The following is a 55807-nucleotide window of genomic DNA, read 5'->3' as shown; positions in this document are numbered from 1 at the left end:
CGAGCTGGACGGACGCGCCCTGCGCGCCTCCGATGCCTTCCGGACGGCCAGCGTCACCAAGACGATGACCGCGGCCGTCGCCCTCCAGCTCGCCGAACGCGGCGACCTGCGCCTGGACGCCCCCATCGGCAGATACCTGGACCGGAAGCTGGTCGCGCGCATCCCGTACGGATCCCGGATCACCGTCCGGCAACTCCTCGACCACACCGCCGGTCTGTACGACTACGTGGAGAACGAGAAATGGTTCCAGTACGTGCTCGATCACCCGGACAAGACCTGAAAGCCCCGGGAACTGGTGGACTGGGCGCTGCGTTCGGGCAAGCCCTACTTCGCCCCCGCCAAGGGGTACCACTACTCCGACACAGGCTACGTCCTGGCCGGGCTCGTCATCGAGAAGGCCGCCAAGAAGCCGTTGCACCGGTTGTACCGGTCGTTGTTGCTGCAGCCGCTGAAGATGGACCGCACCTACCTCGAATGGTGGGAGCCGCACCGCGGCCCGCGCGCCCACAGCTACATCGGCGAACGCGACACCTACGACTTCAACCCGACGTTCGACACGTTCGGCGGCGGCGGCCTGGTCTCCACGGGAGCCGATCTCAACCGGTTCATGCGCGGCCTGTTCGAGGGCAAGGTCTTCAAGCGTCCGGCGACACTCCGGACGATGTTGCGCAGCACCCCGCAGAGCGTCAAGGCCGGCGCGCCGTACGGGCTGGGCATCGCCCGGCTGACCGTGGCGGGCGAGACCGCGTACGGGCACAACGGCTTCTTCGGCGCGTTCCAGGTCTACGTGCCCAAGAAGGGGGTCGCGGTGACCGGCACCGTGACGCAGTCCCAGCTCGGGGCCAAGAAGGAGACCAGCCGGTTCATCGAGAACGCCCTCCTGGTGGCCCTCGGCAAGCCACCCGCCGACCTCTGCAAGCGTCAATAACCGCGCACGCGGGGGCTCCCGCCGGCCGGCGCGGGGAGTGGCTGACCCCCTCTAACCGGCCGCGTCCTCCATCGGGAACAACACGGCGAGCGCCGCGTCGAGCGCCACGGCCTCCAGCCGGTCGCCGACGAGTGACGTGCCGGACGTGACGAGACCGAAGATGAGGGCCCTGACTCCGTCGACCATCGCGCGGACCTCGGCATCGCGCAGGTCCGGACGCGACTCGGCAATGAGATGCACCCATTCCTCACGGTTGATCCGCTGACTGCGAAGCACACCCTGCCGCCGCGACGGCGGCAGGGTGTGCGACTCCCGGTCGACGACCGCCATGAGGTGGGCGTCTGTGAGCGCCCTGCGCACCCGCGCGCGTACCAGCGCCTCCAGCAGCCGTCCCGCCGGACCGTCCACGTGGTACGTCTCCGCAACCTCGGCCTCGGCCCGGTCGGCCTCGGCCCGCAGTATCGCCAGCAACAACTCGTCCTTGCCGTTGACGTGGTGGTAGAGCGCCGGCCCGGTGACGCCGACCGCCTCACCGATCTCGTCCATGCCGGTCGCGTGGTAACCCTTCTCGACGAACAGCCGCGCGGCCTCCTGGATGATCAGTTCGCGCCGGTCGCCGCCCGCCAGGGGCGGGCGCGTCACCGCGGTCGCCGGGGCCCGGGACGGGCCGTTCGGCAGGAGCAGGCCGAGTGTCATACGGACGATGAGCCGGTACAACAGCTGATCGTCGAGCCCCGCGTGACCGGTGGCGACGGTGAAGATCAGCCATTTCGCGCCGGCCGTCAGTGCCCGCGCCTCGTCCGCGGTCAGCTCGGGTCGCGCTCCGACGATTCGGTCCACCCACTCCTGGAAGTTGGCCCGTCCGCGGCGCAGCAGCGGCTCGCTCGTCTCGGGGGACAGGCTGCGCACTTCGCGGGCGGCGACCGCGGACAGCGGGCCGTCGTCGATGGCCTGGCGGACCTGGGCGTGGACCAGCCGCTCCAGAACCTCGCGCGGCCCCCCGCCCTCGCGATCGATCCGGGCGATCTCCGCCTCGGAGCGCTCCGCGCTCTGCTCGATCAGGGCGACCAGTACGGCGTTCTTGTCGGGGAAGTGCCGGTACACCGTCGGCCCCTTAACCCCGGCCGCGGCGCCGATCTGGATGATGCTCGTCCCGTGGAATCCGTGCTCGTGGAACAGGCGGGCGGCCTCGCGCAGGATCAGCGCGCGCCGGTTGCTCGGCGGCCTGCCGCGCCGCGGGCGCGCCTGCGTCTCCTCGGTCCCCGGCATCCGCACCCTCCCTCCCATCAGCGACGCATCGACCGTACCGGATCCACTTGATCACCTTAACCAAGAATCACGTAATCCCTCAAAATCTCAACCTGATGGCGCGAAGTGCGGCCAGATGTCATATTTAAGCTAACGTCGGTAAAGGGGTTGCCATGCCAGGCATCAGTACGGCCGGACTCTCCGGCATCGAAGAGACCTCCCTCATCACCTTGCACGCACGAGCACTCGACGCCAGGTCGGACCACCCGATCCTGGACGACCCGTACGCCGAGAAGGCCGCCCAGGCCCTCGACTACGACTGGCAGCGCCTCCAGCCGACTCCCCGGCTGGAGGAGAAGGAACGGCTCAACGTCAGCATCAGAGCCGTCCACTTCGACCGATGGGTGCGCCGGTTCATCGACCGCCACCCGGACGCGGTCGTGCTCGACCTCGGCTGCGGCCTGGACAGCCGCGGCCACCGGATCGCCCCGCCACCCGGCGTGGACTGGTACGACGTGGACCTGCCCGCCATCATGGCCATACGCGCGCAGCTCTACGCCGGGACCGACCGCATCCACCCGCTGGCCCTGTCACTCGACGAGGACGGCTGGCTGGAGGCACTGCCGGCGAGTCGGCCGGTGGTGGTGGTCATGGACGGGCTCTACCCGTGGATGACCAGGCCCACGTTCATCAGGTTGCTGCGCCGGATCACCGCCCACTTCGACCGCGGCGAGATCCTCCTGCTGGGCTTCTCCAAACTCTCCAGCCGGATGATGCGCAAGGTCGTGCCGGCCATCAAGGCGATCGGAGCTGCGGTCAACGAGGGGTTCGACGACCCGCACGACGTGGAGCGCTGGAACTCCGACCTGCGGCTCGTCGAGCGACAACGGTTCATCAGCTCTCCCGAGGTGGCGAAGATGCCGCCTGGCGAACGGATGCGCTGCCGGATCATGCGGGTGATCCCCGGCATGGCCCGCATGGACAAGGGCATGCTCCGCTTCACCTTCGGCAGACCCTGAAGCCCCCGCTCTCAGTGGGCGAGGGCGGTGAGGCGGTTGCTGAAGCGGGCGAGCATCCCGCTCTGGGACGTCTCGGGGAACATCCGGCCGATGAACGGGGGAATCCGCCAGTTGGCGGGGCTGCGCCTGGCCAGCCGGGACACCAGGTTGACGTGCGGATAGCGGGCCCGCTCGTAGTCCCGTAGCCGTTGCGCCAGGTCACCGCCCTTGGCCAGCTCGCGCCCGAGCACCCACACGTCCTCCAGGGTCTGGTTGGCGCCCTGTCCGAGGGTGGGCGGCATGAGGTGGGCGGCGTCGCCGAGCAGGGTGACGCGGCCCTTGCCCCACTCCCGGCGCACCTTCTGCCAGTGGTGACCGAAGAAGTCGAGATCGTCCTCGGACGCCTGGGCGAGCAACTCGGGGACGGGCGACGCCCAGTGGCCGAAGCGGCGCCTCAGCTCGGCCAGCGGTGCGGCGGGCCGCGGTTCGCCGGGGGACCACCGCACGTCGAACCACCACTGGAGCTTGCCGTCCCCGGCGGGGATGATCCCGCACGCACCCTCCCTCCCCGTGATCATGAGGTGGAGGTGGGTACGGGTGAGCTCGATGTCGATCCGGCTCAGGGCCTGCCAGGTGCCGAAGGTGGCCGTGCGGATGGGGACGTCGCCCCACAACTCGCGCCGGACGACCGAGTGGTGGCCGTCGGCCCCGATGAGCAGGTCCCCTGTGACCGTCGAGCCGTCGTCGAAGGTCACCGTGACCCCGTCGTCGTCCTGGGTCACTGTCCGGCAGCCCGTGCCGTAGCTGATCAGGTCGTCGGGCAACCCCTCGGACAGCCGTTCCAGCAGCAGACGGCGGGAGACCGACTTGTTCGGGAAACCGTAGAGCTCGGCCGCGTGGGCCATGTCGGACCTGAGCCGCAGGCGGCCGTCCGCCGTCAGTGCGTCGATCCGGTCGAACCGGCCGCCGACGCCGTCAAGGCTGACCCCGAGATCATGCAGCACCGCGGCGCCGTTGCTGAAGATGCTCAGCCCCGCGCCGCCCGTTCGCAGGGCCGGCGCCTGCTCAAAGATCCGCACCTGGTGACCGGCGGCCAGCAGGCTCCGCGCGACGGCCAGGCCGCCCACACCCGCGCCGATGACGACAACGTTCATTTTATCTCCAAAACGAAGTTACTTCGATTCAAAGATACATCGCTGTGAAGTACATTGGGGCGAGTGACCGACAAGCACCCAGAAGAGGACGTCTTCCGCGAGTTCCTGATCGCGGTCATGCTGCACATCGAGGCGATCGCCGACCGGCTCGGCGTGCACCACGTCGACGTGGCCGCCCTCATCCTGCTGGAGATGCGCGGCCCGCTCTCCGTAGGTGCCATCTCCGAGGAACTGGGACTCCCGTCCGCCTCCGCGACCCGGCTCATCGACCGCCTGGAGAAGGCCGGATATGTACGGCGGGTACGCGGCGAGCGCGACCGGCGCATGGTCACCGTGGAGCTGATGGAAGGTGGCATGGCCGAGTACCACGCCACCCGCATCCTGTCCGAACGGCACCTGGGAGAGATCCGCGGGGACTACACGCCGGACCAGGTGCCGATGATGCTGGGCATCCTCACGGGCGTCGCCCGGGCCTACCGCTCGGCCACCAAGGAACTGCGCGAGCAGTCCGGCTGAGGCGCCGCACCCGTCACTGCGCGTCGCCGGCGCGGCCGGTGCCGTCGGGGCGGTCGGCGCTGTCGATCTCGTCGGCAAAGGCGAGGATCCGGCTGTTGACGCGCTCGGGGAACTCCCCGTTGATCGCGTGGGAGGCGTCCGGCCACAGCTCGACGACACCCCGGGGGAGCAGGCGGCGAGCACGCTCGGCAGCCTTGCGCGGATTGTGGATGATGCTGCGTCCGGCGATCAGCGCGAGCACCGGCACGCCGACCCCGGCCACCTGCTCGTCCGTGGGGTACGTCGGAGGCGGCAGGAAGGCGGTGAAGTCCCGCATCCCGGCCGAGATCAGGTTGGCGACGGGTTCGTCGTCCGAGGCGTCGGCCCCGGCGGAGATCCAGCTCAGCAACCACCGCCGCCACGACTCGGGGAAGAACGGCACCACCGAGCCCAGCGAGACGACGACGACCTTCCAGGTGATCCGGCCGAAAAGGCTGGCGGGATCGAGCAGGCTCACCGAGGCGATCTTCTCCGGAACGCGCAGGGCCAGGTGAAAAGCGCTCCATCCCCCGATGGACACCCCGACGAGATGCACCCGGTCGAGACCGAGCCCGTCCAGCAGCTCCGCCAGCCAGCTCGCCTGGTCGGCCGAGCTCGCGAACGCCCGGGTCTGCACCGAGAGGCCGGGCTCGCCGAGCAGGTCGACCGTGTAAACCGGCCGCTGGGTGATCAGGCCGGCCAGGTTCGACTCCCACATCGGGGTGGACGCGGTGCGCCCCGGCAGCAGCAGCAGCGGCACGCCGTCGCCGGTGCCGAAGCGGTAGACCCGGACGGTCCCGAAATCAGTCTCCACGTCCCAGCTCTGATCGGGTTCGGGAAGGTCGGCCATGGCCTGGTCGTAGGTGTTCCGGAAGCGCGCGAAGGCGGGCGCGTCGCGGAAGTGGCCGAGCCGCGGCCCGCGGAACGCGGCTCCGATGTTGGGTTCCACAAGGTCGTTCACGTACGGGATCCTCCGCTCGGCTTTAGCGATACGATCGTATCGCATCAATGTCACGATACACTCGTATCGCAAAGAGGGGAGTCCGGGGCGTGCCGAAGCAGGTGGACCACGCGGCGCGGCGGGCCGAGATCGCCCACGCCGCCCTCAGGCTGGGCGCCCGGGAGGGCTTGGCCGGTGTGAGCATCGGGCGGGTCGCCCAGGAGGCCGGCGTCTCCAAGGGGCTCGTACAACACTACTTCCCGGCGAAGGCCGACCTGCTGCGCGCGAGCGCGTACCTGCTCAGGCAGGAGATCGAACGCCATGTCCGCGCGGCGCTGCTGGACGCCGCCGGCCCGGCCGACACACTGCGGCGCACCCTGCTCGCCGTCGTCGAGCTGGGCGCGCGCGCTCCCGTGCTCCTGCTCGCCGGACACGCGTTCCTGGCCACCGCCGTCGCCGACCCCGACGTACGCGAGCTGTACCGGGCGGGCGGCGACACGGTCCACCGCGAGATCGCCGCGCTCGTGGCCGCCACGGCCTCGGAACCAGGCGTCGAGGCCGGCGCCGAGGCTCACGTGCTCCTCGGCCTCGCGCGCGGCCTGGCCGACGGGGTGCTGATCGGAGAACTGGACGTCGCGCAGGCGGCATCGGTCCTGGACCACCAGCTCAGGCGGATCGGCCTGCCGGCGGACCTGTGACGGGAAGGCCGCTCCTCGCCTTGCCCGGATCAGGCACGCAGCCGCGCCGCGCGGCGACGAGCGTGCGTCTCGGACAGGGAGATCACCTGGCTGAGCATCACGTGGAGCCGGGCGCGGACCGGTTCCCGCGCCGGTGAACCGGTCTCGTCGAACAGCGCATGGTCGCCCGACAGCGTGACCCCCAACGGCGTGGGCCAACCGCGCAACGCGTGCCCGATCGTCCTGAGCGTGGCCAGGGTGGTGGTGGCCCCCTGCTCTCCCTGGGCCAGCGCCACGCAGCCGATCGGGCGGCCGTCGAGAAGGGGGTGGTCGGGGTCGTCGAGCTCGTTGACGTAGTCGAGAGCGTTCTTGAGCAGGCCGGACACCGCGCCATGGTAGGCGGGGGACACGAGCACCACGCCGTCGGCGCGTTCCATGACGTCCAGGTACTCGCGTACGCACGAGGGAACGTCAACGGCCGATCGAAAGAACGGGAATTGCAACTCCACGCCTCGGAAAACTCTCACCCGTGCGCCTTTGCCGGCACACTGGGCCGCGCACCATTCGGCCACACGATCGCACTTGGAGTCGCTCGCCAGCGACCCGCTGAGAACAACGAGATCCGGTACGGCACTCATACCCTCTCCTGCCACTTGGGGGCATCCTCGATGTTCATCGCCAAATGTGGACGACCGTACGGACCGGCAAGAGCAAGCGATGTCAACTGAGCCGCATCCGACTTTCCCGCCGACGCGGAACGGCTTTTTTGCGGAATCGGCACCGATATGGTTAGCGCCAAGTGATTGCCAGCTTGGCAAGATCACTAATTCTTGTCAATGCTCCGATCGGGAGGGTTTCAAGAAATCCCCACCCCGTCACCGCCATCCCGGTAGGGGCATTTTCGAAATGTGGCGCTAAATACCCTTGAGGGGGAGCGTGTCCAATTATCCGCAATTGCCGGTATCCGTAATGTTCTTCAGACATTACACATTGCATTCGATTCATTACCTATTGTAGTGTGGCCAGGTAGGAGCCCATGCTTGCGGGCGCTTGCTGGTAGATCGCCCATGGAAGGGGAGGTCATGCCGGTTTCACTCTCGAGCTCAGCCGCTCGGACCTACGAACGAGTCACGAGCAGCCGGCAGTCGGCCGCGGTGAGCGCGCTCGCCGAGTTGGGGGTCGCCGACGTGATGTCGGAGACTCCGAGCGAAGTGGCCCAGTTGTTCGACCGAGGCTTGCTCGACCGGTCCTCACAGGTGACCGCGCCTGTCGTGGCGGCCTTCGACCACCGTGACTGTGACACGGCGGTCGACGTGGGAGGCGGCCTCGGCCATGTGCTCGACGCCGTCCTCGCGGCTCTCACCCATGGCCCGGCCGGTCTCGTCGAGGCTGGCCCGATTCCTGCGCCGTCCGGATGACGGGCGGCGGCGCGGCCACCCCTCTGGCGGTGGTGCTCTTCTCGGGAGGGCTCGACTCCACGGTGCTGGCCGCTCACTACCGCAGGACCCACCGGCTGCTGCTGCTCTCCTTCGACTACGGCCAGCGGCACGGGCCACGCGAACTGGCGGCCGGGCGGGAGGTGGCCGCCCACCTGGCCGCCGAGCACCACACGGTGACGGTGAACGGCCTGGGCCCTCTCCTCACGGGGTGCTCGCTGACCGACCGCAGCCAGTCCGTACCGAGCCTGGTGCCTTCCGAGGACGCGCTGAGGTCGATCACCATCCCCAACCGCAACGCCTTCATCACCGACATGGCGGTGGCCGTCGCGATGGCGCGCCGCGCCGAAGTGGTGGCGCTGGGAGTGCACCACACGCGGGAGGGATATCCGATGCCGGACGGCCGTCCCGACTTCTTCGCGGCCTACCAGGAGATGGTGCGCCTGGCCTCCCGCGGGTTCCACACGCCCCGAGTGGAGCTCCCGTTCGTCGGCATGCAGAAGGAAGAGATCGTCAGCTACGGCACGCGACTGAACGCGCCGATGGACAAGAGCTGGACCTGCTACCTCGACGGCCCGGTCCACTGCGGCATCTGCCTGGCCTGTCTGACCCGCAGAGCCGCCTTCTCCCTCAGCGTGGCGTCCGATCCGACCGTCTACGACAGCGAGGCCATCGATGACCCATCAGATCCGCGTCCGGCATAACTTCGAGACCGCGCACCGCCTGCCGCACCTGGCCGGCAAATGCGTCAATCTGCACGGCCACTCATGGTGGGCCGAGGTCACCGTGCAGGCGGGCCGCCTGAGCGAGGACCACACCGTCGTCGAGTTCGGAGCGTTCAAGAAGGCGTTGCGGGCGTTCATCGACGAGCATCTCGACCATGGCGCGATGCTGGGCGCCGACGATCCGCTCGCCCCGCTGCGCGCCGCGCACGGCAGCAAGGTCTACCTCTTCGGCGAGCCGCCGTACGCCCGCGATCTGCCCTACCCGACGGTCGAGGCGGTGGCGGTGCTGCTCGCCAGGGTCGCCCAGGTCGTCCTGGACGACCAGGAGCGCGCCGCCGGCGCGACGGTCAGCCGGGTAGAGGTGACCGAGACGCACGTCAACGCGGCCGAGTTCGTGCCCCGGTCCGGCCGGTCAGGCGAGGAGCAGGCGCTGAGCGGCGCCTCACCGGCCTCCGGGGTGACGCCGTGACCGTCGAGGACCTGCCCGAAGGGGCGGTCTCTTCTGTCGTCGCCGACCAGGCCTGCGTGCACGCGCGGCGGATGATGGCCGCGCTGGGCCTCCCGCTGGACACGCCGGGGCTCGCGGACACCCCGGCCCGGCTCGTGGCGGCGCTGCGCGAGCTGACCGCCGGAATGAGCGAAGATCCGGGACGGCATCTGGAGGTCACCTTCCCGCCGGAAGCCGCGAAGTCCGGCATCATCGCGGTCACCAACATGCCGTTCATCTCGTTGTGCGAGCATCACCTGCTGCCCTTCGTCGGCAGCATGACCGTCGCCTACCTGCCGGCGCCCGGCGCACCGATCGTCGGCCTGTCCAAACTGGCCCGCATGGCGCAGGGGTTCGCCGCCCGGCCCCAGGTGCAGGAACGCCTGGGCGAGCAGATCGTGGCAAGCCTCTCGACGCGGGCCGACTGCCTGGGCGCTGCCTGCCACATCACGGCCGAGCACTTCTGCATGACGCTGCGCGGGGTCAAGGCGGCCGGCGCCAGGATGACGACACTTCACCTGAAAGGCGCCTTCGACCACGATCCGGTCGTTCGCGATGGCTTCCTGCGCCTGCATCACGGCGGTTCGTAGCGGCCCGGGGCCAGCACGTTCCGCGGGTCGAACACCTCCTTCAGCCGCCTGAGCACGTCCGGCGGGCCTCCTGCCGACATGTGGTCCACGTCCAGCCGGTACGGCCGCCACCCGCAGTCGGCGAAACGGCGGTGCAACAGGTCCAGCGCCCGATGCGCCTGAGCGGCCATGGCCTTGGGGAACAGGCAGGACACGACGAGGTCGATCACGTCGTAGGAGATGGCGTTGACCGTGGCCCGCCACTGCGTGCCGGTCTCGGCGCACACCTCGCGTACCAGCGCACGTGCGCGTGCCACCGCCGCACCCTGGAAGGGCAGCAGCGGCAGGAAGAACAGGTAGCCGTTGCCGGGATTGGCGTCGATGCCGCGCGACGACGTGCCGAACCAGTTCTCCAGGACCAGCTCGTTCCAACTCGGATCGCCGCTCAGGCAACGACGCAGTTGCCCGGGCAGTTGCTCGTCGCCGACGTAGTCGTGCACGTCGTCGAACAGCCTGGTGCGCTCCACCCGCCGCATCAGCAGCGCGCACGACAGGGCGGCCAGCTCGGGATCGCCGTCGACGCAGCAGTACGCGACGCACTCCTCGCTCTCCGGCGGCTGGTAGATCTTCAGTATGCCGCTGATCAGCCGCTGCCCGTGGCAGTCGCGCAACTCGTCGACCACCGTGGCCAGCCGGGAGGCGTCGAAGGTGAGCCGGACCAGGTGCAGCGCGCGCGGGCGGGGCAGCAACCGGATCACCGCCGCCGTCACGACGCCGAGGTTCGACTGCGCGAAGAGCGGCATCAGCGCGGGTCCCACCTCATGTCCGTACGGCACGACCCGCCCTTCCTCGTCCGGCCAGTTGCCCAGCCGGATCAGCCGGCCGTCGGCCAGCACCACCTCCATCCCGGCCACGTCCTCGCATCGCTGACGGCGAAGGCCGACACCCCGCTCCAGCGCGTTGCCCACGATGCTGGTGTGCGCGGAGGAAGCGGTGACGTTCAGCATGTACGAGCTGTCGCTCAGCAGGCCCGCCAGCCGGCCCTGGGTCACCCCGGGCTCCACCACGGCGACTCCGAGATCCAGGTCCAGCAGGCGTACCCGGTCCAGTCGCCGCAGGTCGAGCACCACCGCGCCGTCACGGACGGGCTCGCGCGAGCCGAGCCCCCAGTTGTGCCCGGTGCTCAGCGGATACAGGGTCACCCCCTTCACGGCCGAGCCGACGATCGCCCGGACCTGCTCCACGTCGTCCGGGCACAGAGTGCCCACCACCCGCCGGGGCCGGAACATGCCCACGTTGGCCTGGACGACCGGGTCCGCCATGCCCGTCCCGAGCCTGCGCTCCCACTGGCGCAACCAGGTTTCCACCTCATCCATGTCGTGCCCCTCCCTCAGGCATGGCCGCCGGCCCGGTGAAATTCGATGACGGACAGCCGGCCCGCCTGGCGGACCGACGTGATCATCAGGCCGGTGGGGGCCGCCAGGTCGGCGATCTGGTGGATGTCGCGCTGGCGTCCGCCGAAGAAGACGAGCATTCGCAGGTCCACCATGGCGATGAAGGGGTCGGTCAGGTCGGTGGGTTCGATCACCAGGATCGGCCCGGTTTCTCCCGCGGCTTCAGCGCAGCGGTGCAGGATGCGGGTGGCGTCTTCGTCGTTCCAGTCGTGCAGGATGTCGTACAGCAGGTAGCCGTCGCCAATGGGGAGCGGGTCGAAGAAGCTGCCCGCGATCACCTCGGCCCGGCCGCCCAGCCCTGCGCGGGCGAGGCGTACAGCGGCCGCTCCGGCGGGGAGGGGCTGCTCGAACAACGTTCCGGTGAGCGTGGGGTGGGCCTTCAGCAGGGCGATCAGGAGTTCGCCGTTGCCGCCGCCGACGTCGACGAGATGGCGCAGGAGGGACCAGTCGTAGGCCGCGGCGATGGCGGGGGCGGCGTGGGCGGTCTTGAGCGCCATACTGGCGTCGAAGGATTCCGACCAGGCCGGGTTGGCGGACAGATCCTGCCACAGGGGACGGCCGTAGCGCACGGCGTAGGTGGCCTTGCCTGTGCGTACGGCCCGCGCGAGGTCCACGAAGCAGAGGTCGGCGCGGCCGTGTCCGCCGTCCATGTCCAGGGCGCTGCGGGTCTGGTCGGGATGTGTGTCTCGCAGCCGGTCACTCAGTTCGGTGAGACGGTAGCGGCCGTCCGGCTCCTCGGCGAAGACGCCGACGGCGACCAGGTAGTTCATCAACCGGCGCAGCGCGTCGGCGTCCGCGTCGGCGGCTCGGGCCAGCGAGGCCGCTCCGTCGGCGCCGGCCGCCACATGGTCGGCCAGTCGCAGGGTGGCGGCGGTGCGTATGGCCAGCGGCCTGGTCAGGTCGGCCATCTCCAGCAGTTCGTGGAGGGCGCTCGGCTGCTCGGGCACGGACGGCTCCTCGGGTACGTCGGTGTGCGGGCCGGATCTGGCAGGGCAGGTCAGACGAGGACGTCCTCCACGGGGTCGCCGAACAGGATGCCTCCGGCCTTCTCCAGGACGCGGTGCTGGGCGGCGATGTGCTGGCAGGCGGTGATCACATCGCGCAGTTGCCGTTCCAGCGGCGTTCTGCCGCGATAGACCGCCTCCCCGCCGACCAGGTCGTAGAGCGTCTGGACGACCTGGCGGGCGGTGTGGAAGGCGTGGTGCCGGGCCAGTGCGGGAAGCGCCTGATCACGCGGGGTCAGCGGCACCTCGGCCGCCAGTTGCTCCCATTGGCGCTCCAGCGAGACGTACACACCGGCACGTGCGGCTGCCAGGCGCATCTCGCAGTCGGCGACGGTGCTTCGGATGCGCGAGGATCGCCGCCAGGCGGAACCGCGGCGGGAGGACTGCTCCTGGCCAAGGCCGTAGACGTGGTCGAGGGCCGCGCGGGCGATGCCGAGCGGGACTCCGGACATCTTCCGCAGCAGCGCGTCCGGGTGGTACAGCGGGCCACGGCGATGCGGGGCGCCGAGCCGGAAGGTGTGCTCGTACGGGACGAACAGGTTCTCGGCCGTGTAGTGGCGGCTGCCGGTGCCGGCCAGGCCGGTGGAGTGCCAGGTGTCCTCGAAGGTGACGTCGTCGGCCTCGGTGAGGAACATGATGGTCCGCGGCCGTCCCCGTTCGTCGAGCACCGGATGGCCGTCGCGATGGACGACGCATCCGCCGGTGATGCGGTCGGCGTGGGTGCAACCGCTGCCGAACGCCCAGCGCCCCTCGATCCGGAATCCGCCGTCGACCTCGTGCGCGCGCCCGACGGAGGCCACCTGACCTGCGGTGATCATGTCGAGCTCGGGATACATCCGGCGGGCCACGTCGGGCGATAGATGACCGGCGTAGATCCCGGAGTCCATGCCGATCATGACGCACCAGCCGGTCGAGGCGTCGGCGCCCGACACCTCCTCGACAAGGGCGACCTGCTCCATCGAGGTCATCTCGGGGCCGCCCCGGTCGGCCGGCATCGTCGCCCGGAACACCCCGCACGCCCGAAGCTCCTCCACCAGGTCCCGCGGCAGGTGCCGCTGCTGTTCGGCCTGCTCGGCGAACTGCCTGACGCGGGCCGACGCACCGCGAACCCGGGCCAAGATGTCGGCTCCCGTGAGCACGGCCGCCGTACCGGCGCCGGGATCGTCCGCGGCGCGACCGACGGTGGGGGATTCGGTGGACATGGGCTCCACATCCTTCGGCTAGATCGTGACGCCCGGTCGCCGTCCGCGCCGCTTCCAACCGGGGCGCTCGGCCGGGTGAGGGAATCGTGGTTCATTCATCGGAATGACGATGTCGCCGGTCGCGACCGGCGAACCGATATCGCCGGAGAACATGAACGGGGGCAGTTTATCCGTGTACTTTACTTAGAGTTATCATCTAGTTACTTTGGGTGCAAGAAGTGCGTCCCGAGGAGTTGCGATGAGGCTCGCTGTGGCCGCGGCGGACAGGGCGGCCCTGCGCCGGCGGATGCGCGGCGAGGTCGTCCTGCCTGGCGATCCTGGCTACGCGACGGCCCGGGGGATCGCCGACCCTCGTTTCGACCAGGTGCGACCACGTGCCGTCGCGCGCTGCTCGACGGCCGACGACGTTCGTCTCGCGGTCGACTTCGCCCGCCACCACCGTCTCACCCCCCATCCCCGCTCGGGTGGCCACAGCTTCGCCGGTTACTCCACCGGTCCCGGCCTGGTCATCGACGTCTCACCGCTGAACACGATCACCCTCGACGGCGCCACGGCGCGGATCGGCGCGGGCAGCAGGAGCGGGCAGGTCGCCCGGGTCCTCGCCGAACACGGCAGGCTCCTGCCGGTCGGCGTATGTCCTGAGGTCGGCATCGCCGGACTGACGCTGGGCGGCGGCATCGGGATGGTCGGCCGCGCGTACGGCCTGACCATGGACAATCTGCGGGAGGCCGACGTCGTCCTGGCCGACGGCAGTGCCGTCACCTGCGGGCCCTGCGCCCATCCTGACCTGTACTTCGCGCTGCGTGGCGCGGGCGCGGGGGCCTTCGGCGTCGTCACGTCCCTGACCTTCGACGCCCACCCCGCCGTCGAGCTGCGGACGTTCGTGCTCAACTGGCCCGGTGACCGCGTGGCCGAGACCGTCGCCGCCTGGCAGCGCTGGTCCCTGACCCTGCCCGACGCGATGAGCACCCAGCTCTGCGTGCGTGGCGGCCTACCCGAGACCTTGGTCATCGCCTGGTGGTGTGGATCACCTCGGGCGGGCGACCCGCTCGTCGCCCGGCTCGTGGCCGCGCTCGGTGAGCCTGTTGCCGGTGATTCGTACACGTCCGGCTATCCGGAGGCGATCACGTATCTCTGGGAGGTGCTGCGGGCTGACGGTGACGCCTCGCGGGCGCCGGTCTACACCTTCCAGGAAGACCATCTGCTCACGGCGCCGCTGCCGCCGGACGGCGTGTCACTCCTCGCGCGGCGGCTCACCGGCCGCGCCGACACCATCCTGATCCTCGAACGTCAAGGCGGCGCTCTGGGCAAGGACCCCACCACGGCGTGGGCTCACCGCGGTTGCCCCTTCGCGATGTGGTTCTGGAACGAGGTCTCACCCACGGCAGGCGTCGGCCGCGTCATCGAGGCCAGGAACCGGATCGTCTCCTTGTGGCAGGAACTGCGACCTTGGGCATCCGGGCAGTCGTACCAGAACAACATCTCCCCGCGTCGGCCGGACTGGGCGCGCGCCTACTACGGCGAACACCTGCACCGGCTTCGCGCGGTCAAGGCCCACTACGACCCGCACGACCTCTTCCATCACCCCCAGGGCCTCGCGTGAATCTGGAGGAGAGGGCCACCAGCCCGCCCCACACGTAGTGCCGGTCAGTCCAGGCTTCGGAAGAACGCCCGGAGGTCGGCGATCAGCAGGTCGGGGGTCTCCAGGGCCGCGAAGTGGGCGCCCCGGCCGAGCTCCGGCCAGCGCGTCAGGTTGTGCGCCCGGTCGGCCGACGGGCGGACCGGGAAGTCCATGGGGAACACCGCGACCGCGGTCGGCACCGTCCCGCGCTGCTTCGGGGCCCACATGCCGGCGTCGTCGAACCGCTCGTCGTAGGTGCATTGACGCATCCGTTGGCGGCGCTGACGGGGTGCCCTCCGTGGTGTGCCTGGCCGACCCTAATCCAATATGTTAACCGTAGTTCCCGTTTCTCAGAGAGGTGTGTACGTGGCCGAGTCCGATGAGCTGGAATCCCTCATCTCGCAGGGGCGCAAACATGGGGTGCGCAAGCGTGTCATCCTGCTGCAGGCTGCCCGGCTCTTCGTGGAGCGAGGTTACGCCGACACCGGGATCGACGACATCGGGGCCGCGGTGGGCATCTCCGGGCCCGCGGTCTACCGGCACTTCCCCGGCAAGCAGGCCATCCTCCTCGCCCTGATCGAGTTGTCGCTGGAACGCCTTCAGGAGGGGACGCAAGCCGCGCTGGCCGACCGGGACCAGGACCCGCAGGAGGCGCTGATCGCTCTGGTGGACTGGTTCTCCCGGTCTTCCGTCGAGAACCGGAGTCTGACTCTGATCATGCAGGCTGAGCTGCTCTGGTTGCCCGAGCAGGATCGGCGGCGGCTCAATCGCCAGATGCGGCAGGTACGTGAGGAGTGGGTCGGGCTGCTGATCGAGGTACGGCCGGAGCTGTCGGACCTCGCGGCGCGGATCGCCGTCACCTCCGTCATGGGGATGGTGACGGCGGTGCTCGCCGCCCGGCTGAGCGATGACATCCGAGCGCTGAGCGTGCACCTGCGGGCCCAGATGCTCGCCGTCCTGCATGTGCCGGCTGGATCGTGACGGCTCTGGATCAAGTGAAAAGTTAACGTGTATATACTTTTTGCCGTAGGAGAGTCTTGTGGGAGGACATGATGGAACGCATAGTCGAGGCCAACGGGATCCGTCTGTGGTGCGAGACGTTCGGTGATCCGGCCGATCCCGCGCTGCTGCTCGTGATGGGGCTCGGCGCCCGAGGCGCCACCTGGCCCGATGAGCTCTGCCGGCTTCTCCAGGAGGCAGGCCGGTACGTCATCCGCTACGACAACCGGGACACCGGGCAGTCCGGCTGTGTTGATTACGAGGCCAACCCGTACACCATGATCGAGCTCGCCCAGGACGCGGTCGGCCTGCTCGACGGATTGGGCATCGCCACGGCGGACGTGGTCGGCGCGTCGATGGGCGGCATGATCGCCCAGGAGATCGCGCTCGAACACGCTGACCGGCTGCGCAGCCTGACGGTCATCATGTCGAGCGCCGAGCCCCTCGACCCCGCGACCAACACCTTCCGGGGCACGGTACGCGATCCACGGCTGGCCGCCTGGGACGCCGAACAGATCGCCAATCCGCCCAGTACCCGAGAGGAGCACGTCGAGTCGCATCTCAAGCTGGCTCGCATTCTCGCCGGACAGTTGACGGCGTTCGACGAGGCGGCCACGCGCGCGATCATCGAGCGGGAGATCGAGAACGCCACCGATGCGGGCCACGCCTCGAAGAACCACATCCTCGCGGCCTTCGCCTCCCGCGACCGTTCCGGGCTTGTCCGCTCGATCACCGCTCCGACTCTGGTGATTCACGGGTCGGACGATCCCATGGCGCCCTTCGCCCATGGCGAGGCCCTGGCGGCCGCGATTCCCGGCAGTGAGTTCCTGCCCATCGAGGGAATGGGGCACGGGTTCCCGCCGCCGGTGATTCCTCCTATCTCCGCCGCGATTCTCCGGCACACCGGGCGATAGCCGACAACCGTCGATCGCGGGGGTCCGCCCGCGTATCTCAAGGGACGGCCGGCCAAGAAGTTCATGGTAGGGGCGGCGTGCAGTGGTGGCTGTCCGGGCAGTGGAACCTGCGCGCCGGCCCTGGCCCGTGCGGTTCGGGAGTGGGCGATTCCTTTGGGCGGTGGCCGTGGTCTACATGGTGGGAGGCGCGGTTCGCGCGACGAGCCGGTCGGTCTCTCTCACGTACGCCAAAGAGAAAGGACCGCCGATGAGCATCCCGGCGACCATGCGCGCGCTGCGGCAGACTTCCCTCAACGGCCCGCAGGACATGCGCCTGATCAGCGACGCGCCGGTGCCGAGCCCCGGCCAGGGCGAGGTCCTGATCCGCGTCACCGCCGCCGGGGTCAACTTCGCCGACATCTCGAAGGCCCGCGGTACGTTCGCAGGCGGTCCGCGGCCACCGTACCTGGCGGGTATCGAGGCCGCGGGTGAGGTCGTCGCGGTGGGCGAGGTGGTGACCGGCCCCCAACCGGGGGCCCGCGTCGTCGGCGTCGCCGACGGCGCCTTCGCCGAGTACGTGGTCCTGCCCGCGGCTGCGGCAATACCGGTGCCTTCGGGCTGGACGGAACAGCAGGCGCTGGGCCTGGTCGTGAACTGGCCCACCGCGCAGGCCGCTCTCAAGCCTCTGGGCGGCATCGCTGCCGGGCACGTCGTGCTGATCCACGCCGCGGCGGGCGGGACCGGCCAGGCTGCGGTGAGAATGGCCAAGCACTACGGCGCGACGGTCATCGCCACCGCCTCGCCGGACAAGCACGAGGCCGTACTGGCGCTGGGAGCCGACCACGTCCTGGACTCCCGCGGCGGCGACCTCGCCGCCGCGATGGTGGAGCTGACCGGCGGGTCCGGCGTCGATGTGGTCCTGGAGTCGGCCGGCGGTGCCACGTTCACCGCCAGTCTGGCCGCGGCCAAGCGAGTCACCGGCCGGGTCGTCGTCTATGGCCTGGCGGGCGGCGAGGCCCCGATCACCAACTGGGAGCTGGTGTACAAGCACCAGGTCCACGTCATCGGACTCAACATCGGCGTGCTGATCCAGGCCGCGCCGCAGATCTTCGGCGAGGTCATGGGTGAGCTGTCCGCGCTCATCGCGGCCGCCGTGGCCGGCCCCGGCCGGCCCACCACGTACGAACTGGCCGACGGCCCGAAGGCGCTGACGGAACTGGAAGCCAGGGCCACCGTCGGCAAGCTGGCCCTGCTGCCCTGAGCAGGCCGCCTCGTACGACGCACACCGGAGGTCCCGATGACAGGAGTCGGACAGATGCCCGCAACCGCGGACCCGGCCGCTGAGCGAATGGCGCGGTTCATCGTGACGTACGACACCCCGTCGAACGTCACTCGCGGGCCCAGGCTCGCGGCGTGACAGCGCATCTGCGGGCGGCACCGGATCAAGACCGGTTCACCGCCGATACCGAGCGGTTCCGCCGGGTGCTGCCCTCGGGTTTGACGGGTCCGTACGACGGGTCCGATCGTCCGCCGAGCCCCGTTGCGCCGGGCGAGGTCTCGTGGCTGGAGCCGCTGCCCGACGCATGGATCGCCCCGCCCGCCGACGATCCGGCCGCAGTCGTGATCGAACGCGAGTCGCTGCGGCTGGCGCTCATCGCCGACCTGCAGTACCTGCCCGCCCGCCAGCGCGCGATCCTCATCCTGCGCGAGGTGCTGGCCTTCTCGGCGGCCGAGACCGCGGAGATCCTCGGCACCACCACGGCGGCGGTCAAGAGTGGTCTGCAGCGTGCCCGTGCCCGCCTCGACGAATTGACGCCGGAACAGGAGGAACTGCTCGAACCGACCGACCAACGAGCCCGCGCGCTGCTCGACGGCTATGTCGCGGCCTTCGAGCGCTCCGATGCCGGCCTGCTGGAACAGGTGCTGCGCGCGGACGCCACGCTGGAGGCGACGCCGTTCCGCGACTGGCAGGCGGGCGGGGCGATGTGCATGCACGTACTCGACGCGTACGTGCTGGGCGCACCGGGCGACTGGCGGATGATCGCGACCACCGCCAACGGCCAGCCCGCCGCCGTGGTGTACCGCAAGGATGCGGACGGCACGCTGCGAGCCGACGGCGTCGTGGTGCTGGCCCCCACCGCCGGAGGCGTCGTCCGCGTGGTCAAGTTCCACGATCCCGCGCTGGTCGCGGCGTTCGGCTTCCCGGACGTGCTCGCGTACTGACCCGCCAATGGGTACGGCCGAGCAAGCCCGGCGTCGGCGGGCAGCTCACGTCAGCGCAGTGCTGCCGTCCGCACGCCTACGGTGGACATGACCCGCCGTACGACCTCCTCTTTCTCACCCACGGGCGCCGCATACTCGATCGCGGCCCAAGCGGCCCTCTCTCCGACCGTGTGCAGCAGCGCCCACGCCGCCAGGTAAACCGATGCCAGGCAGCCACCCGCGGTCGCGATCGCGCCCTCCGCGTGGAACGGCGCATCCAGCACCGTCACCCCGCGCTCCTCAAGCCAAGGCCGCGTGATCGTGTCGGTGCAGGCCGGCCGTCTGGCGAGCAGGCCGAGGCGCGCGAGCACCAGAGCACCGGAGCACTGCGAGCCGATCAGCTGCCGCGATGGGTCGAGCGGCAGACGCTCCAGCAGCGTGTCGTCGGCCACGACATCACGTGTCTTGATGCCGCTCCCGAGGAGGACCACGTCGGCTTCGGAGACGAACTCCAACGGTCGCTGGCTGGTCACCTCGACACCGTTCATCGAGGTCACCGTGGGTGTCGGCGAGGTGATGTACGCGGTGACGTCCTGACCTTGCATGCGAGCACGATTGATCAGGCCGGATGCGATGAAGCTGTCCAGCTCGTTGAACCCGTCAAAGGTGACGACCGCTATCTGCATGGCCACTCCCCGGCAGTTGTCCTCATCCGCTCACATGCTAGAAGGCCTGACAACGCCGTGCGCAGTGGCGGGGCTGTTCACTTCGCGGGCCCGCCGGCATTCGGTGTCGGTGGCCAGTACGGGTGCGAGATCGTCGCCACCCGGCTGGGCATCGACCTGATCCACCGGCAGCGGCGATCGCCTGTTCCGGAATGGCGTGGTCACGACGGGGCCGGTCCGGGGAAGCGCGGTGGTTGGCGGCGTTCCCCGGGCCTGGGGGATGGGTCAGGCGACTGCGGAGGAAGGGGCTGTCCAGGTGTTGCAGGAGGCCGGGTCGCCGGTGGCGAAGCCGCGGCTGATCCACTTCTTGAGTGACGCGGTGCTGCCGATGGTGCGCCTGTCGTGGGGGCCGTCGCCCTGGACGAGGCTCAGGAAGTAGGTCCAGTCCTTGTCGGTGCGGTCCGTCATCGGCCAGGCGCTCTTGACGAAGGCGCCGCCCAGGCACTCGGCTTGGAGGCTCTGCCGTCGTTCCTGCTCGTTCTGTTCGGCCGCGCTGCGGTGGGGGGCCGCCAGGTAGGCGTCGTAGATGCCGGTGAGCTTCTGGACGTGCATGGCGTACATGGCGGCGGCGGTGTCGAACAGCCACAGATCGGTGGGGTCGTCCAGCCAGTTCTTGCCGATCTGGAAGACGAGCGTGCGGGTCTTGGGGCAGTACTGGGCCTGGGAGTCGTCCTTGGGGATGTCGAGGCCGCAGTAGTTCTTGGGGATCTTGGCCAGGTGCCGGACCTTGATCTTGCTGTAGGGCAGGCTCGCCTTGTCGAGGTGCCACTGCCAGGCGGATTCCAGGCAGCCGATCACCGAGTCGAGGTAGGCGCGGGCCAGTTTGCGGTCGCCGCGCTTGACCGGGGGCTCGGCGCAGTCGACGGTGGGGAGTGTGCCCGTGTCGTAGAGCGGGTTGGCGGTCAGCTTGGCGCTTTTGACCGGATATGCCGCCGCGTTGGCCGTACCGCCCAGGGGCAGGACGGCGGTGCAGGCGAGCAGGATGATCGATAAGCGTTTCATGGGCCGTGAGGATAGGGCTGTGGGCGCGCCGTCGCAATCGCGGCACAACTGCCTGTCTTCCACGACGGCTCGACGACGCCCCTTTGGTGTGGGGCTGGGGGTCTTCGTCGCTGGGCTCCCTAAGGCACTGCAGACTCGGGAGGCCTGATGAGCGGTGTGGTGACCTGTCTGCTGCGGATCGGCCGCTGAGGCGTCGAACGTGGCTTCGGCCTGGGCAAACGCCAATATGTGGTCGAGTGCGTTCCGGCGCTTGTGTGTTCGCTGGGAGGGCCGGGGCGACATCCGTGAAGCGTTCCTCAAGTCGGCCTGCGCGCTTGGGGTGGTTCGTGTCGGTTGGGTGCGTTCTGAAGGGTGGGATTAAGGAGGTTGCGGCGTCTTAAGGGCGGCTCCTAAGTGGTTCCCAAGTCTTGTGGCACATCTTGGCGGCTGAACGTTGTCGCGTGCCTGGCGCGCGATCGCCATTCCTTGAGGAGAAGAGGAAACATGAGACTTCGACGTCTGACCACGGCGGCCCTCGTCGCCGGTGGGCTCGCTCTTGGCGCCGTTGCCGGCTCTGCCGTGCCCGCGTCCGCGCAGCAGGCAGCAGGGTCGTGGCACGTGGCGGGGTACTACCAATACCGCGATCAGTGCACCCGGGCCGGTTTCACCGCCTTGACCAGTGGTGGCATCGTCCAGGACTTCAAGTGCGAGCTGTCCGGCTCGCGCTTCGCCCTCAGTCTTTTCTACTGACGCACGGACGGCTCCGTCCCTCGGTACGTCCGCGGGACGGAGCCGCGCATGATCCGCCTTCCAGCCGGCAGGTAGCCCTCGGCCGAGCGCCTTAAGAGGCCATCAGTGAGCCATGAGTGCGCTCCTGTTCGCCGGGGACGGGTGGGACGTTCGCCACCGCGCACCGTGGACCTACGTGGCTCCGCAGGACACCGGGACGCGGGACCAGGGGTGGAAGCTGCACGTCTCGGCGACGCTGCTGTCGGCTCCCGTCGTGCTGGCGCGGGTGGCGGAGGTGCTGGTGCGGCGTCGGTGCCCGTTCAAGTTCGCGGCCACGTTCGACGAGCTGACCGGTCTGTTGTCCAGGAACGTCCAGCGGGGGTCGGTCGGGAAGTTCATCGTCTATCCCCCGGACGACGAGGCGGCGACGGCGATCGCCGAGGACCTGCACCGGGCCACACGCCGTAGCGGTAGTGCACCAGGCTGCCCGGCCGGTAGGCCCGGTCGGACAGGACGGGCGGGCCCGGCAGGCCGTACGCATGCTCGACAACGACGGGCTCTACAGTTCGCCGCTGACCGCCCCCGACGGCAGCAGTGTGATGGACCGGCGCAACGCCTGGTACTCACCGCCGGAATGGGCCGTCTGCCCGTTCGAGTCGGGTCAGGCCCCGGTACGGACCAGCGCGCCGGAGGCCGTCGTGCTGGATGGCCGGTTCGTGGTGCGGCAGGCGATCCGGCACGGCGCCAAGGGCGGGGTGTTCCTGGCGGAGGACCGGCTGTCGGGCGCCCAGGTCGTGATCAAGCAGGCGCGTCCGCACATCAGCGCCACCCTCCAGGGCCAGGACGAACGTGACCGGCTCCGCCACGAGGCGTACATGCTGGATCTGCTCGGGCCGGTCGGTGTCACGAGTCGCAAGGTTAGCCTGTTCACGCAGGGGGACAACCTGTTCCTGGCGCAGGAGCACCTTGAGGGCACCGTACTGACCGACTGGGCGGGGGAGGCGAAGGCCGCCGCCCCGGACGGGTGGCAGGACGCGGCGCTGACCGCGGTGCGCGCGCTGGCCGGCCTGGTCGGCGCCGTGCACGAGCGGGGCTTCGTGTTGCGGGACCTGACGCCGAACAACGTCATCGTCGGGCCGGACGGCTCCTGCCGGCTGGTCGACCTGGAGATGGCCGCCGTTCCCGGCACCCCGGTCACCAAGGCGTACACCGCCGGTTACGCGCCGCCCGAGCAGGTACGCGGCCCGATGTACGGGCCGGCCGCGGGGACCGAGGCGGACCTGTACGCCCTGGGGGCGACGGTGCTCCACCTGGCCACGGAGTGCCGGCCGCTGCTCGGCTCCGACGAAACGCCCGCGAGCCGCTCGTGGGACGCCCGGGTGCGGAGGCTGGTCGAGGTGGCGACACGGTGAGCTTCGGCTGGAACACCGGTCTGGCGGGCGTACTGGACTTCCTGCTGCGGCTGCGTCACGGCGGCCCCCGAACCTGGACGGCCGACGTTCCGGCGCGCATGCCCGCACCGGCGGCGTCATGAGCGCGGTGACGGGCACGGCGGCCGGGACGATGCTCCGGCTGAGCTTCCGGTTCTCCGGCCTGGGACGGTACGCCGTGTGTCTCACCGCCGAGGGCCGCCGCCCCCTGGCGCCGGAGTTGTGGGACCTGACCGGCGCGCGTCCCCGCTCCCGCGTCCTGCGTCTCTGGGACGGCGAGAGTCCGGCGAGCCGACGTGCTGATCCTGGACGAGGCGGGCTGCCACCTCGATCCGGCCGCCGAGCGACGCGCGGAGCCGGCGTTGGCGGCCCGGCCCGGCACCCTGGTCGTGATCGCGCACCGCATCAGCTCGGCCGCCAGAGCGCGCCAGGTCCTCCTGATGGACGGAACAACGGTGCTGACCGGCACCCACCATGAGCTGATCGACCGGTCCCCCCTGTACGCCGACCTGGTCGGCCGCTGGCACGCCGACGGAACACACTGACGGAACACGCCGACAGGACACGCCGACGGGCCCCGGCCCGTCAGGCCCCCGCCCCCGCCCCGGCGGCGTCGAGCGCCGACTCCAGCACGGCCAGGAAGTGATCGACCGGTCCTATGCAGGCCACCGCCGACCCCCCGGAGATCCGCCCGGCGTACGGCAGGAGCTTCTCGTACGTCGTCCAGCAGGCCGCCACGTCGCCGGCGGCGGCCTGGGCCGCGCCCTGGAGGCAGGTCATGGTCAGCCACGACCAGTCCATCGGTGGAGCGGGCCACCCCTGCCCGGCCAGAGCCACGGCCTGGCTCCCGCGCCCTTGGGCGCACAGCTCCAGCACCCGGGCGTCGTGTTCGACGGTGGGGTGGATGCCGGTGATCAGGTCGATGAGCGGGCCGGCCTCGGCCATGGCGCCGCGCTGGTAGTACAGCATGAGACGGCCGTTCACGGCGACGGCGCCCGCGTACCACATGCCGATCCGCTTGGCCTGCCGTTCGGCTTCGCCGTACAGCGTGTCGGCCTCGGCGAACCGGCCGGCCAGGGTGAGCCGGTTGGCCCGCCACATGGTGTGCTGGAAGCGCGGCCACGGCAGTTGCAGGTCGTCGAGCAGCGCCTCGCAGCGGGCGGCCGCCCGGTCGGCGCCCGCCAGGTCGTGCATCTCCAGCCGGTAGTGGGTGTCCATCATGTGGGTGAGCAGTTCGAAGCCCGGCGTCCGGGTCCGCGCGGCGAGGCCGTGCAACTCCTCGGCGATCTCCATGAGCTCGGCGATGTGGGTCGCCTGCGGCACGGACAACGCGCGCGCGTTCAGCGCCCGCATGAGCAGGTGCGGGTCGGCGATCCTGCGGGCCATCGCGACGGCCTCGGCCGACAGGGACAGACAGCGGAGGTCGTCGTCGCTGCCGTTGTACAGCTCCTGCGCCAGGCCGCCGAGCAGCAGCGTGCGCTCGACGCTGTCGGTCTCGGGCAGCGCGCGCAGCGTGGCCTCGAACTGCTCGACCAGCCGCAGTTCCACCGGTTCGTACGGGTTGCGCAGCGTCCAGATGGCGGGCGCGTCCAGCGCGGTGAGCGCACGGGTGATCAGGGCGGGGTCCGCTTCGGCGCGCTGGGCGACACGAAGGGCCTGGGCGCGCAGCCCGCGCGCGCCCATCGCGTCACCGGCGTCCAGCAGGGCGCGTACCTGGTGCAGCAGGAGTTCCACGTGCTGCGCGGGGTCGCCGTCGCAGGCGCCGTGGGCGGTGACGGCCCGTCCCCACCAGGCGGCCGCCTCCTCGTGCGCCATGCGCAGGCTCGCCTGCCCGGCCGCCGCGCGGGCCCAGTGCGCCGTCTCCCGGTATGCCAGCGGCCCCGCCTCCACGGCGTGGTGGGCGATGACGGTGACGTCGGTGCTCGGCCTGGCCGACAGGGCCCTCATCACCTCCCGGTGGAGCACGCCCCTGCGCAGCGGCGGGACACCGGCGATCAGCGTCTCCCTGACCAGGTCGTGGACGAAAGTCATGACCCCGTCCCCGCTGGTGATCAGCCCGGCCTGGGCGGCCCAGTCGAGCAGCTCGTAGGTCTGCGCCGGCCACGACGAGCAGGCCCGGAACACCTCGACGACCAGGCCGGGATCGAAGCTCCGGCCGATCAGGGCGGCCAGCTGGAGTATCTCCGTCGCCCGCGGCCCGAGCATGGCCAGCCGCCAGCGGATCAGATCGGACACCGCGTCGGGCACGACCTCCAGGCCCTGCCCCTGCGCCATCAGCCGGACGCTCTCCCGCACGAAGAACGGGTTGCCGCCGGTACGCCGGGTCAGCAGCTCGGCCGTGGAGCCGTCCACCGGGACGCCCATCTCCCGGGCGAGCGTACCGACCTGCGCGGCGTCGAGGCCGTTCAGCCGGATGCGTACGAGGTCGTAACGGGCGAGCTGGTACAGCACCTCGTCCACCGAGAGCTTGAAGGCGTCGCCGGGGGAGGCGCCGGGGGTGACCGTCCTGTCGTCGTGCGCCGCGTCGCGGAAGGCGGTGACCAGCAGCAGCGGGGCGTCGCCGGCGTACGCCTCGGACAACACGGCGACGCCCCTGAGCAGTTCGAGCGTGGCGGAGTCCGCCCAGTGCAGGTCGTCCAGGACGATCACCAGGGGACGGGTCCGCGCGGCCTCGACGAGCCACCGGGCGACGGCCTGGTTCCGATGGGGCGACTTCGCCGGGGGCGGGCCGGTCGGCCAGTCGTCGTCCAGCAGCCCGCTCAGCGCCTGGCGCTCGGCGGGCGGCACGGTCCCGGCCAGCGCGCGCAACACCTGAAGCCACGGCCACAGCGGCGGCACCCCTTCCCCCTCGTGGCAGCGGCCCCACAACACCAGATGTCCCAGATCCACGCAGTCGTCGCGGAACGCCTGCAACAACCGGGTCTTGCCGATGCCGGGCTCGCCACTGACCGCGGCGACCACGACGCCGTTGTGGTTCATCGAGCCGGGCAGCGCCTTCAACTCCGCCAGCCCCCGCTCGCGGCCGATCAGCCGCCCCCGCACCCCGCGCCGGGCGTGAAGGGACAGCCGCACCGGGCCGGACGCGGGCGCAGGCGTGATCGACTGTGCCTGCCGGAGGATGTCCTTCTCCAGTTCCCGCAGCTCGGGCCCGGGATCGAGGCCGAGCTGGTCGGCGATGACCTGCCGCGCCCTGCGTAACGTGGTCAGCGCGTCGGCCTGCCGCCCCGACCGGTAGAGGGCCAGGGTGAGCAACCACCACAGGCGCTCCCGCAGCGGGTGCTCCGCCGTCTCGGACTCCAGGTCGTGGATCACCGGCTGCGGGCGGCCGACGTCCAGCAACGCCTGGGCGCGGGACTCGATCGCGTTCAGGCGCAGCTCGCCCAGGCGGTTGACCTCGGCGGCGGCCCACAGCTCGTCGGCGAACTCGCCGTAGGGGACGCCGCGCCACAGCCGCAGCGCCTCCTCCAGCAGGGGAAGGGCCTCCGCGGGCGGACGCAGCTCCGCCTCCGTGATCAGGTCGCCGAAGCGCAGCGCGTCGACGTCGGTGGTGGCGAGGAGATAGCCGGGCCTGCGTGCCGTCAGCAGCCGGGGCGGCGTACGCGGCGCGCGTGAGGGCTCCAGCACCCGGCGCAGGTTCGACACATAGACGTGGATCGAGCCCACCGCGGTCATCGGCGGTCTGCCCTGGTACAGGTCCTCGATCAGGGTGTCGGTGGAGACGACCGTCCCGGCCGCGGCCACCAGCCGGGCGAGGAGGGCACGCTGCCGCGGCCCCCCGAGCGTGACGGGACCGCGCGCGCCGACGATCTCGAACGGACCGAGAACCCGGAACCGGACCCCCTCTCCACAGCCGCCCGCGGTCTTCCCGTCCGAGCCCTCTGCGCCGTTCCCCATAGGCAGTCTCCTCGTGAAGAGAGGTACGCGAGATCCGCTCCATCGTGGCCGGTGCTTCGCTCGGTCTCGTCACTCGTGAGGCTGATGAGGAATCAGCCGGAAGCGGGACGCGTCAGTCGCCTGAAGGTCCGGCTTACCGCTTCGGCCGGAAGTAGTGCCTGACCATGTACGCGGTGACCTGGGCGCCGATCTTGGCGCCTTGCACGTCCGCCGTGCGGGTGTGGATGCCGCCCCATACGCGGGCCTCGATGACCTCTGCCAGGGCCTGGGAGAAGCCGCGGAAGGTCCTGGTGGTGCCCGAATCGGCGCTGTAGCCGCTGAAGGGGATGTCGTCCCTGCCGAAGAAGTGGGTCAGCGCCGACATGCTGGCCGCCGTGAAGCACGTGTGCCCGGAGGTGTAGTCGGGGTGCGGCGGGGTGACGAGCAGCGGCGTCCAGTCCGGGTCGGCCACGGTGGCGGGGTTGCCGTCGGTGTCTGCCAGGCGGATCGCGGTGATCGGCCGCCAGAAGGTCCACGCCGCCTTCTCGTTGTAACAGGCGGTCGTGGCGTCGGCCTCGGCCAGGTCGACCATGGCGAACATCCGGGCCGCCTGAAGGGTGTTCAGGTGCCGCGTCGTGGCGAGCTGGCGTTTGATCTCCCATTCGGCCAGGTGCCGGTCGTGCCACCAGATCGCGGCCTGCGTCTGGTCCTGCGTCCTGACCGTGCTGTTCGCCGCGCCGATCCGCTTGAGCTCGTCGAAGTCCTTGGTGTAGCGGGAGCTGGCGAGCGCGGGCGGGCCCGAGGTGCGGAACATGGACGCGCTCGGGATGAGGAACGGCTTGAGGTCGCCGACCCAGGCCCCGTCCGAGGCGGACGTGGGCGGCGTCGGCCGCCACTGGCCGGGCTGGGTGCCGACGGGCCAGGTCTGGTCGCCGAACGCCCCGTCGTTCTCCCTGGCAGTGATCATCGCGGCCGCCGCCTGCTCGCCCACGGCGATGCCGCGTCGTTTCGCGGCGCCGTCGGCGATGGTGGCCAGGTATTCGTCGTACTGGGTCGTCAATCGGGTCTGCTGGGCCGGAAAGAGTTCATTCAGCACGCGGAAGGCGGCGGTGGCGACGGCGGCCTCCGTCGATTCCCCGCCACGGGCCCGGGGCGCGACCAGGTACGGCTGATAGGGGGTGCCGGCGATCGCGTTCACCGCGTCGTAGACGGCTCCGTGCACCATGGCGAAGCTGCGGGCCTGGACCTGCGGTTGCTGGCCGGCGACGTCCCAGATGGCGGTCTGGGCGTTGCGGTCCCAGACGACGACGGCGTTCTCGGGGGGTTGTGAGTTCGCGTACGCGGTTGATGAGCCCGGTCCCGCCGGGATGACGGCGGCGATGAGGAGGACGGCCAGCCATCGTGCGACGACCGGCCGGCGTCTACCACGTGATTGAGGCATTGGAGCAAATTACCTTGTCCCCCCATGGGCGTTAAGTGGCTCAACGGGCGAAAAGTCGATAACGGCACAGCCGAAAAACGAACCAGCCGCGGTTCGACTCTGCGGCGACTTTCCTGAGTGATCGAACCTTCCGCGCCTCCACGGAGTCGGTAGCGGCGAGAGGAGTTGTCTTGGATCGCAATGACAGCTTCCGTGAGTTCGTCGCCGCGCACCAGCAATCGCTGATGCGCACCGCGTACCTGCTCACGGGAGACGCCCACCAGGCCGAGGACCTGCTGCAGAGCGTCCTGCTGAAGGTGCTGCGGCGCTGGTCCCGGTTGTCGGACGTCGAACGCCCCGACGCGTACGCGCGCAGGGCGCTGGTGAACCAGCACATCTCGTGGCGGCGGCGCCGGGTCAGGGCGGAGTTCCCGACAGCCGAACCGCCCGACCGGCCGTACTCGAGCGAGGACTCCACCCTCGTACGGCTCGTCATGCGCCGCGCCCTCATGGGGCTGCCGCCTCGGCAGCGGGCGGTGATCGTGCTGCGTTACTACGAGGACCGGACAGAACGGGAGACCGCCGAACTGATGAACTGCTCGATCGGAACAGTGAAGAGCCAGACCCATTACGCTCTGGCCCGGCTGCGCGAGCTGGCTCCCGGCCTCGCGCCGAGGCTCACGGTCTCGGAGACCGAGGAGACGTACCGATGACCTGGTTGCGAGACGTCCTCGTCGATCTGGCCGCCGAGTCACCACAGGTGGATCTCGCCGAACGTACGATCGCCACGCGCGAGCACCGGCGGCGTACCGCGGTCTCGCTCCTCGCGGCCGCCATGGTCGTGGTCACCGCGCTCGGCGGAACGCTCGCCGTACGGCTGATGCCCCAGGCGCCCGCTCCGGCCACCTCGGGCAAGGACGACCTGCCTGCGCGCGGGGTCGGGCCGCTGAGCCACGCCTACAAGACCTACTGCGGGCCGGGCGGTGAGAAGGGTTCGTCACGCTGCCAGGAGGGGGAGTGGCGCGTGGTCACCCGCGGCGGCAGAACCTACCGCGTGCCGGAGGCGCTGCCGAGCCGCACCATGCAGGACAGCCCGCTGGCGATCAGCCGGGACGGCCGCAGGATCGCGTACTACGCCGCGAAGGAAGGCACCTTCCAGGTCCGCGACCTGGACTCGGGCACGAAGACCACGGCGTCGATGAAGCTGCCCCCGAAGACCTGGTTGTACAGCATCACGCGGCTGATGTTGTCGGACGACGGGCGGTACCTGGCCTTCAGCAAGGTCCCCGAGTTCAAACAGCCCGCGCTGCTCTTCGACATGAAGGACAGGGTCGTCCGCGAACTTCCGGCCCGCTATGTCCCCATCGGCCTGTCACCTGACGGAGCCACCATCACCCTCGCGGAGTACTCGCCCAACTCCCAGCTGCGAACGATCTCCAACCTGTGGCCGCCCACCTCGCAGGGCGACTCCACGGCGGTCATCCTGCCGCAGCACTACATCTTCAGCCCGCTGGCCCCCGACGGCAGGACCGTGGCGGCTGTCGAGGATCTCAGCACCATGGAGAAACCCTGCAAGACGGGGGCCTTCGTCCTGCTGGACCCGCTGACCGGCAAGAAGCGGAAGACCGTCCCCATCCGTGGCCTGTCGCCCGGCGTCAGCCAGATCTACCTGCGTACGTGGCGCAGCGCCGACGAGGTCACGGCCCTGACGACGTCCGTCCGCTGCAGACCGTCCTCGGCGGCGCCGGACGGCGCGGTCGCGCCGCCTTACGAGACCTTCACGGCTTACACGCTGAACATCAGGACCGGCGAGGCCAGGAAACTCACCACGTACAGGGCGCATGACATCTTCGGCATCGCCATGCCCGGCGCTCCCGGGGCGATATGACCGCGACCTCCCGCCTCACAGCTACCCTGTTGATCATCGAAGAAGGAGAGGCATGACGGACCAGCCGAGCTCCGCACGGACCGGCCGGACGATGGTGATCGCCACACTTGTGTCACGGATCACTGGGTTTGTCCGTACGCTGGCGCTGGTCGCCGCTCTCGGCCTGGGCACGCGGCTGCTCGACGCGTACACCGCCGCCAATGTCCTCCCCAACAGCATCTACGAGCTGGTGATGGGCGGCGCGGCGGCGAGTGTGCTGGTCCCGCTGCTGGTCCGGGTCACCGCGGACGACGGCGTCGACGAGGACCTGTTCACCCAGCGGTTGTTGTCCCTGGTGTTCTACGGGCTGTCGGCGGTCGTCATCGTGACGATCAGCGCCGCCCCCACGGCCCTCGCGTACGCGCTCGACCTGGCCGTGGGCGCGGGGCTGGGCGGTTCGTTCGCCGTCGTCTGCGCCGCGACCGCCGTCGGCGCCTGTCTTTACGTACTGATCGCCCGGCTTCTTCGTGTCAGTGAATTCACCATCCTCACGGCGGGGCTCCGCGTCCCACGTATCTGATCGAGCGTGGGGCGTTCTTGATCATGCGTGGGCGGTCAGGCTGTAGGGGCCCGAGGCGCAGGCGGTGACGCGCCAGCCGCCCGGCGCCCGCCGGGCGGCGACGTCCCTGAGTCCGGTGCCACGGACGACCGGTTGCGCGTCGCCGGGGAACCAGACGTCGAGGCCGCACCCGCTGCCTTCGCCCCGGGCCGTGAGGCTCGCCCGGTCCGACGTCAGGCCGGTCAGCCGGCCGGGGGCGGAGCGGGGGTAGGGGCGCGAGAGCTCGGCGACGTACTCGGCGGGCGGGGGCAGGTCCTTCCCGGTGGCACACTCCTCGATCATGAGGTTGCCGCCGGTCTCGGCCTCGGCTCCGGCGTGGGCGTCGCCGCACGACTGCTTCCAGACCCAGAACGCCCCACCGATGCGGTGCCGATCCTCCTGGTCGGTGTACCTCGTGATCGGGGCCGAGGCGGGGTCGCCGAACCACCCCCACTCTCCCGACCAGAGCCCGGCGCCGTAGTACTCCGCCGCCCTGCTCGCCAGCTCGAAGCCGCGCTCGATGCTCGTGACGGTGAAGCCGGTGCCCTGGTCGATGGTGATCGACTCGTTGTAGAGGTGGGGAGCGAAGACGAGCAGCCGGTCGTCGGTGAAGTCCTTGGGCACCGGGACCTCGAAACCGAGACCCGACCAGAGCACGGACGGCTCGAAGAAGACCAGGTGCGGGAAGCCGCGCCTCTCGCCCGCCCTGATGGCCTTGATCGCCCGGTCGTAGTAGCGGCCGAGCAGGACGCCGGAGGTGACCGGCGGGGCCTCGCCGAAGCCCGGTTCGTTCAGCAGGTCGTACCCGGCGACCATCGGCTCGTTCGCGAACCGCTCGGCCAGCATGCCCCAGGCGGCGACCAGGCGGGTCTGGATGCCGTCCCTGTCCTGGTAGAGGTTGGTGAAGGCGCGGGCGACGGCCGGGGAGATGTCGCGTCCGGTGAACTCGCATTTGGGGGCGCCGTCGAAGCGGTCGGCCCAGGTGGGGGCGCCGTCCCAGCCGTGCATCGGGGAACCGTTGCGGCAGGTGGTTCCGGGGGCGGCGTCGACGCCCTTCCCCCAGGCGTCCTGGTGCATGTCGATGACCGTACGCAGGCCGTGCCGGGCCGCGGCCTCGACGGCCCAGGAGATCCTGGCGAGGTAGGCCGGGTCGTACTGGCCGGGCCGGGGTTCCAGCGCTGACCAGGAAAGGGCGAGGCGGACGACGTTGAAGCCCATCCGTTCCATGCCGGCGAAGTCGGCCTCGGTGAGCGGTCTCGTCACCGCCTTGTCCGGACGCTTCTGGAAGTAGTCTTCGAGCTGGTTGACGTTCACGCCGCGCAACAGCACCTCGTTGCCGTCGGCGTCGACGATCCTGCGGTCGGCCGACAGTGTCAGCCCCTTGGTACGCGATGGCTGCGCGGTCGTGGTGCCGGGTTGCAGGAGCGGCAGGACGAGCACCGCCGCGGCCAGGACGACCGCCATCCGGGTACGCGGCAGGGTGAGGGCGGTGCCCCGTACCGGCTGGGTGGCGGGCAGAAGGGCGACGAGCACTGCGGTCGCCAGGGCGAGGAGGGCGCCGAAGGAGAGCGCGGGGGCGAGCCGAAGCATGATCGCCGGTGCCCAGAACAGGTCGCCGCCCGCCAGGTCGCCCGGGATCCCGATGGCCACCTCCACCAGGCCGAGCGTCGCGGCCGCTCCCAGCGCGGAGAGCCCGGCCACGACGGCCCGCGGCGACGTGGCGCCACCGAGGCGGCGGTTCAGTGCCCACGTCAGTACGCCCAGCAGGGTGACCGCGGCCAGGCAGCCCAGCGGTCCCGCCTCGGGCGCCGGGGCCAGCGGGGAGTCGCCGATGGCGTACCCGATGGGCGAGCCGCCCCACCACACCCCGCCGACCGACGCGGCCAGGACCACGGCCGCTCCCGCCGCCGCCCACCCCGGCCCCGAGTCCGCGGCGGGTCCGGCATCCGGCTCTGGAGAGGACGGGTCGGCCGTGGCCGGAGGAGGCGGGGCGAGGCGGCGGCGCAGGACTTGGGCGAGCCAGGTGGCGGCCGGCACCGGCAGGCCGAAGATCGCCGCCTTGACACCGGTGAAGCCGGTCGACCACGCCAGGTAGACCACGTCACCGAAGGTCATCGCCAGCGACATCACCAGCTTCGCCGCCATCGCCGACCAGACGACCGCGCCCCACACCAGCAGCGCCGTACGCAGCGGGGCACGTCCGCGCGCGACCGCCCACGTCAGCACTCCGACGCCCGTCAGGAGCAGCGGCACGTACACGGCCGGCGCGGCCACCTGCCAGAGCCCGGCGACGGGCAGCAGATCGGCACCGGTCCATGTGTACGGCGCCGCCAGCCCCGACGGGTCGAACACCGCGCCCAGCACGATGACGGCGGCCAGCACCACGACGGCGATCGGCGACAACCAGCGGTTCCTCATAGTGTCGGCGACCATACATGAGCATTGCTCACAAATGAAGGGCCAAGATCCACGACAACACGACCACCCGATCCCGTACGCCGGCCCGGCCCACGTCGGTCGAGACATCTGACCGTGTCACCGCTGCCTGCTTGAATCCTGTGATCGCCCTGGATGAAGGGACAGTCGCCGTGGCGGAGCCCATCAAGCACATGGTGGTGGAGATCAAAAGCGCTTGGAACAGCCCGATGGTGGTCGACTCCGCCGCCCTCGCCGGAGAGGACCACGCTCCCTGGGATGAGGAGTGGTCGCCGTCCGGGCTCGACGACTGGGCGCGAGCAGGACACAACGCGGTCGTCTTCGACAAGAACATGGACATCGACGCCTGCATCCGGCTCGAACTGTGGACTGACGAACCTTCCCCGACACCACCGATGTGGGATCACATGTGGGACGGCGACATCTACCTTCGGTCGGGGCAACTCCAGATCCACGACCTCCACGAGGCATGGTCGAGAGGGGACGTCTTCGACGTGGGACAGCGAGACGCCACCTGGGCTGTACGGATCCAGCACAGGCGCCTGGAGAACGACCAAGAGCCGGACTATCCACGCGACATTTACCAGGTGGATCTCTTCAAGCTGCAGTTCTGGAAGCTTGAGGCGTTCTGATCTGATTGCGTACGTCGGTGAAGTCTGCATCGGGAGGAGTGGCACGTCCTGGCACGCGCGCCGGACGGCGTACGCAATCCTCGATCGGTTCGCTGACTAGCGGCCGTACCACTCCATCAGGCAATGAGGCCATGCCGCTGCTGCCCACACTGCACCACGTCGCTCGTCCAGGTCAGCCTCGTTCTGCAAACGCTCGAAAACGGCCGTTACTCGGGATGAATGGGCTCAAGGTAGTGGCGGAGGTGGGATTCAACCCACGACCTCAAGGCACGTGAAGCCTGCCAGGACAGCCAAACCCCCACGCGGCCAAGCGTAAAGATGCTGCTTGACGCGGAACGTTCCGTTGTTACTGTGACAATGTGGCTCTTCCGGCTCGGACTCCGGGCAAGCTCAAGATGTGGACAGAACGTCTGGCCTTGGTGTCCGCGATCGCGACAATCTTAGGACTGACAATCTCGGGCGTGTTGGGTTCGGCGTGGCAAGCAGTGTGGAATGTCTTTGATCCACCCAGCCCCTCTCAGACCAAACTAGCCGGATTCGATCCCTGGTTGACAGTGGATGCTCAGAAGAAGGCCGAGAGCGCACCCACAAAGAAAGACGCCTTCTGTCAGGCAACTTCGATGGCACGACCATGGCCAGGCGGCAGGCGATGTTTCATCGAACACATCATCTACGATCCATGTTTTTACAGGTGGATTGCAGGAGATTTGGTGCTGGCCTGCACGGAGTCGCCATGGAAAGAGCCGGTCTTCGTGCGGATTCGCGGGGACCGGGCGCTCGGCGCAAGCGAAAACGATGAGCGCAAATCGCCTTCTTATTCGTCAAAGGAAGTTTGGGCGATTGAGTTGGCAAAGGGAAAAGTTCGCTGTGTGCGAGGGAGTGGGGGAACAAACCTGGAAGCAGGTGGACGCATAGCCTTCATGTACTGTGACAAGGACGCGATGATCGTGGCCGTGTCCTCAGACACGCAGCCTTGGACGGCCGACTACGCTGTACGGGGCAAAACTGCGATCGAAAGAGTACCCATCATCTCCGCATGGTTCTGAGGTCACCTTCGCTGAAGTTCTGGACTGGAAACAGGATCAGCGGATGACGCATGCAGCTAAGCATTTCGCATCATTCGATGTGGGCCAGAGGTCACGCGCCTCATCCTGAACGACTCTGAATGCCCGGGCACTGCACCTTCGACGCCTCTGAGTGCGTGTTTGAGAAGATCGTTCATGTTCGCCCTGGCGGCATGACGACTCGCGCGGATGCCGCCAGGGCGGCCGGACGCCCCTAGATCGCTACCCCTCGAACCTGATCGACGCGCAGTGGGAGCTGATCGAGTCCTTGTTTCTCGAGCGGAACACCGGCGGGCTTCCGGAGAAGTGCCCGCCCTGGCGGACCGTACTGGTGCTTCCGGTAGGGGGAACAGGTCGGAGTCACCGAGACGCCGTCGGCCGAGCTGTGCGTCAAGGGTGCCGACGCTGTCGAGTGTGACAGTCGGGGCTACGACGCGGGCAAGAAGGCCAACAACCGCAAGCGCTTCATCGCCGACACCACCGGCCCGCTCATCACCGTCGCCGTGCCGGCCGCCGGCCGGCAGGATCGCCTCGCCCGGCTGATTGCCTGCCGCCGATTGGCTTGTGACTACGAACGCGATCCCGCTGTCTCCGAAGCGATCATCCGCTGGGCGTCCATCGCTGGCATGGTCTGCCGCCCCCAGGGGGTCGCTCGGCGACGGCCCCGCTACATTTGCGATCAGAATATCCGGAAAATTCCCCTTTGCTATAAAAGCACTCAGCCTCTCCTCTCGTCATTCTTTGCCATCGCCTAATCTCATTGTGCGCGATAACATCCTGATTGGCATTTACCGCATTCCGGCCGGGATGTTTGGCGACTGAATCGCGACATGAATGGACATGTCCGTTTCGGTGTCCATGGGATCGACGTTTCGCACAATCGACGGAGGAAGATCGCCATGTTCAAAAAAATGTTGCGTTTCCTTCTCATCGGCCTGGCGGCGGGCTCGCTGCTGGCCACCGCGGCCCTGTACGCTCCGGCATCGGCCTCAACCTCCCCGACCGGGACACGTCAGAGCGTCGTCACCGTACTCGGCTACAACAGCACCGACTGGAAATACCTCCAGGTGCCGCCGGCGTCCGACGCCCCGCTCTTCTACGCACGGAACTTCGACGACAGCGGCTGGTCGAGCGGGCAGGAGGGCTTCGGCACCACCAACGGCATCTGCTCCTGGAACAAAGCCGCCAACGTCAAGACGCCCTGGGCGGTGAACACCGACATCCTGGTACGCCACTGGGTGCACATCCCGCGCGGCGCACGACAAATCCGCATTCAGGGAACGATCGACAACGACGCGAGGGTCTACTTCAACGGCCGCCTCGTTCAGGCCGTCAAGAGCGGCGGCTGCGTCGCGGGCGCGATCAACGTCGTCATTCCCGTCAGGGGCCTGGAAAGCTGCAACCTCCTGGCCATCCGCGGCCATGACTACGGCGTCGGGACCTACCTGAACGTCGAGGTCAGCTACGTAAGGCCGACCCCGTCCGCCTGAACGGGCACCCAGCACCGCCCCCGGGCCCTTCTTGAACCACGAAGGGCCCGGGGGCTCTCCGTGCCCAGGAAACCGCAGGACGGGGGCTTCCCGACAACCGCACGTACGCGTACGCGGGGGACTTTCCGGCCCCGGACGGCGAGCAGTGCGAGGAGACTCAGGCTGCGTCGTGAACGGGATCGTGAACACCACCGCCCACGGCGCTCGCGCGAGGTCGGACGGTGTCGGGCATGTCCGGATCCGAGGTCAGCGTGAGCGGAGGAACGTCAGTGCGGCGAGCACCCTGCGATGGTCGTCGGCGTCCGGGCCGAGGTTCAGCTTGGTATAGACGCTGGTGACGTGCTTGGCCACGGCGGCCTCCGACACGTACAGGCGTTGGGCGATCGCGCTGTTCGACCGGCCTTCGGCGACCAGTGCGAGGACCTCGCGTTCGCGGGGCGAGAGCGCGTCCAGGGGGTCGTGCGCGCGATGGTGGACCATCAGGTGGTGGACGACGTCGGGGTCGATGACCGTGCCTCCGGCGGCGACCTCGCGTACCGCCGCCACGAACTGGCTGATCGCGCCGATCCGGTCCTTCAGCAGGTAGCCGATGCCGCGTGTGCCGGCCTCCAGCAGTTCCCCGGCCGCGGCCGGCTCGACGACCTGCGACAGGACGAGGATGCCGAGCCGGGGATGTTCGCCCCGCAGCCGGATGGCGGCCCGCAGCCCTTCGTCGTGGAAGCCCGGCGGCATGCGTACGTCCACCACGACGACATCGGGCAGGTCGCGGGCGACGGCGTGCAGCAGCTCGTCGGCGCTGCCGACGGCGGCGAGCACCTCGCCGCCGAACCGGGTGAAGATGCCGGTCAGCCCCTCCCTCAGGAGCACCGAATCCTCCGCGATCATCAACCGCACGGCAGCTCCACCCGGATCGCCGTGGGGCCTCCCAGCGGGCTGCTCAGCGTGAGGGTTCCCTCCAGCACGCCGATCCGGTCGGCCAGCCCGTTGATCCCGCTTCCCTTCGTGGCGTCGGCTCCGCCGATGCCGTCGTCGCGCACCTCCAGGACGAGAAGCCGGTCCGACAGTCTCGCTGTGATCATGATGTTCTGCGCCTTGCTGTGTTTGATCCCGTTGGTCAGGCTTTCCGAGATGCAGAAGTAGGCCGCCGCCTCCACTCCGGCGGGCGGCCGGCGGGGAAGATCGAGATCCAGGGTCACCGGGATGGGGCAGTGGCGGGCCAGGTCGGTGACGGCGAGCGCGAGCCCCCGGTCGGTGAGCACGGCGGGGTGGATGCCCCTGATGACGCGGCGCAGCTCGTCCAGCGCGGCCTGCGTGTGGCCGTAGGCGAGGCCGATGGCCTTCGCCGTACGTTCCGGGTCTTCCCGTACGTCCAGCTGGGCCAGGCCGAGTTGCATGAGCACGGCGGTGAGCTGGTGCTGGGTGCCGTCGTGCAGATCCCGTTCGATACGCCGCCGCTCGGCCTCGAAGGCGTCCACCAGCCGGGCCCGTGACCGGGTCAGCTCGATCATCCGCTCGGCGAGGGGCGCGGCGAGCAGACTTCGTGCCAGCGCCCCTTCCGCCGCAGCCACCACCGCGAACAGGTACGCGCAACCAGCCGCCGCGGCCGGCGCCACCACGATGGCCGGAGACACACCGGACGGGAGGGACGAGGCGTAGGAGTTGACCGTCAACGCCGCCAGCGCGATGACCAGGCCGTTGACCACCGGCAGGATCGTCGCCCACAGCAGCGCGTAGCCGATCTCACGCCGGGCGGCCGGGCTCGCGAAGGAGATCGGCGTTCTCGGCTTCGGCGCGGGGAGCGCCACCGGATCGATCAGCCTCAACCGCCACCGTTCCAAGGAGGCGATCGGACCGCTCAGCACGGCGACGACGACCAGCAACGTGATCATCGCCACCACCAGTGCGGTCTGCCGCCCGAACACGGTCACCGCGACCGCCGCGCCGCCGCCGGGCAGGCTGGTCGCCAGGTAGGCGAGCGTCCGCCATGGCCACGACGACCCGAGGAACCGGAGCGGGTTCCCCGTGATCGCCTGCCACAGGGTGGTGCCGTTCTTCATCAGCCCTTGATCGTCCGGGTGACCTTGCCCGCGGCGTTCAGGAACTGGATCCGGGGATTCCCGTCCTGATCAACGCGCATCACGATGCGCGGCGCCCCCTTGCCGTCGGCGAGCGTCACGGCCGATGACTTGTCCGGGTTTTTGCCGATGAAGACCCGCTGCGGGCTCGGGTACTTCTTCCGGTACGCCGCCATCGCCTGATCCCGCTCCGGGCCAGGGGGCATCTGCTCGATCTTCCTGTACTCCTCGAAGGACTCCGGCAGGGGCGTCTCGGGCCGGTCGTCGACGGCCAGGCCGACGCCTCGTACGCCTTCTTGTTCCATGTACCGGAGAACGAGGGTCTGGTCCTGCTTGTACTGGTCGAAGGAGAGCTGGCCGACCGCCCAAGGCTTGCCGCCGTTGACGCCGTTGTCGGTGCCCAGGCCGCCGGCCTCGTCCCCTTCGCCGTTGTAGAAGGTCATGCCCGGCCGCGTGCCGGCGTTGCCCAGGTCGACGCCGTTCACGACGGCGCCGGGCGACCTGTCCTTGTTGCTCAGGACCATGCGTGGTTTGCCGTCCGGCTCCACCACGTTGATCCGCTGGACCTCGATCTCGTCGAACGTGGCCTTGCCACCGCCCTGTGCGACGGCTTCCCCGTTGCCGGCCAGGACGGCCCCCGTGAGGACCGCAGCGGCGATCAGGCCTACTCGCATCCGCCGAAGTTGCCGCTTGACCTTCACGATTTCCAGTGATGCATCCATGGCTTCGATGATCTTAGTTGCCCTGCGGGCTGACGATGGGGCTGCTTACCGATCACAGGTAGAAGTTCTTCTACCTCGGCCATCGGATGGCGGGCGAGGCCGTCAGGTCATGAAGCGTTCACCGGGAGCCGGGCGGGCACAGCTCCGCCTCCAGTTCCTTGGCGAAGATGCTGATCGGGTCGGCCCAGTCGCCGTTGACGTTGGAGACGAGCATGCGCTTGCCGTCCCGGGTGCCCATCGCGTACGTCCAGGAGCCGTGGATGAAACCCCCGTTGCCCCAGGCCGTCACCCCGCAGGACAACTTCTGGGAGAAGACGCCGAGGCCGTAGGCGGTGTTGTCGATCCAGGGCACGCCCTCGGTGGAGACGGTGGTGAACATCTCCTTCTGCTGCGCGGGCGGCAACAACCGGCCGCGCAGCAGGGCCCGGTAGAAGGTGTGCAGGTCGCCGGTGGTGGAGACCATGTCGCCCGCCGCCCAGGCCCAGGAGGCGTTCATGTCGGTGGTGTCGTGGACCTTGGCGTCGGGCCCGGTCACCTGGAGTTTCGAGTAGTGCCGTGCGTGCGGTCCGCGCAGCTTCGCCTCGTCGCCCGGCACGTAGGTCGCGGTCATGCCGAGCGGGCGGGTGATCCGCCGTGCGACCTCCTCCGCGTACGACCTGCCGGTGACCTTCTCGATGATCATTCCGGCGAGCACGTAGTTGGTGTTGGAGTAGCCCCAGGCCGTGCCGGGGGCGAAGGACGGCGGGTGGGTCATGGCGATCTTCACCAGTTTCTCGGGACGGACGACGTCGAAACGGTGATCCATGAAGGCGGGCGTGGCGTAGTTGGTGATGATCGTCTGGTCCAGGGTGTAGGCGAAGATCCCGCTGGTCCCGTTGAGCAGCCGCCTGACGGTGATCCTGCTGCCGTCGTGGCCGTTGCCGCGTACGACGCCGGGAAGCCACTTGTCCACGGTGTCGTCCAGACTCAACCGGCCCTCGGCCGCGAGCTTCAGCACCACGGTCGAGGTGAACGTCTTGGTGATGCTGCCGACGCGGAACCGGTCCTGCTGCCGGCGTTCGCGTCCTGTCGCGGTGTCGGCCACGCCCGCCGTGCCGAACCACGTTCCGCGGCTGTCACGGACGTCGGCGAGGATGCCGGGCAGGCCGTCGCGGGCGACGGCCTGGTCGAGCACCCGCTGAACCCCGGCGTGGTCGTCGGCGTGGTCGTCGGCCACCGCCGGCGACGCGTTCACGGTCACGACGGCGGCGGCGAGCAGGCAGGCGGCGGTACGGAAGATCCTGGTCATGAGTCGATCGCCCTGCTTTCCAAGGGAGGCGCACAGGCGGCCGGATCGACCGGCTGTACGTGGACGGTGGTGTCGGTGCGCCGGGTCGCGCTGATACGGATGTCGGCCACGGGGGTCACGCGCCGAAGGAGATGCCGAACTCCGCTTCGATGACCTTGAACATGAGGTCCCAGGACTTCCATTCGGTGTTGGTGTGGACGGCGACGGTGTGCCGGCCGTCGGGAGCGCCGACCGCGAAGAAGTAGGAGCCCCACAGGCTGCCGCCGATGCCACGCAGCGCCCGGCCGCCGGTCGCCCCCTGGTCGAACTCGAACAGGCCCAGGCCGTAGCGGGTGTGCGGCATCCAGTAGCCGCCCTCGGTGGAGACGGTGGTCCACATCTGGCGGTGCTGGGCGGGCGGCAGCAGGCTTCCGGTGGTCATCGCCTCGAAGAAGCGGATCATGTCGGACGTGGTGGAGACGACGTTGCCGGCCGCGTAGCCCGCCGAGGAGTTGAACTCGGTGACGTCCAGGGGTGGCAGGCCGGGCTCCTCCATCAGCGACTGCCAGTTCTCCGGGGTGAGCGCGGCGGGGTCGGCGCCGTCCTTGAGGAACTGGTGGGAGTAGCCGCGCGGGTGCGGGTCGGGGTAACCGGTCTCGGCGGTGGGGCGTACCCGGGTGCCGGTCAGGCCGAGCGGCCGGGTGACTCTGCGTTCGACCTCGTCGGCGTAGCTGTTGCCGGTGACCTGCTCGATGATCGCGCCGGCGATGTGGAAGCCGCCGTTGGCGTACTCGAAGCGTTCGCCGGGCGCGCCGACAGGTGGCTGGGACACCGCGATCCGCAGCAGTTCCTCGGTGCTGAAGGTGTCGAAGCGATGCCGGTCGAACCCGGAGCGGGTGGCGTAGCGGTGGCTGACCTCCGGGGCCAGGCCGGTGGGGAACAGGCCGCCGGTGTTGCTGAGCAGGTGCCTGATGGTGATCTTGTCGCCGTCGTAGCCGTTGACGTCCAGGACGCCGGGCAGATGGGCGTTGACCGTGTCGTCCAGGCCGAGACGGCCCTCGGCCTCCAGGGTCAGCAGTACGGCGGCGGTGAAGGCCTTGCCGCTGCTGCCGGTGTGGAAGTACTCGCCCGGCCGGCGCGGGGAGCCGGTCCGGAGGTCGGCCACGCCGGCGGTGCCGGACCAGGTACGGTCACCGTCCCTGACCTCGGCGACGATGCCGGGGATGTCGGTCTCGGCCACGGTCTGGTCGAGCACCTGCTGCACGTTCTCGTACGTTGTCATCGCACTGCCTTCCGGGTGGTTCGTTCGATGTCCTGAACGATGTCCGGCGGCTCTGACAGGCGGCTTATATCCCGCTTCCAAGCAACATCGGCGGGCTGTAAGAGCGTGCTTGATCGGTAGCCTGGCGTGCATGCGGATTGAGGTGCTGGGCCCGGTTCTGGCGTACGCCGACGACGGCGCGCCGATCGACCTGGGCGGCACCAGGGTGCGCGCGCTGCTGGCCAGGCTGGCGCTGGCCGGGAACGAAGTGGTGTCGGTCGATTCGCTGCTCGGGGGCCTGTGGGGGGACGACTCGTCCGGGGGCACCGTCAACGCCTTGCACGCGCTGGTCCACCGGCTGCGCAAGGCCCTGGCCGAGGCCGGAACCGTGGAGACGGTGGCCGGCGGTTACCGCCTGCGGCTGCGCGCCGAGGACGTCGACGCGGCCCGGTTCGAGGAGCTGGCCGGGCGCGGCGGGCGCGAACTGGCCGCCGGTGACGCGGGGCAGGCGGCCTCGCTGCTGGACGACGCGCTGGCGTTGTGGCGCGGGGACGCGCTGGCCGACGTACGCGACATCCCCTTCGCCGGCACGGCCGGCACACGCCTGGACGAACTGCGTGTCGGAGCCACCGAAGACCGCTTCGAGGCGGAGTTGCGGCTCGGGCGCCACGGCCGGATCCTGGCCGATCTGGAGGCGGCGGCGGCGTCCCATCCGCTGCGGGAACGGCTGGCCGGGCTGCGCATGCGGGCCCTGCACGCGGCCGGCCGCCGGTCCGACGCGCTGGCCGTGTACGACCAGGTCCGCGACACGCTCGCCGAGGAGCTCGGCGTCGACCCGTCCGAGGAGTTGCGCGAGACGCACCTCGCCGTGCTGCGCGGCGAACTGGACGTGCCCGAGACGGGACGGATCCGGCCGCAGGCGGTGCGCGGCCGGCTGCCGGCCCAGCTCACCAGCTTCGTCGGCCGCGAGGCGGAGTTGAGGTTGCTGGCCGGGTCGCTGGAGGCGTCCCGGCTGGTCACCGTCGTGGGACCCGGCGGAGTGGGCAAGACCCGGCTCGCCGTGCAGGCGGCTAGCCGGCACCGGGCCCATCGGCGCGGCCGGGTCTGGCTCGCGTCCCTGACCGCGGTGGGCACGGCCGACGGGCTGGTGGAGGCGGTGCTGGGCGTGCTCAACGTCGCGGGGGCCCAGCCGGCCGGCACGCCGCTGGAGCGGGTGGTCAACCTGCTCGCCGGTGGCGAGGGCCTGCTGCTTCTGGACAACTGCGAACAGATCTCCGCGGCCGTCGCGGAGTTCGCCGGGCAGCTGCTGGAGCGCCGGCCGGACCTGACCGTCCTGGCCACGAGCCGGGAGCCGCTGGAGGTCATGGGGGAGACGTTGTGCCGCCTGGGGCCGCTCGACCTCCCACCGGCCCACGCCGGTCCCGAACGCGCCTCCGCGTCGGCCGCGGTACGGCTGTTCCTCGATCGGGCGGCAGCCGTACAACCCGGCTTCGTCCTGGACGGGACGACCGTGGCGCCGGTCGTGGACATCGTGCGCCGGCTGGACGGGCTGCCGCTGGCCCTCGAACTGGCCGCGGCACGACTGCGGACCATGAGCGCCGAGCGGATCGCCCGGCGGCTGGACGACCGGTTCCGGCTGCTCAGCACCGGCAACCGGACCGCCCAGCCCCGCCAGCAGACCCTCCACGCGGTGATCGAATGGAGCTGGGACCTCCTCACCGCGCACGAGCGCACTTTGGCCGCCCGGATGTCGATATTTCCGGCGCGTACGGGCATCGCCGTGATCGAGGCCGTCTGCGCGGATCCGGATGGGACGCTGCCCCCGGACGAGGTCGTCTACCTCCTGGACTCCCTGGTGGACAAGTCCATCGTGGAGCGGGACGGCGACACGTACCGGATGTTGGAGACCATCCGGGCCCACGCGGCGGGGAAGCTCCGGCTCTCAGGGGAGGGTGACGCGGTCCTGCGCGGGCTCACGCGGTACTTCGCCGGCCTCGCCGCGGAACACGAACCGCTGCTGCGCTCGGGCGGGCAGGCGCGGTCGTTGCGGTTGTTCCAGGCCGAGTACGACAACCTGACGTTCGCCCTGCGAACGGCGATCGACGGCGGCGACGCCCCGGCCGCCGCCCGGATTCTCGCGCCGCTCTACTGGTACTGGGTCATGCACCGCTACGACGCCCGCGCCGAGGCATATGTCGCCAAGGTCGCCGAGTTCGGCGCGGCGCTGCCCGCGGACGACCGGGCCGCGTTCACCGCGATCCACGCGGTGGGCGTCGCGGGCGGGCCGATCGACGACCCCGGGCGGCTGCGCGCGCTCATCGACGACTGCGCGCGTACGGGCGCGCTGCGCCGCCATCCGATGTTGCTGACGATCGTGGTGGTGATGGCGGCGGTCTCAGGGCTGGACGACCTGCTCGACCAGGAGATCCGCCGGGTATGCGGCGGCTCGGACCGCTGGGCGACCGCCTGCACCTTCATGATCGAGGCCATCCGTCACCGCGAACGAGGCGACCGGACGCGTTCCGCGACCGCGCTGACCACGGCACTGCGCCTGTTCGAGGAGGTGGGCGATCGGTGGTGGGCGGCGAAGGCGCTGTACGGCCTGGCCCATATCGACGCCATCGCCGGTGACCACGACCAGGCGATCGCCGCCTACGAGGACAGCCTCGCCATCGCCACCGACCTCGGCTCGCAGGACGAGGTCTCGACCCGGCTCGGGCTCGCCACCGAACGTATGCGCGCCGGCGACCTGACCGGCGCCCGGCACGACATCGACACCGCCGGACGAACGGCCGGGCAGCGTGGCCAGCCGGTGCTGGAGATCGAGGTGCTCGGCGTCCTGGCCGAGTGGCACCGCCGGTCGGGAGAGGTCGTACGCGCCGATCAGGAGCTCGACCGGATGGAGACGCTCCTGCGCAAGCTGCCCCTGTCGCCGCAGGCCGTCGACAATCGGCTGTTTCCGGCGCGGATGGCCAACCTTCTCACCGCCGGCGACGCCGTACGGGCCCGCGAACTGCTGCCCCGAGCCGTCTCGGCGGCACAGGCGATCATGGACGCCCCGGCGGCCGCTCAGCTCCTGGCCAGGCTGCTGTTCCTGGAGGACGATCCGGTGGGCGCCACCACCGCGCTCGGCCTGAGCCAGGCCATCCGCGGCGCCTTCGACCACGGCGACACCGAACTGCGCCGCCTCGCGGACGTGCTCGCGGACCTGCTCGGCCGTACGGGCTACGCCACCGCCTACCGGCGCGGCGCCGACCTGACCCCGCACGAGGCCACCGACCGCCTGGCGCAGCTCCGGGCGGACGGCGGCATCGCGTGTCGGTGAAGTGTCCGGTGTCAGGCGACTGTCACTCCGCCTTCGGTGGAGTCGGTGGAGCGGCTGAGCTCCTCCCAGGCGTCGAAGTCGTCCTGGACGCGTCGGCGCCCGGCGGCGATCAGCCGTAGCGCGTCCGAGCCGAGCAGGAGGTGCACGGGCGGCTTCTCCACGTCCAGGAGGGTGAGGATGGCCTCGCCCGCACGGTCGGGGTCACCGATGCCCTGACCCGCGAGGGCCTGGCGGCGGGTCCGGATCGGGTCGAACAGCGCGTCGTAGTCGGCGATGCTGCGTGGCGCGCGGACCAGCGACCTGCCTGCCCAGTCGGTCTTGAACGCGCCGGGAGCCACGGCGGTGACCCGTACGCCGAACTGGGTGACCTCTTGGGCGAGGGTGTCGGTGATGCCTTCCAGGGCGTGTTTGCTGCCTTCGTAGAACGCCAGTCCGGGGAAGGTGGTGTGCCCGCCCATCGAGGTGATGACGAAGATGTGGCCGTCGCGCCGTTCCCGCATACCGGGCAGGACCGCTTTCACGGTCGCCACCGTGCCGAACACGTTGACCTCGAACTGGCGGCGCAGATCGGCCATCGACGACTCTTCGAAGGTGCCTTCGAGCCCGTACCCGGCGTTGGCCACGAGCACGTCGATCGGGCCCAGTTCCGCTTCGGCGGCCCGCACCGTGGGGTCGATCCGGTCCGCGTCGGACAGGTCGAGGATGAAGGCCCGCGCGTGGTCGGGGTCCAGTGCCTGGAAGGCGGCCGCGTGCCGCTCGGTGCGTACGGTGCCCGCGACCCGGTGCCCGGCCGCCAGGGCCCGTCGGGCGATGGCCAGTCCGAGGCCGGTGCTGACGCCGGTGATCAGGAATGTCTTGCTCATTACGGATGTCCTTTCGTAGATGCATGTCAGGCCGCGGGTGCGTGGGCACGGCGGCATCGACCCTGCGGGTATGGCGGGGTCGTGTGCGGGTGGATTTGGTGCTGGATCGCCCGGTTCGGACGGTGGTCAGGACTCGGCGGCGGTGCCCTGGGCGGTCGCGGTGGCCGGTTCGCTGCCCCAGCTGGCCAGCAGCCGCAGGCGCTCCTCGGACGGCGAGCCGGACGGCGCGCAGTAGACGACGAGCGACTGGCCCGGGTCGGCGACCGAGGTGAAGATCTCGTACTGCAGTTCCAGGTCACCGACGACGGGGTGGTGGAGGCGTTTGAGGCCGGTGCTGCGTTCCTGGACGCGATGTTCCGACCACCACGCCGGGAACTCGGGTGAGCGCATCATCAGCTCGCCGATCAGGTTGGCGATGTGCTGATTTCGCGGCTGGGCGGCGGCGGCCAGCCGCAACCCGTGCACGTAGTCGCGGGCGACACGTTCCCAGTCGCGCCACACCAGGCGAGCACGCGGATCCAGCAGCGTCCAGCGTGCCATGCTGCGTTCCCGGCGCGGCAGCGCGGCCACCTCGGGGAACAGCAACGCCCACAACCTGTTCCCGCCGACGACGGTAAGGTTCCGATCACTGACGAAAGCGGCGGCCAGCTCCATCGACTCCAGCACCTGCCGCAGCGCCGGTCGTAGTTGTGAGGCGTGCTCGGCCCGGTTCTTGTGCCCGGCTGTGGTGCCCGCGAGGGCGAACAGATGCCGCCGCTCGATGTCGTCGAACCGCAGCGCGTCGCAGAGGGCATGCAGGACCTGTTCGGACGGCTGCCGGGCGCGGCCCTGTTCCAGCCGGGTGTAGTACTCGGTGCTCACCCCGGCCAGCTGCGCGACCTCACCGCGCCGCAGACCGGCGACCCGGCGACCGGCGCCGAACTCGACCGGCAGACCGATCTCGTCCGGAGTGATCCCGGCACGGCGGGCCCGCAGAAAGTCGCCCAAGTCGTTATTGCCCATGCCCTAAGTCTGCTCTTGGCCCAGCCGATACCCAAGGGCATAGCTGACCCTGCCGGTACTACCCACCAGGTCGTACGAGGGGACGCGACTCGGCCCGCCGTGACCTGCGCCTTTCACGGCACCGGAAGCCGTGTCAGGGTGATGTCAGGTCCGTGTCGGGTCTCGGGGCCACGATTCTCGGCATGGACACAGCAATGCAACCCCCGGCCGACGCCCAAGGCGCCCAGCCGAGAGGCTTCGCCGGGAAACTCCTCGCCGACCGTCACTCCGTCCCGTTCTCCATCGCGCTGCACCTGGTGCCCGGCGCGCTCATCGTCGCCGCGTACACGTTCGTCGCCGCGCCCCTGGTCCGGGCGATCGAATACCCGATCTTCATGGCCTGGGCCATCGCCCTCGCGATCGTGCTCTTCCCGCTCCAGCTGTTACTGCTGTGGCTGGGCAAGAAGAAGACCGGCCGGTTCACGATGAAGGGCGTCGTCCGATATCGCGACAAGCCGGTCTCGCGGGGCAAGGTCTTCTGGCTCGGCGCCGCGTGCCTGGTGTGGATGACCGTGGTCTCGCTCGCGCTGACCTCGTTGGACAACCTTGTCTACGACTGGTTCTTCACCTGGGTGGACTACCAGGGCGCCGGCCCCGACGGCACCACCTACCTCCAGGGCTACTCACCGCAACTCGTGCTCACCACGCTGCTCATCTGCGCGCCGTTCACCGGCTTCACCCTGCCCCTGATCGAGGAGTACTACTTCCGCGGCTTCCTGCTGCCCCGACTTCCGCAGCTCGGCAAGTGGGCCCCGTTCTTCAGTGTCTTCTTCTTCGCGGTGTACCACTTCTGGGCCCCTTGGACGGTCCTGTCGAAGCTCGTCTTCCTCTTCCCGGGTGTCTGGCTCGCCTGGAAGAAGCAGGACATCCGCATCTCGATCGCCATGCATCCCGGCACGACGCTGCTGATGAGCGTGGTCGGCATCATCGCCCTCGCCACCGGCGCCTACTCGATGTGAGCCATCAGGGAGTGGAAGCCGTCTCGCGTTCGGCGAGGTATTCGTCGAGAAGGTCGAACAGGGTGTCGATGACGAGTTCTTCCTGCTCGGCGGGCAGGTCCGGGCCGTCCAAGGTGGTCAGAGCGATGTGGCGCACCTGTGCTCGCCAGTGAAGGCTGCTCGCCGCGCCGCGACGGGCGACGAGCCATTCCGTCCATCCCTGCAGGCCGGGTCCACCGTGGCGTCTGGCGTGCTGGTCGTAGCCCTCAAGGAACGCCACCAGGCCCTCCAGCCGACCGCCGGCAACGAACATCCCCCGCAGGCGCCTGACAGTGGCGAAGTACTCGCGCTCGCTCATCTCGGTCAGAGGCTTGTTCATGATCGATCTTCTCACCTGCGGCCGCAGTCTGGGGGAGCCGACTTTATCGGCATTTAACCGACTTTCCGCCCGGTCCGATATGTCATGAAATGTGGACGCATGCCGTTTTGCGTGATCTCTTGGCAGAGTGTCGCGGCGCGAACGGCGCCCGTTCGGAAACGGAGGCAGCATGGACCTGCACGAAGAAGCCCTTGACCTGGACGCGCTGGACGTCGCCACCGTGGAACTCCCCGGCTCCGAGGTGCTCGTCGAGGCCGTGGCCATGGGACTGGGCAACACCGAGATCGGCGCTTCGGGATGCACCTCGGGTAAGAGCTGGCTCATCTAGCAGAGCGGCGCGATCCGCATGGCGATCCGGCGTCGGCGTTCGGACATCGTGGTGGTCAGGGTCGCCGCCCTGCCCGCGGCCGTACTGGACGACCTGCGGTGCGGCCATACCTGGCAGACCGTCCAGGAGATCCTCAAAGGGCAGGACGCGCTGGCCGCGGAAGGGCGGGCGCTCGCGCTCGCCCTGGAGCCGTGCATCGCGGACGTCCCCTCCGGGCAGGTCAGGTCCCGCCTGGTCGCGCTCCGCCGGGCGCTGTACAACGGACGCCGTCCTGCGGCGTTCGCCGGCTCGGCCGAGCTTCCGGCCGAGCTGGACCGGCGGGTCCAGCGGTGGCTGGAGACGTCGGGAGAGAACGAGCGGCTGCGCGCCGCGCTGCCCGCCCTCCTGGACGAGGAACGCCGGGACAGGCACCGCAACCTTCGTAAATGGGCCTCGGCCGACGTCTTCACCCACGGCCTGGTCCAGGCCAGCCCGTCGCTGGCCGAGGTGTTACGACGCTGGCTCGACGCTCCCGTCGCCGCGCCGTCCCGGCGGCTGGACCTGCGGCTGAGCCGGTACCTCGCGCGGGTGGCGGCCAAGACGAGCCCGTACTCGACGTTCACCATGATGGGGCTCGGGCGCTGGGACCCCGGGCCGGAACCGGTCACCGCGACCGGCGAGGGGAACTGGCGCGTCGCGGCCGAGCCCGACCTGTGGTTGCTGCGCAGGCTGCTCGGCGACCTGGCCGCGACCGACGACGACCTCGAGGCCCGCTTCCTGGTCAGGCCCAACGCCGGCCTGACCAGGGAGGGTGACCGCCTGTGGTACCTCAGCCGTACCGAGGACGCCTACCGGAGCGTCCGCGCCACGCCGCCGCTGCGTACGCTCCTGAACTCGCTGACCGACGGGACCACACTCGGCGAGGCACGGCGGTTCGTCCCGCCGGACACGCTCGCCCGGCTGATCGAGCTGGAGGTGCTGGAGACGTTCGCGCCGGTCGCCGACCAGTCCGCCGCCCACCTCGCCGACCTGGCCCGCAGGCTCGCGCCACATCCCGCCGCCGACGCGCTCACCGCGTTCGCCCGGGTGGTGGCCCGCGCTCCCGGCGCGGCGGGGCTGTCCGGGCAACTGGCCCTCCAGGACGAGGCCCGCACCGCGCTGCGCCACCTGACCCCGCCCGGCACGCGCCTCCCGGACAAGAACCTCTTCCGCGACAACGCCGTCTTCGCCTCGCCCGCCGTGCGCCTGGGAGAGGGGGCCTGGCGGGCGGCGCTGGACGACCTTCACCTGCTCCGTGAGCTGCTGGGGGTCTTCCAGCGCGACAACGAGATCCGGCTGCTGGCCGCCGACCTCTTCGTGCGGGCGTCCGGCGCCGGGGCGCAGGTCCCGTTCGTCCGGTTCCACCGTACGCTGGCCGCGCAGCTCGCCACCCCCGAGGGCCAGGCGCTGCACGCCCTGCTCTATCGCGGCGGTGGTGTGACGGCCGAGCACCTGAGCGCCGTGCCCGAGGCGGTCGAGCTGCGGCGATACCGGGACCGTACCCTGACCGTGCTGCGCGAGGAGCCGGAGGCGTTGGCCCGCTGGTTGTCCGCGCGGCCGGGCAGCGCCCGGCCGGTGCGCTCGCTGGCGTGCTACGTGCAGGTGTTGCCGGGGGACGGGCCCGTGCGGCTGGTGCTCAACAGCGTGGCCGCCGGTCACGGCGCCGCGCGCAGCCGGGTGCACCGGCTCCTGGCGGTCGCGGGGTTGTCGCACGAGCCGAATCCCCCCGAACCCGACGGCGACGGCCTCGCGGTCGAGCTGACGGGATTGTTCGGTCACAACGTCAACCTGCGCTCGGCCACGACCGCCCACGAGCTGAGCTATCCGGGCGCGGTCTCCGACCGGCCGCCCGGCGCGCGCCTCACGCCGGCCGAGCTGGCCGTCCGCCACGATCCCGCCGCCGGGGAGCTTGAGCTGGTACGCGCCGCCGACGGCCGCCGCGTCCTGCCACGCCACACGGGCCTGATCGCCACGCCGTTCCTGCCGCGTACGGCCCGGCTGCTGCTGCACCTGTTCGGCGACCAGCCCAGCGTCGCGGTGCCGACCTGGGCGCTGTTCGCCGAGCCGCCGCCGCTCACGCCCGAACAGGTCGTCAGCAGGCCCAGGGTGTGGCTGGGCCGGGTCGTCGTGGCCCGCGCCACCTGGTACGCGGCCACACCCGCCGTCCCGCGCCGCCGGCCGGGCGACCCCGAGGCCGAACACCTGCTGACACTGGCCCGCTGGTTCGCCGCGTACGGCATCCCGCCCTGCTGCTTCGTCTTCTCCCTGGACCCGGGCACATGGGGACAGGACCCCATGCGTACGGCGCGACTGGCCAAACCGACCTTCCTGGACCTGGCCGACCCCTCCCTGGTCGCCGCCTTCGACCGGCAGCTCGGCGACAGCGGCGCCTGCACGGCGTTCCAGGAGGTGCTGCCCGAGCTGGGCGACGGCCACGTCACCGAGTACGTGGTGGAGGTGGGCGATGGCTGAGCCGTGGATCTCGCTGCACGCCTTCCACCGGGGCGGCACCGACCGGCTGATCACGCAGGCGGTCGGCGGACTCGTATCTTCGCTCGCCGCCGACAGCCTGCTGAGGGGCTACTTCTTCCTGCGCTACTGGGAAGGCGGGCCGCACCTGCGGCTGCGGCTCCTGCCCTCCGCCCACCCGCTGGAGGTGGCCGAGCGCGCCACGGCGGCGCTGGAACGGCATCTCGCCGCCCACCCCTCGCCGGCCTCCTGGGACCCCGGCCAGTACGCCGCCACGGCCGAACGGTACGCCAGAGCCGAGCACCTCCTCCACTACGACCGGCGGGTACGCGTCCGCGACGGCGTGGAGGCCATCGCCTACCGCCCCGAGTACGGCACGTACGGAGGGCCGGAAGCGGTCGAGGCCGCCGAGCGGCACTTCCACGACTCCAGCCGCATCGCGCTCGCCCTGCTGGCGGGCCAGCTCGGCCCCGGACGCCGGGCAGGGTTCGCCGCCGCCGCTCTGATGCTCGCCCTGGCCGCCTGGGAACCGGACCCCTCCCGCCTCGCCCGTACGCTCCCCACCGCCCGAAACCGTCCGTCCGCCCCACGAGACGCGCTCATGGTCCAGCTTCTGCGCAGTCACCGCATCGCCACCGGCGAGGAACGCCCCGGCGCCCGCGATCCGCTCGGCGCCTGGTGGTGCTCGATCGACACCCTGCGCCACCGCGTCCTGGACCTCCAGGCCACCGGCCGATTCAATCCCGAACCCGCACAGTCCGCCTTCGTGCCCCCCGGCGTCACCCGGCCGCGCGGCGACCTGCTGATCCTCCTCCTGCGCTGCGTCCACCTGCTGTGCAACCGGCTCGGCCTGCCGCCCGCGCACGAGTCGCACCTGCGTCACCTCGTCGGCACCACCTACCGCGAACTGGAGCACCGGTGAACGACCTCACGACCCCCTGGCACAGCCTCCAAATCCGCTACTACCAGACCGACCAGGACGGCCTGATCCTCGACGCCGTGCGACCGCTGCTGGAGGAGCTGGGGGAGCGGGTGCGGCAACCGTACTTCGTACGTCATTGGCGGCGCGGGCCGCACCTGCGCCTCAACCTCCGCGCCCCCGACGACGCCTGGCGCGAGGAGATCCTGCCGCTGGCCACCGACCGGCTCGGCCGCTACCTGCGCGACCACCCCTCCCGGACGGTCCCGGACGAGGCCGCGCTGGAGCAGGCCCACCGGGCGCTCGCCGTCCGGGAGAGCGATCACGGCCCGCTGCGGCCGTGGTATCCGGACAACACCCTCCAGACCGAACCGTACGAGGACCGCCTGCACGTGCTCGGCAGCCGTACCCTGCGGGACCTGCTCGACTCCTACCACGCCGAGAGCACCCGGATGGCGTTCGGGACGCTGGCCGCCATCCGCCGGGGCGAGCTGCCACTCTTCCAGCTCAGCCTCGACCTGATGATCGCCTTCGCGCACACCAGCGTGCCGCCGATCTCGCGCGGGTACATGTCCTTCCGCTCCCACGCCGACGCCTTCGCCTCCTACTGCGTGGACCGCGACGGCGTACGCGCCGGCTTCGAGGCGAAGTACCGCGAGCACGAGCGGCAGCTCCGCGCCCTGGTACGCCGCCGGGTGGCCGAGGTGGACGAGGGCCGCACCCCGCCGCACGTACGCGAATGGCTCGACTACATCCAGCACAGGAAGGCGATCGCCGCGCCCCTCATCCGCGACAAGAAGATCGACCTGGACGCCGCGGCACCCGAACCCGAGATGCGCCAGCTCCACCCCATCGACTTCCACGAGGTCCTGCTGGCCACCGGACGGTACAAGAGCGAGGTGCTCGGCTCCGACTGGTTCCTCGGACACCGGCTGGCCATCAACATGCTCTACGGCCACCTGGCCAGACTCGGGCTCGCGCCGCTGCAGCGCTACCTGTTCTGCCACCTGATCGCGGCAGCGGTCGAGGCCGAGTACGACGTCTCACCCGTCGAGAAAGCCGCGGCCTGGGCACGTTCCTGACGCCACCGGCTCTCCTCCTTGGAAGATCCCGTACCGGGGCCGAATTTGTCGGAGCGCTACGCCATGATCGGCATTCGTCCACCCCGTACGTCCCTCAAGGAGTGTCATGGTCGCCGACGACGAAACCGGATGGTCCGGCATCGACTGGGAAAGCTGGACGAACCTCAGTGTGATCCGCTCCCGGCTCGACGCGGGCGCCGACCCCAACACGGGCGTGTTCATCCATGGACGACCGCTGCACGCCGCCGCCGAACGTGGTTCACCCGAGGTGATCACCGAGCTGTCCCGGCGCGTCGATGACGTCGATGCCGAACACGAGGGCCGTACCGCCCTCTGGGAGGCCGTCTTCAACAACCGTCCCGGCAACGCCCGCAGCCTGGTCGCCGCCGGAGCCGACCCGTGGCGGCCGATGATGAACGGCTGGTCCCCAGGACGGCTCAGCCTGGCCACCCCGACCCCTGATCTGTTCACTCTTCCTGTCGGACAGACCGGCCTGTCGGCCGCCGAGACCGCCGCCGGGGCCACCGCCAAGCAACTGATCAACGTGTTGGGCCGCCCGGAGGACGACGGATTCAGCCTCGGCTGTGCGGCGGGCATCACCGCCGCCGAGGCGGCCCGGCGACTGGAGGCCGTACCGGTTGACGACGACGACGTCGAAGAACTGCTGGAAGATCCGTTCGCGGACTTCGACAACAGCCTGGCCGTCATCGGCGTCACGGACGTACCCGGCGGGTGCGTCGTCTTCCAGCCGTTCGGATACAACGCGTCCACGCCCGGCGTCATGGAGCGCCTGTCGGTCGGTTCTGTCTGCTACGGCCTGTTCGCCAATCCCAAGAGCGGCAACCAGGGAGCGGTCGCCCGGGACGGCGCCATCGAGGATTGGGACACCCATCCCGGCGGGGGCTCCGTCTCCGCCGACGACTCCGCGCAGGACATCCTCGCCGCCTACCTCTATCACCGCCGGGCAGTGGCGTACTGCTTCGCCGGCGCGGGCCTGCGACCGGCCGACGCCCGATCGCTCACGGAGCAACCTGACATGTGGCTCAGGCTTCCCGAACGGGACTGGTGGAGCTGACCAGTGGCCTCTGTACGCGGGGTTCCTGCACAGCTCGGTCACCGGCCCCGCTGTCTGCCGGCCTGAATCCGGTCATTGACCTGGAGCGACAGCGCATTGCCCCCTTTCTTCGCACACGGGAGGAAGGGAACAAGATCTACAAAAACGCCCCCTTATAGATCAACAAGCGCTACGGTGGAATGATCATTACGGCGGCGCGTGCGCCGCCGTCCACGAGGAAGGACCACATATGCGACAGAAGTCCGCACGGTTCGGCGTGACACTGGCCATGGCCGCCACCCTCGCCGCCGGCACCCTCGCCACCGCGGCTCCGGCCGGCGCCACGGCTACGGGCTGGGCCCCGTACCAGGCGTACCGCACCCTTCAGAACTGCGTCTCGGCGGGGACCACCCTGCTCGTCACGAAGGGCTACAAGGAGTACGACTGCCGCTGGGACAGCCCGTTCTACATGCTCTGGCTGAGGAAGTAGCCCGCCGGCGCGGTCAGGTGTGCCGCTGCTGAGCCGTCGCGCGGTGGCCGGAGCGGCGAACGCCCGGGCCGCTCGCGTGGCGGCGTCACCACCGAGATCCACCTGTCCGCGGCCCGCCGTACGGTGCGGGGTGATGGGATCGGGTCCATGCCCACAGTGATCACCGGACTCGACCGATGCGCGCAGGCAGGGGTACTGCTGCCGGCGGTGTCGGCGATGACCGAATTCGGCTCGGCGTTGCACGTCCTGCGTGACCCCGGTCATCACGGCCTGGAGGACTGGGCGGCGAAGATCCTCACGGCGATGAGCCCCCGCCTGGCGGCATGGACACGATCGTGGTGGTGGACGGCGCAGGCCATCAGGGCGACGCCGTTCGTCACCCCCGCACCCCCGTCGGAGAGCTTCGACGACCGGCTCGAACAACTGCGTGCCATGTCCGTCCAAGAGCTGGCCGGGCAGCTGCTGCGGCCGATCGCCCCCTCGGGCGACACGCAGGTCGCGCTCCGATGGTCGCGCGCGCGAGATCCGGCGGTGGCGGCCCGCGTCGAAGCACTCGTCAGGCGTCCGCAGGACGCGGCCGGGGACTTTCTCTCGTTCTTACGTCGCAGCCGGCAGGAGTGGTTCGAGGCCGAGTGGACGCGGATCCGGCCGGTGCTGGCCGCGCGGGCGCGACGCTTCGCCGACATGGTGTCCCTGCAAGGGCCCGGTCCGGCGCTCGCCGCTCTCGACCCCTCGATGGAGATGGCCCCGGGCGGGGTCGCCGTACGCATCGCGAAGGTCCAGGCCGCCCGTCATGACGTGTCCCGGCGCGGGCTCGTCGTGGCGCCCAGCACATTCATCCGCCCCCACCTGTACGTGGGCGCCGTGCCCGGCCGGCCGCTCCTTCTCCTCCACCCCGTCGACCCCGGCCTCCCCGTGCCCTCCGCCGCCACCGTACGGCGACGGCTCGAGGTCCTCGCTCACCAGGGCCGCCTGGAGGTCGCCCGGGCGATCGCGACCGAACCGCGGACGGCCGGCGAGATCGCGATGTTGTGGAACGTGGACCCGACCCAGGTGAACCGGCATCTACGCGCCCTGGCCGCGGCGGGACTTGCCACCACGACCCGACAGGGACGGTTCGTGCGATACCAGCTCGCCGCCGACGTCCTGGAGGAGCTCGGCAAGGATGTGTTGTCGCTGCTGCTGCGCTGAGCACGATTGATCGGATTCGTCAGTCCGCTGGCCGGACGGTCGCAATGGTGCTGAAGTCCCTCCAACCAC

The 55807-nt window shown here is 70.0% G+C and carries 53 protein-coding genes and 1 pseudogene (1 of these 54 running past the window's edge); 32 read left to right on the top strand and 22 right to left on the bottom strand.

Annotated elements, in window-relative coordinates:
- Positions 1-928, top strand: a pseudogene (locus tag DMB42_RS55665) (serine hydrolase domain-containing protein) (it extends 251 nt beyond the left edge of the window).
- A 51-nt stretch (positions 929-979) separates the two neighbouring features.
- On the opposite strand, the gene DMB42_RS44915 reads toward DMB42_RS55665, so the two are convergent.
- Positions 980-2197: a TetR/AcrR family transcriptional regulator gene (locus DMB42_RS44915; protein WP_185845194.1), complete on the bottom strand. Its 1218-nt coding sequence runs from the start codon at positions 2195-2197 to the stop codon at positions 980-982.
- Between the two features lie 152 nt (positions 2198-2349).
- Here DMB42_RS44915 and DMB42_RS44910 point away from each other — a divergent pair, with 152 nt between their 5' ends.
- On the top strand, positions 2350-3195 hold the full coding sequence (locus DMB42_RS44910) for a class I SAM-dependent methyltransferase (RefSeq protein WP_125645964.1): 846 nt from the start codon (positions 2350-2352) through the stop codon (positions 3193-3195).
- Positions 3196-3206: 11 nt separating this feature from the next.
- On the opposite strand, the gene DMB42_RS44905 is transcribed toward DMB42_RS44910, so the two are convergent.
- Positions 3207-4328 (bottom strand): NAD(P)/FAD-dependent oxidoreductase, encoded by a 1122-nt coding sequence (locus tag DMB42_RS44905; protein ID WP_125645962.1) that lies wholly within the window; start codon positions 4326-4328, stop codon positions 3207-3209.
- A gap of 63 nt (positions 4329-4391) precedes the next feature.
- Between DMB42_RS44905 and DMB42_RS44900 the strand changes: the two genes are divergently transcribed.
- Positions 4392-4844: a MarR family winged helix-turn-helix transcriptional regulator gene (locus DMB42_RS44900; protein ID WP_125645960.1), complete on the top strand. Its 453-nt coding sequence runs from the start codon at positions 4392-4394 to the stop codon at positions 4842-4844.
- 13 nt (positions 4845-4857) lie between these two features.
- Here the strand turns inward: DMB42_RS44900 and DMB42_RS44895 are convergent, their stop codons facing one another.
- Complete coding sequence (locus DMB42_RS44895) at positions 4858-5823, bottom strand: alpha/beta fold hydrolase (protein ID WP_260478317.1); 966 nt, start codon at positions 5821-5823, stop codon at positions 4858-4860.
- 89 nt (positions 5824-5912) lie between these two features.
- Here DMB42_RS44895 and DMB42_RS44890 point away from each other — a divergent pair, with 89 nt between their 5' ends.
- A complete protein-coding gene (locus DMB42_RS44890) occupies positions 5913-6500 on the top strand; it encodes a TetR/AcrR family transcriptional regulator (protein WP_185845193.1) in 588 nt (195 codons plus the stop codon).
- 29 nt (positions 6501-6529) lie between these two features.
- Here the strand turns inward: DMB42_RS44890 and DMB42_RS44885 are convergent, their stop codons facing one another.
- A complete protein-coding gene (locus DMB42_RS44885) occupies positions 6530-7117 on the bottom strand; it encodes an NADPH-dependent FMN reductase (protein ID WP_125645954.1) in 588 nt (195 codons plus the stop codon).
- 516 nt (positions 7118-7633) lie between these two features.
- On the opposite strand from DMB42_RS44885, the gene DMB42_RS44880 reads away from it, so the two are divergent.
- The 4 genes from DMB42_RS44880 to folE are packed head-to-tail and all read left to right on the top strand — an operon-like array spanning position 7634 to position 9717.
- Entirely contained in the window at positions 7634-7897 is a 264-nt protein-coding gene (locus DMB42_RS44880) for a methyltransferase (RefSeq protein WP_185845192.1), read from the top strand.
- Complete coding sequence (locus DMB42_RS44875; protein ID WP_125645950.1) at positions 7894-8619, top strand: 7-cyano-7-deazaguanine synthase; 726 nt, start codon at positions 7894-7896, stop codon at positions 8617-8619. Before DMB42_RS44880 ends, DMB42_RS44875 begins: the two co-directional genes overlap by 4 nt.
- A complete protein-coding gene (locus DMB42_RS44870; RefSeq protein ID WP_125645948.1) occupies positions 8591-9109 on the top strand; it encodes a 6-carboxytetrahydropterin synthase in 519 nt (172 codons plus the stop codon). The genes DMB42_RS44875 and DMB42_RS44870 overlap by 29 nt, the downstream gene beginning before the upstream one ends.
- Complete coding sequence (gene folE, locus DMB42_RS44865) at positions 9106-9717, top strand: GTP cyclohydrolase I (protein ID WP_260478316.1); 612 nt, start codon at positions 9106-9108, stop codon at positions 9715-9717. Before DMB42_RS44870 ends, folE begins: the two co-directional genes overlap by 4 nt.
- On the opposite strand, the gene DMB42_RS44860 is transcribed toward folE, so the two are convergent.
- From DMB42_RS44860 to DMB42_RS44850, 3 genes are read right to left on the bottom strand one after another with little or no spacing between them, the layout of a single operon-like run.
- Positions 9702-11072 (bottom strand): FAD-binding oxidoreductase, encoded by a 1371-nt coding sequence (locus tag DMB42_RS44860; protein ID WP_125645947.1) that lies wholly within the window; start codon positions 11070-11072, stop codon positions 9702-9704. The genes folE and DMB42_RS44860 overlap by 16 nt on opposite strands.
- Positions 11073-11086: 14 nt before the next feature.
- On the bottom strand, positions 11087-12097 hold the full coding sequence (locus tag DMB42_RS44855) for a methyltransferase (protein ID WP_260478315.1): 1011 nt from the start codon (positions 12095-12097) through the stop codon (positions 11087-11089).
- Between the two features lie 50 nt (positions 12098-12147).
- Positions 12148-13356 carry an acyl-CoA dehydrogenase family protein gene (locus DMB42_RS44850; protein ID WP_125645945.1) on the bottom strand — a complete coding sequence of 403 codons (1209 nt, stop codon included), beginning with the start codon at positions 13354-13356 and terminating at the stop codon, positions 12148-12150.
- Between the two features lie 238 nt (positions 13357-13594).
- Between DMB42_RS44850 and DMB42_RS44845 the strand changes: the two genes are divergently transcribed.
- A complete protein-coding gene (locus DMB42_RS44845; protein WP_125645943.1) occupies positions 13595-14959 on the top strand; it encodes an FAD-binding oxidoreductase in 1365 nt (454 codons plus the stop codon).
- A gap of 44 nt (positions 14960-15003) precedes the next feature.
- Here the strand turns inward: DMB42_RS44845 and DMB42_RS44840 are convergent, their stop codons facing one another.
- Positions 15004-15246: a hypothetical protein gene (locus tag DMB42_RS44840; protein WP_185845191.1), complete on the bottom strand. Its 243-nt coding sequence runs from the start codon at positions 15244-15246 to the stop codon at positions 15004-15006.
- Positions 15247-15343: 97 nt separating this feature from the next.
- On the opposite strand from DMB42_RS44840, the gene DMB42_RS44835 reads away from it, so the two are divergent.
- The 4 genes from DMB42_RS44835 to DMB42_RS44820 all read left to right on the top strand — a co-directional run bounded on the left by DMB42_RS44835 (position 15344) and on the right by DMB42_RS44820 (position 19092).
- On the top strand, positions 15344-15958 hold the full coding sequence (locus tag DMB42_RS44835) for a TetR/AcrR family transcriptional regulator (protein WP_185845190.1): 615 nt from the start codon (positions 15344-15346) through the stop codon (positions 15956-15958).
- Positions 15959-16014: 56 nt separating this feature from the next.
- Positions 16015-16890 (top strand): alpha/beta fold hydrolase, encoded by an 876-nt coding sequence (locus DMB42_RS44830; protein ID WP_125645939.1) that lies wholly within the window; start codon positions 16015-16017, stop codon positions 16888-16890.
- A gap of 247 nt (positions 16891-17137) precedes the next feature.
- On the top strand, positions 17138-18130 hold the full coding sequence (locus DMB42_RS44825) for a zinc-binding dehydrogenase (RefSeq protein WP_125645937.1): 993 nt from the start codon (positions 17138-17140) through the stop codon (positions 18128-18130).
- 152 nt (positions 18131-18282) lie between these two features.
- Positions 18283-19092, top strand: a complete 810-nt coding sequence (locus DMB42_RS44820; RefSeq protein ID WP_125645935.1) for an RNA polymerase subunit sigma-70 — start codon at positions 18283-18285, stop codon at positions 19090-19092.
- Positions 19093-19142: 50 nt separating this feature from the next.
- On the opposite strand, the gene DMB42_RS44815 is transcribed toward DMB42_RS44820, so the two are convergent.
- Positions 19143-19757, bottom strand: a complete 615-nt coding sequence (locus DMB42_RS44815) for a DJ-1/PfpI family protein (RefSeq protein ID WP_125645933.1) — start codon at positions 19755-19757, stop codon at positions 19143-19145.
- Positions 19758-20021: 264 nt separating this feature from the next.
- Positions 20022-20798 carry a hypothetical protein gene (locus tag DMB42_RS44810; RefSeq protein WP_125645931.1) on the bottom strand — a complete coding sequence of 259 codons (777 nt, stop codon included), beginning with the start codon at positions 20796-20798 and terminating at the stop codon, positions 20022-20024.
- Positions 20799-21281: 483 nt separating this feature from the next.
- Here DMB42_RS44810 and DMB42_RS44805 point away from each other — a divergent pair, with 483 nt between their 5' ends.
- On the top strand, positions 21282-21527 hold the full coding sequence (locus DMB42_RS44805) for a hypothetical protein (RefSeq protein ID WP_125645929.1): 246 nt from the start codon (positions 21282-21284) through the stop codon (positions 21525-21527).
- 171 nt (positions 21528-21698) lie between these two features.
- Here the strand turns inward: DMB42_RS44805 and DMB42_RS44800 are convergent, their stop codons facing one another.
- Positions 21699-21905, bottom strand: coding sequence for a hypothetical protein (locus DMB42_RS44800; RefSeq protein WP_125645927.1), 207 nt, complete (start codon positions 21903-21905; stop codon positions 21699-21701).
- 140 nt (positions 21906-22045) lie between these two features.
- Here DMB42_RS44800 and DMB42_RS44795 point away from each other — a divergent pair, with 140 nt between their 5' ends.
- The 3 genes from DMB42_RS44795 (at position 22046) to DMB42_RS44790 (ending at position 23481) form a co-directional block, all read left to right on the top strand.
- A complete protein-coding gene (locus DMB42_RS44795; RefSeq protein ID WP_148109021.1) occupies positions 22046-22918 on the top strand; it encodes a protein kinase domain-containing protein in 873 nt (290 codons plus the stop codon).
- Complete coding sequence (locus DMB42_RS55660; protein ID WP_260478314.1) at positions 22915-23040, top strand: hypothetical protein; 126 nt, start codon at positions 22915-22917, stop codon at positions 23038-23040. Before DMB42_RS44795 ends, DMB42_RS55660 begins: the two co-directional genes overlap by 4 nt.
- A gap of 192 nt (positions 23041-23232) precedes the next feature.
- Entirely contained in the window at positions 23233-23481 is a 249-nt protein-coding gene (locus DMB42_RS44790; protein WP_185845189.1) for a hypothetical protein, read from the top strand.
- A 40-nt stretch (positions 23482-23521) separates the two neighbouring features.
- Here DMB42_RS44790 and DMB42_RS44785 read toward each other — a convergent pair whose 3' ends face one another.
- The gene (locus tag DMB42_RS44785) at positions 23522-26830 is read right to left on the bottom strand and encodes a BTAD domain-containing putative transcriptional regulator (RefSeq protein ID WP_125645922.1); all 3309 of its coding nucleotides are present in this window, start codon (positions 26828-26830) and stop codon (positions 23522-23524) included.
- Positions 26831-26963: 133 nt separating this feature from the next.
- On the bottom strand, positions 26964-28250 hold the full coding sequence (locus tag DMB42_RS44780) for a vanadium-dependent haloperoxidase (RefSeq protein WP_125645920.1): 1287 nt from the start codon (positions 28248-28250) through the stop codon (positions 26964-26966).
- Positions 28251-28420: 170 nt separating this feature from the next.
- Here DMB42_RS44780 and DMB42_RS44775 point away from each other — a divergent pair, with 170 nt between their 5' ends.
- From DMB42_RS44775 to DMB42_RS44765, 3 genes are read left to right on the top strand one after another with little or no spacing between them, the layout of a single operon-like run.
- Positions 28421-28942, top strand: a complete 522-nt coding sequence (locus DMB42_RS44775) for a SigE family RNA polymerase sigma factor (RefSeq protein ID WP_125645918.1) — start codon at positions 28421-28423, stop codon at positions 28940-28942.
- Positions 28939-30117, top strand: a complete 1179-nt coding sequence (locus DMB42_RS44770; protein WP_125645916.1) for a hypothetical protein — start codon at positions 28939-28941, stop codon at positions 30115-30117. The genes DMB42_RS44775 and DMB42_RS44770 overlap by 4 nt, the downstream gene beginning before the upstream one ends.
- A gap of 52 nt (positions 30118-30169) precedes the next feature.
- A complete protein-coding gene (locus DMB42_RS44765; protein ID WP_125645914.1) occupies positions 30170-30676 on the top strand; it encodes a lipid II flippase MurJ in 507 nt (168 codons plus the stop codon).
- A 21-nt stretch (positions 30677-30697) separates the two neighbouring features.
- On the opposite strand, the gene DMB42_RS44760 is transcribed toward DMB42_RS44765, so the two are convergent.
- The gene (locus tag DMB42_RS44760; protein WP_125645912.1) at positions 30698-33112 is read right to left on the bottom strand and encodes a glycoside hydrolase family 5 protein; all 2415 of its coding nucleotides are present in this window, start codon (positions 33110-33112) and stop codon (positions 30698-30700) included.
- Between the two features lie 140 nt (positions 33113-33252).
- On the opposite strand from DMB42_RS44760, the gene DMB42_RS44755 reads away from it, so the two are divergent.
- From DMB42_RS44755 to DMB42_RS44745, 3 genes are all read left to right on the top strand, one after another.
- Positions 33253-33762: a hypothetical protein gene (locus DMB42_RS44755; protein ID WP_125645910.1), complete on the top strand. Its 510-nt coding sequence runs from the start codon at positions 33253-33255 to the stop codon at positions 33760-33762.
- 359 nt (positions 33763-34121) lie between these two features.
- Positions 34122-34808, top strand: a complete 687-nt coding sequence (locus DMB42_RS44750; RefSeq protein WP_125645908.1) for a hypothetical protein — start codon at positions 34122-34124, stop codon at positions 34806-34808.
- 848 nt (positions 34809-35656) lie between these two features.
- Entirely contained in the window at positions 35657-36316 is a 660-nt protein-coding gene (locus DMB42_RS44745; RefSeq protein ID WP_125645906.1) for a hypothetical protein, read from the top strand.
- A 246-nt stretch (positions 36317-36562) separates the two neighbouring features.
- Here DMB42_RS44745 and DMB42_RS44740 read toward each other — a convergent pair whose 3' ends face one another.
- The 5 genes from DMB42_RS44740 to DMB42_RS44720 form a co-directional block, all read right to left on the bottom strand.
- Positions 36563-37201, bottom strand: a complete 639-nt coding sequence (locus DMB42_RS44740; RefSeq protein ID WP_125645904.1) for a response regulator transcription factor — start codon at positions 37199-37201, stop codon at positions 36563-36565.
- Positions 37201-38373 carry a histidine kinase gene (locus DMB42_RS44735; RefSeq protein WP_125645902.1) on the bottom strand — a complete coding sequence of 391 codons (1173 nt, stop codon included), beginning with the start codon at positions 38371-38373 and terminating at the stop codon, positions 37201-37203. Before DMB42_RS44735 ends, DMB42_RS44740 begins: the two co-directional genes overlap by 1 nt.
- Positions 38373-39113, bottom strand: a complete 741-nt coding sequence (locus DMB42_RS44730) for a hypothetical protein (RefSeq protein ID WP_125645900.1) — start codon at positions 39111-39113, stop codon at positions 38373-38375. Before DMB42_RS44730 ends, DMB42_RS44735 begins: the two co-directional genes overlap by 1 nt.
- A gap of 118 nt (positions 39114-39231) precedes the next feature.
- Positions 39232-40401, bottom strand: a complete 1170-nt coding sequence (locus tag DMB42_RS44725) for a serine hydrolase (protein WP_125645898.1) — start codon at positions 40399-40401, stop codon at positions 39232-39234.
- A 115-nt stretch (positions 40402-40516) separates the two neighbouring features.
- The gene (locus DMB42_RS44720; RefSeq protein WP_125645896.1) at positions 40517-41662 is read right to left on the bottom strand and encodes a serine hydrolase; all 1146 of its coding nucleotides are present in this window, start codon (positions 41660-41662) and stop codon (positions 40517-40519) included.
- A 130-nt stretch (positions 41663-41792) separates the two neighbouring features.
- On the opposite strand from DMB42_RS44720, the gene DMB42_RS44715 reads away from it, so the two are divergent.
- The gene (locus DMB42_RS44715) at positions 41793-44966 is read left to right on the top strand and encodes a BTAD domain-containing putative transcriptional regulator (RefSeq protein ID WP_125645894.1); all 3174 of its coding nucleotides are present in this window, start codon (positions 41793-41795) and stop codon (positions 44964-44966) included.
- Between the two features lie 11 nt (positions 44967-44977).
- Here the strand turns inward: DMB42_RS44715 and DMB42_RS44710 are convergent, their stop codons facing one another.
- Both DMB42_RS44710 and DMB42_RS44705 read right to left on the bottom strand, forming a co-directional pair.
- Positions 44978-45829, bottom strand: coding sequence for an oxidoreductase (locus DMB42_RS44710; RefSeq protein WP_125645892.1), 852 nt, complete (start codon positions 45827-45829; stop codon positions 44978-44980).
- 126 nt (positions 45830-45955) lie between these two features.
- Positions 45956-46831, bottom strand: a complete 876-nt coding sequence (locus tag DMB42_RS44705) for a helix-turn-helix transcriptional regulator (RefSeq protein ID WP_125645890.1) — start codon at positions 46829-46831, stop codon at positions 45956-45958.
- 182 nt (positions 46832-47013) lie between these two features.
- On the opposite strand from DMB42_RS44705, the gene DMB42_RS44700 reads away from it, so the two are divergent.
- Positions 47014-47829, top strand: coding sequence for a CPBP family intramembrane glutamic endopeptidase (locus DMB42_RS44700; protein WP_221762646.1), 816 nt, complete (start codon positions 47014-47016; stop codon positions 47827-47829).
- 4 nt (positions 47830-47833) lie between these two features.
- On the opposite strand, the gene DMB42_RS44695 is transcribed toward DMB42_RS44700, so the two are convergent.
- The gene (locus DMB42_RS44695; RefSeq protein WP_125645888.1) at positions 47834-48187 is read right to left on the bottom strand and encodes a hypothetical protein; all 354 of its coding nucleotides are present in this window, start codon (positions 48185-48187) and stop codon (positions 47834-47836) included.
- A 169-nt stretch (positions 48188-48356) separates the two neighbouring features.
- Between DMB42_RS44695 and DMB42_RS53815 the strand changes: the two genes are divergently transcribed.
- From DMB42_RS53815 to DMB42_RS44665, 7 genes are all read left to right on the top strand, one after another.
- Positions 48357-48515, top strand: coding sequence for a hypothetical protein (locus DMB42_RS53815; protein WP_185845188.1), 159 nt, complete (start codon positions 48357-48359; stop codon positions 48513-48515).
- Between the two features lie 18 nt (positions 48516-48533).
- Positions 48534-51005 (top strand): lantibiotic dehydratase, encoded by a 2472-nt coding sequence (locus DMB42_RS44690; RefSeq protein WP_125645887.1) that lies wholly within the window; start codon positions 48534-48536, stop codon positions 51003-51005.
- Positions 50998-51924: a lantibiotic dehydratase C-terminal domain-containing protein gene (locus DMB42_RS44685; RefSeq protein ID WP_125645886.1), complete on the top strand. Its 927-nt coding sequence runs from the start codon at positions 50998-51000 to the stop codon at positions 51922-51924. The genes DMB42_RS44690 and DMB42_RS44685 overlap by 8 nt, the downstream gene beginning before the upstream one ends.
- Positions 51921-53003: a thiopeptide maturation pyridine synthase gene (locus tag DMB42_RS44680; RefSeq protein WP_185845187.1), complete on the top strand. Its 1083-nt coding sequence runs from the start codon at positions 51921-51923 to the stop codon at positions 53001-53003. The genes DMB42_RS44685 and DMB42_RS44680 overlap by 4 nt, the downstream gene beginning before the upstream one ends.
- A 106-nt stretch (positions 53004-53109) precedes the next feature.
- Positions 53110-54078, top strand: a complete 969-nt coding sequence (locus tag DMB42_RS44675) for an ankyrin repeat domain-containing protein (RefSeq protein WP_125645882.1) — start codon at positions 53110-53112, stop codon at positions 54076-54078.
- A 229-nt stretch (positions 54079-54307) separates the two neighbouring features.
- Positions 54308-54547, top strand: coding sequence for a hypothetical protein (locus DMB42_RS44670; RefSeq protein ID WP_125645880.1), 240 nt, complete (start codon positions 54308-54310; stop codon positions 54545-54547).
- Positions 54548-54694: 147 nt separating this feature from the next.
- Positions 54695-55738, top strand: a complete 1044-nt coding sequence (locus tag DMB42_RS44665) for a DUF5937 family protein (protein ID WP_125645878.1) — start codon at positions 54695-54697, stop codon at positions 55736-55738.
- The last annotated feature ends 69 nt before the right edge of the window (positions 55739-55807 follow it).

Source organism: Nonomuraea sp. WAC 01424 (assembly GCF_003947315.1).
Taxonomy (GTDB): domain Bacteria; phylum Actinomycetota; class Actinomycetes; order Streptosporangiales; family Streptosporangiaceae; genus Nonomuraea; species Nonomuraea spiralis.
The sequence above is the reverse complement of the archived record's forward strand: the minus strand, read 5'-3'. Positions and strand labels throughout refer to the sequence as shown.

What these genes read in the sequence shown, in the direction of transcription:
- DMB42_RS44915 (WP_185845194.1), bottom strand. Translation starts at nt 2,197, where the DNA reads ATGCCGGGGACCGAGGAGACGCAGGCGCGCCCGCGGCGCGGCAGGCCG.
- DMB42_RS44910 (WP_125645964.1), top strand. Translation starts at nt 2,350, where the DNA reads ATGCCAGGCATCAGTACGGCCGGACTCTCCGGCATCGAAGAGACCTCC.
- DMB42_RS44905 (WP_125645962.1), bottom strand. Translation starts at nt 4,328, where the DNA reads ATGAACGTTGTCGTCATCGGCGCGGGTGTGGGCGGCCTGGCCGTCGCG.
- DMB42_RS44885 (WP_125645954.1), bottom strand. Translation starts at nt 7,117, where the DNA reads ATGAGTGCCGTACCGGATCTCGTTGTTCTCAGCGGGTCGCTGGCGAGC.
- DMB42_RS44875 (WP_125645950.1), top strand. Translation starts at nt 7,894, where the DNA reads ATGACGGGCGGCGGCGCGGCCACCCCTCTGGCGGTGGTGCTCTTCTCG.
- DMB42_RS44870 (WP_125645948.1), top strand. Translation starts at nt 8,591, where the DNA reads ATGACCCATCAGATCCGCGTCCGGCATAACTTCGAGACCGCGCACCGC.
- DMB42_RS44860 (WP_125645947.1), bottom strand. Translation starts at nt 11,072, where the DNA reads ATGGATGAGGTGGAAACCTGGTTGCGCCAGTGGGAGCGCAGGCTCGGG.
- DMB42_RS44850 (WP_125645945.1), bottom strand. Translation starts at nt 13,356, where the DNA reads ATGTCCACCGAATCCCCCACCGTCGGTCGCGCCGCGGACGATCCCGGC.
- DMB42_RS44845 (WP_125645943.1), top strand. Translation starts at nt 13,595, where the DNA reads ATGAGGCTCGCTGTGGCCGCGGCGGACAGGGCGGCCCTGCGCCGGCGG.
- DMB42_RS44840 (WP_185845191.1), bottom strand. Translation starts at nt 15,246, where the DNA reads ATGCGTCAATGCACCTACGACGAGCGGTTCGACGACGCCGGCATGTGG.
- DMB42_RS44825 (WP_125645937.1), top strand. Translation starts at nt 17,138, where the DNA reads ATGAGCATCCCGGCGACCATGCGCGCGCTGCGGCAGACTTCCCTCAAC.
- DMB42_RS44815 (WP_125645933.1), bottom strand. Translation starts at nt 19,757, where the DNA reads ATGCAGATAGCGGTCGTCACCTTTGACGGGTTCAACGAGCTGGACAGC.
- DMB42_RS44810 (WP_125645931.1), bottom strand. Translation starts at nt 20,798, where the DNA reads ATGAAACGCTTATCGATCATCCTGCTCGCCTGCACCGCCGTCCTGCCC.
- DMB42_RS44805 (WP_125645929.1), top strand. Translation starts at nt 21,282, where the DNA reads ATGAGACTTCGACGTCTGACCACGGCGGCCCTCGTCGCCGGTGGGCTC.
- DMB42_RS44800 (WP_125645927.1), bottom strand. Translation starts at nt 21,905, where the DNA reads ATGAACTTCCCGACCGACCCCCGCTGGACGTTCCTGGACAACAGACCG.
- DMB42_RS44795 (WP_148109021.1), top strand. Translation starts at nt 22,046, where the DNA reads ATGCTCGACAACGACGGGCTCTACAGTTCGCCGCTGACCGCCCCCGAC.
- DMB42_RS44785 (WP_125645922.1), bottom strand. Translation starts at nt 26,830, where the DNA reads ATGGGGAACGGCGCAGAGGGCTCGGACGGGAAGACCGCGGGCGGCTGT.
- DMB42_RS44780 (WP_125645920.1), bottom strand. Translation starts at nt 28,250, where the DNA reads ATGCCTCAATCACGTGGTAGACGCCGGCCGGTCGTCGCACGATGGCTG.
- DMB42_RS44770 (WP_125645916.1), top strand. Translation starts at nt 28,939, where the DNA reads ATGACCTGGTTGCGAGACGTCCTCGTCGATCTGGCCGCCGAGTCACCA.
- DMB42_RS44765 (WP_125645914.1), top strand. Translation starts at nt 30,170, where the DNA reads ATGACGGACCAGCCGAGCTCCGCACGGACCGGCCGGACGATGGTGATC.
- DMB42_RS44760 (WP_125645912.1), bottom strand. Translation starts at nt 33,112, where the DNA reads ATGAGGAACCGCTGGTTGTCGCCGATCGCCGTCGTGGTGCTGGCCGCC.
- DMB42_RS44745 (WP_125645906.1), top strand. Translation starts at nt 35,657, where the DNA reads ATGAATGGACATGTCCGTTTCGGTGTCCATGGGATCGACGTTTCGCAC.
- DMB42_RS44740 (WP_125645904.1), bottom strand. Translation starts at nt 37,201, where the DNA reads ATGATCGCGGAGGATTCGGTGCTCCTGAGGGAGGGGCTGACCGGCATC.
- DMB42_RS44735 (WP_125645902.1), bottom strand. Translation starts at nt 38,373, where the DNA reads ATGAAGAACGGCACCACCCTGTGGCAGGCGATCACGGGGAACCCGCTC.
- DMB42_RS44730 (WP_125645900.1), bottom strand. Translation starts at nt 39,113, where the DNA reads ATGGATGCATCACTGGAAATCGTGAAGGTCAAGCGGCAACTTCGGCGG.
- DMB42_RS44725 (WP_125645898.1), bottom strand. Translation starts at nt 40,401, where the DNA reads ATGACCAGGATCTTCCGTACCGCCGCCTGCCTGCTCGCCGCCGCCGTC.
- DMB42_RS44720 (WP_125645896.1), bottom strand. Translation starts at nt 41,662, where the DNA reads ATGACAACGTACGAGAACGTGCAGCAGGTGCTCGACCAGACCGTGGCC.
- DMB42_RS44715 (WP_125645894.1), top strand. Translation starts at nt 41,793, where the DNA reads ATGCGGATTGAGGTGCTGGGCCCGGTTCTGGCGTACGCCGACGACGGC.
- DMB42_RS44710 (WP_125645892.1), bottom strand. Translation starts at nt 45,829, where the DNA reads ATGAGCAAGACATTCCTGATCACCGGCGTCAGCACCGGCCTCGGACTG.
- DMB42_RS44705 (WP_125645890.1), bottom strand. Translation starts at nt 46,831, where the DNA reads ATGGGCAATAACGACTTGGGCGACTTTCTGCGGGCCCGCCGTGCCGGG.
- DMB42_RS44700 (WP_221762646.1), top strand. Translation starts at nt 47,014, where the DNA reads ATGGACACAGCAATGCAACCCCCGGCCGACGCCCAAGGCGCCCAGCCG.
- DMB42_RS44695 (WP_125645888.1), bottom strand. Translation starts at nt 48,187, where the DNA reads ATGAACAAGCCTCTGACCGAGATGAGCGAGCGCGAGTACTTCGCCACT.
- DMB42_RS53815 (WP_185845188.1), top strand. Translation starts at nt 48,357, where the DNA reads ATGGACCTGCACGAAGAAGCCCTTGACCTGGACGCGCTGGACGTCGCC.
- DMB42_RS44690 (WP_125645887.1), top strand. Translation starts at nt 48,534, where the DNA reads ATGGCGATCCGGCGTCGGCGTTCGGACATCGTGGTGGTCAGGGTCGCC.
- DMB42_RS44685 (WP_125645886.1), top strand. Translation starts at nt 50,998, where the DNA reads ATGGCTGAGCCGTGGATCTCGCTGCACGCCTTCCACCGGGGCGGCACC.
- DMB42_RS44675 (WP_125645882.1), top strand. Translation starts at nt 53,110, where the DNA reads ATGGTCGCCGACGACGAAACCGGATGGTCCGGCATCGACTGGGAAAGC.
- DMB42_RS44670 (WP_125645880.1), top strand. Translation starts at nt 54,308, where the DNA reads ATGCGACAGAAGTCCGCACGGTTCGGCGTGACACTGGCCATGGCCGCC.
- DMB42_RS44665 (WP_125645878.1), top strand. Translation starts at nt 54,695, where the DNA reads ATGCCCACAGTGATCACCGGACTCGACCGATGCGCGCAGGCAGGGGTA.